50 protein-coding genes, 4 tRNA genes, 2 rRNA genes and 2 riboswitches (1 of these 58 running past the window's edge) are annotated in these 57671 nt (G+C 61.0%); of the genes, 30 read left to right on the forward strand and 26 right to left on the reverse strand.

Annotated features, from left to right (window positions below):
• Positions 1-77: 77 nt before the first annotated feature.
• From AADW22_RS02340 to AADW22_RS02350, 3 genes are all read left to right on the forward strand, one after another.
• Positions 78-2943: ribosomal RNA gene (locus tag AADW22_RS02340) — 23S ribosomal RNA — on the forward strand.
• A 183-nt stretch (positions 2944-3126) separates the two neighbouring features.
• Positions 3127-3241 (forward strand): 5S ribosomal RNA (gene rrf, locus AADW22_RS02345).
• Positions 3242-3310: 69 nt separating this feature from the next.
• Positions 3311-3387, forward strand: a tRNA-Met gene (locus AADW22_RS02350).
• Positions 3388-3613: 226 nt separating this feature from the next.
• Here AADW22_RS02350 and AADW22_RS02355 read toward each other — a convergent pair.
• Complete coding sequence (locus AADW22_RS02355; RefSeq protein ID WP_407474173.1) at positions 3614-4750, reverse strand: Hint domain-containing protein; 1137 nt, start codon at positions 4748-4750, stop codon at positions 3614-3616.
• Between the two features lie 296 nt (positions 4751-5046).
• Positions 5047-5132 (reverse strand) — tRNA-Leu (locus AADW22_RS02360).
• Between the two features lie 214 nt (positions 5133-5346).
• Between AADW22_RS02360 and AADW22_RS02365 the strand changes: the two genes are divergently transcribed.
• Positions 5347-6330: a complex I NDUFA9 subunit family protein gene (locus AADW22_RS02365; protein ID WP_306285356.1), complete on the forward strand. Its 984-nt coding sequence runs from the start codon at positions 5347-5349 to the stop codon at positions 6328-6330.
• A gap of 55 nt (positions 6331-6385) precedes the next feature.
• On the opposite strand, the gene AADW22_RS02370 is transcribed toward AADW22_RS02365, so the two are convergent.
• A complete protein-coding gene (locus tag AADW22_RS02370; protein WP_243251009.1) occupies positions 6386-7189 on the reverse strand; it encodes an undecaprenyl-diphosphate phosphatase in 804 nt (267 codons plus the stop codon).
• Positions 7190-7418: 229 nt separating this feature from the next.
• Here AADW22_RS02370 and AADW22_RS02375 point away from each other — a divergent pair, with 229 nt between their 5' ends.
• From AADW22_RS02375 to AADW22_RS02405, 7 genes are all read left to right on the forward strand, one after another.
• Positions 7419-8852, forward strand: coding sequence for an NAD(P)-dependent oxidoreductase (locus AADW22_RS02375; protein ID WP_037942908.1), 1434 nt, complete (start codon positions 7419-7421; stop codon positions 8850-8852).
• Positions 8853-8909: 57 nt separating this feature from the next.
• Positions 8910-13442, forward strand: a complete 4533-nt coding sequence (gene gltB, locus AADW22_RS02380) for a glutamate synthase large subunit (protein ID WP_132997426.1) — start codon at positions 8910-8912, stop codon at positions 13440-13442.
• Between the two features lie 99 nt (positions 13443-13541).
• Positions 13542-14255, forward strand: coding sequence for an SGNH/GDSL hydrolase family protein (locus tag AADW22_RS02385; protein WP_039911725.1), 714 nt, complete (start codon positions 13542-13544; stop codon positions 14253-14255).
• A 27-nt stretch (positions 14256-14282) separates the two neighbouring features.
• Positions 14283-15029 (forward strand): monofunctional biosynthetic peptidoglycan transglycosylase, encoded by a 747-nt coding sequence (gene mtgA, locus AADW22_RS02390; RefSeq protein ID WP_005850932.1) that lies wholly within the window; start codon positions 14283-14285, stop codon positions 15027-15029.
• Between the two features lie 60 nt (positions 15030-15089).
• Positions 15090-15755, forward strand: coding sequence for a glutathione S-transferase family protein (locus AADW22_RS02395; RefSeq protein WP_005850934.1), 666 nt, complete (start codon positions 15090-15092; stop codon positions 15753-15755).
• Between the two features lie 15 nt (positions 15756-15770).
• Complete coding sequence (gene queG / locus AADW22_RS02400; protein WP_407474174.1) at positions 15771-16829, forward strand: tRNA epoxyqueuosine(34) reductase QueG; 1059 nt, start codon at positions 15771-15773, stop codon at positions 16827-16829.
• A 61-nt stretch (positions 16830-16890) separates the two neighbouring features.
• Complete coding sequence (locus AADW22_RS02405; RefSeq protein ID WP_407474175.1) at positions 16891-18897, forward strand: hydantoinase/oxoprolinase N-terminal domain-containing protein; 2007 nt, start codon at positions 16891-16893, stop codon at positions 18895-18897.
• 51 nt (positions 18898-18948) lie between these two features.
• On the opposite strand, the gene msrA is transcribed toward AADW22_RS02405, so the two are convergent.
• From msrA to ade, 6 genes are all read right to left on the reverse strand, one after another.
• A complete protein-coding gene (msrA, locus tag AADW22_RS02410; RefSeq protein WP_037942922.1) occupies positions 18949-19458 on the reverse strand; it encodes a peptide-methionine (S)-S-oxide reductase MsrA in 510 nt (169 codons plus the stop codon).
• Entirely contained in the window at positions 19455-19904 is a 450-nt protein-coding gene (gene msrB, locus AADW22_RS02415; RefSeq protein WP_005850940.1) for a peptide-methionine (R)-S-oxide reductase MsrB, read from the reverse strand. The genes msrA and msrB overlap by 4 nt, the downstream gene beginning before the upstream one ends.
• A 120-nt stretch (positions 19905-20024) precedes the next feature.
• Positions 20025-20894 carry a DMT family transporter gene (locus tag AADW22_RS02420; RefSeq protein WP_037942925.1) on the reverse strand — a complete coding sequence of 290 codons (870 nt, stop codon included), beginning with the start codon at positions 20892-20894 and terminating at the stop codon, positions 20025-20027.
• Positions 20895-21038: 144 nt separating this feature from the next.
• Positions 21039-21329, reverse strand: coding sequence for an HU family DNA-binding protein (locus AADW22_RS02425; protein WP_235183739.1), 291 nt, complete (start codon positions 21327-21329; stop codon positions 21039-21041).
• 129 nt (positions 21330-21458) lie between these two features.
• Positions 21459-22922, reverse strand: coding sequence for an AMP nucleosidase (locus tag AADW22_RS02430; RefSeq protein ID WP_005850943.1), 1464 nt, complete (start codon positions 22920-22922; stop codon positions 21459-21461).
• Positions 22919-24721: an adenine deaminase gene (ade, locus tag AADW22_RS02435; protein WP_407474176.1), complete on the reverse strand. Its 1803-nt coding sequence runs from the start codon at positions 24719-24721 to the stop codon at positions 22919-22921. The genes AADW22_RS02430 and ade overlap by 4 nt, the downstream gene beginning before the upstream one ends.
• 121 nt (positions 24722-24842) lie before the next feature.
• On the opposite strand from ade, the gene AADW22_RS02440 reads away from it, so the two are divergent.
• The 3 genes from AADW22_RS02440 to AADW22_RS02450 are packed head-to-tail and all read left to right on the forward strand — an operon-like array spanning position 24843 to position 27574.
• Entirely contained in the window at positions 24843-26108 is a 1266-nt protein-coding gene (locus AADW22_RS02440; RefSeq protein WP_407474177.1) for a glycosyltransferase family 4 protein, read from the forward strand.
• Between the two features lie 12 nt (positions 26109-26120).
• Positions 26121-26975 carry an SDR family oxidoreductase gene (locus AADW22_RS02445; RefSeq protein ID WP_407474178.1) on the forward strand — a complete coding sequence of 285 codons (855 nt, stop codon included), beginning with the start codon at positions 26121-26123 and terminating at the stop codon, positions 26973-26975.
• 14 nt (positions 26976-26989) lie between these two features.
• On the forward strand, positions 26990-27574 hold the full coding sequence (locus AADW22_RS02450; protein WP_278375051.1) for an exopolysaccharide biosynthesis protein: 585 nt from the start codon (positions 26990-26992) through the stop codon (positions 27572-27574).
• Here AADW22_RS02450 and AADW22_RS02455 read toward each other — a convergent pair whose 3' ends face one another.
• From AADW22_RS02455 to thiB, 3 genes are read right to left on the reverse strand one after another with little or no spacing between them, the layout of a single operon-like run.
• Complete coding sequence (locus AADW22_RS02455; protein ID WP_064216267.1) at positions 27575-28267, reverse strand: ATP-binding cassette domain-containing protein; 693 nt, start codon at positions 28265-28267, stop codon at positions 27575-27577.
• Positions 28254-29810: a thiamine/thiamine pyrophosphate ABC transporter permease ThiP gene (locus AADW22_RS02460; protein ID WP_407474179.1), complete on the reverse strand. Its 1557-nt coding sequence runs from the start codon at positions 29808-29810 to the stop codon at positions 28254-28256. Before AADW22_RS02460 ends, AADW22_RS02455 begins: the two co-directional genes overlap by 14 nt.
• Entirely contained in the window at positions 29786-30763 is a 978-nt protein-coding gene (gene thiB / locus AADW22_RS02465) for a thiamine ABC transporter substrate binding subunit (RefSeq protein WP_407474180.1), read from the reverse strand. Before thiB ends, AADW22_RS02460 begins: the two co-directional genes overlap by 25 nt.
• Before the next feature lie 34 nt (positions 30764-30797).
• Positions 30798-30897, reverse strand: a riboswitch (TPP riboswitch).
• Positions 30898-30989: 92 nt separating this feature from the next.
• Here thiB and aroC point away from each other — a divergent pair.
• The 3 genes from aroC (at position 30990) to AADW22_RS02480 (ending at position 34228) form a co-directional block, all read left to right on the forward strand.
• Positions 30990-32090, forward strand: a complete 1101-nt coding sequence (gene aroC, locus AADW22_RS02470) for a chorismate synthase (RefSeq protein ID WP_278425338.1) — start codon at positions 30990-30992, stop codon at positions 32088-32090.
• A 101-nt stretch (positions 32091-32191) separates the two neighbouring features.
• Complete coding sequence (locus AADW22_RS02475; protein ID WP_037942940.1) at positions 32192-33169, forward strand: DMT family transporter; 978 nt, start codon at positions 32192-32194, stop codon at positions 33167-33169.
• Positions 33170-33280: 111 nt separating this feature from the next.
• Positions 33281-34228 carry a cyclase family protein gene (locus AADW22_RS02480; protein ID WP_132997438.1) on the forward strand — a complete coding sequence of 316 codons (948 nt, stop codon included), beginning with the start codon at positions 33281-33283 and terminating at the stop codon, positions 34226-34228.
• 82 nt (positions 34229-34310) lie between these two features.
• On the opposite strand, the gene AADW22_RS02485 is transcribed toward AADW22_RS02480, so the two are convergent.
• Complete coding sequence (locus tag AADW22_RS02485; protein WP_005850954.1) at positions 34311-35180, reverse strand: branched-chain amino acid aminotransferase; 870 nt, start codon at positions 35178-35180, stop codon at positions 34311-34313.
• Positions 35181-35340: 160 nt separating this feature from the next.
• Here AADW22_RS02485 and AADW22_RS02490 point away from each other — a divergent pair, with 160 nt between their 5' ends.
• The 5 genes from AADW22_RS02490 to dxs all read left to right on the forward strand — a co-directional run bounded on the left by AADW22_RS02490 (position 35341) and on the right by dxs (position 39766).
• Positions 35341-35853, forward strand: coding sequence for a MarR family winged helix-turn-helix transcriptional regulator (locus AADW22_RS02490; RefSeq protein WP_005850955.1), 513 nt, complete (start codon positions 35341-35343; stop codon positions 35851-35853).
• Positions 35850-36551, forward strand: a complete 702-nt coding sequence (locus tag AADW22_RS02495) for a response regulator (RefSeq protein ID WP_005850956.1) — start codon at positions 35850-35852, stop codon at positions 36549-36551. The genes AADW22_RS02490 and AADW22_RS02495 overlap by 4 nt, the downstream gene beginning before the upstream one ends.
• Positions 36552-36686: 135 nt before the next feature.
• A complete protein-coding gene (locus tag AADW22_RS02500) occupies positions 36687-36929 on the forward strand; it encodes an exodeoxyribonuclease VII small subunit (RefSeq protein ID WP_005850957.1) in 243 nt (80 codons plus the stop codon).
• Positions 36883-37821 carry a farnesyl diphosphate synthase gene (locus AADW22_RS02505; protein WP_340244420.1) on the forward strand — a complete coding sequence of 313 codons (939 nt, stop codon included), beginning with the start codon at positions 36883-36885 and terminating at the stop codon, positions 37819-37821. The genes AADW22_RS02500 and AADW22_RS02505 overlap by 47 nt, the downstream gene beginning before the upstream one ends.
• A 16-nt stretch (positions 37822-37837) precedes the next feature.
• Entirely contained in the window at positions 37838-39766 is a 1929-nt protein-coding gene (dxs, locus tag AADW22_RS02510) for a 1-deoxy-D-xylulose-5-phosphate synthase (protein WP_009825808.1), read from the forward strand.
• 27 nt (positions 39767-39793) lie between these two features.
• Here dxs and AADW22_RS02515 read toward each other — a convergent pair whose 3' ends face one another.
• Positions 39794-40228: a 6,7-dimethyl-8-ribityllumazine synthase gene (locus tag AADW22_RS02515; RefSeq protein ID WP_005850960.1), complete on the reverse strand. Its 435-nt coding sequence runs from the start codon at positions 40226-40228 to the stop codon at positions 39794-39796.
• Between the two features lie 80 nt (positions 40229-40308).
• A riboswitch (FMN riboswitch) is annotated at positions 40309-40467 on the reverse strand.
• A 66-nt stretch (positions 40468-40533) separates the two neighbouring features.
• Between AADW22_RS02515 and AADW22_RS02520 the strand changes: the two genes are divergently transcribed.
• The 5 genes from AADW22_RS02520 to AADW22_RS02540 all read left to right on the forward strand — a co-directional run bounded on the left by AADW22_RS02520 (position 40534) and on the right by AADW22_RS02540 (position 44784).
• Positions 40534-41157, forward strand: a complete 624-nt coding sequence (locus AADW22_RS02520) for an FMN-binding negative transcriptional regulator (RefSeq protein ID WP_407474181.1) — start codon at positions 40534-40536, stop codon at positions 41155-41157.
• A 68-nt stretch (positions 41158-41225) separates the two neighbouring features.
• Entirely contained in the window at positions 41226-41837 is a 612-nt protein-coding gene (locus tag AADW22_RS02525) for a glutathione S-transferase (RefSeq protein ID WP_037944875.1), read from the forward strand.
• A 176-nt stretch (positions 41838-42013) separates the two neighbouring features.
• Entirely contained in the window at positions 42014-42574 is a 561-nt protein-coding gene (petA, locus tag AADW22_RS02530; protein ID WP_037942947.1) for a ubiquinol-cytochrome c reductase iron-sulfur subunit, read from the forward strand.
• 12 nt (positions 42575-42586) lie between these two features.
• Positions 42587-43930, forward strand: coding sequence for a cytochrome b (gene petB / locus AADW22_RS02535; RefSeq protein ID WP_005850964.1), 1344 nt, complete (start codon positions 42587-42589; stop codon positions 43928-43930).
• A 5-nt stretch (positions 43931-43935) separates the two neighbouring features.
• Positions 43936-44784 (forward strand): cytochrome c1, encoded by an 849-nt coding sequence (locus AADW22_RS02540; RefSeq protein WP_037942948.1) that lies wholly within the window; start codon positions 43936-43938, stop codon positions 44782-44784.
• A gap of 132 nt (positions 44785-44916) precedes the next feature.
• Here AADW22_RS02540 and AADW22_RS02545 read toward each other — a convergent pair whose 3' ends face one another.
• The 3 genes from AADW22_RS02545 to dapF are packed head-to-tail and all read right to left on the reverse strand — an operon-like array spanning position 44917 to position 47498.
• On the reverse strand, positions 44917-45276 hold the full coding sequence (locus AADW22_RS02545; RefSeq protein ID WP_009825814.1) for a putative quinol monooxygenase: 360 nt from the start codon (positions 45274-45276) through the stop codon (positions 44917-44919).
• Between the two features lie 60 nt (positions 45277-45336).
• Positions 45337-46593, reverse strand: coding sequence for a tRNA (N(6)-L-threonylcarbamoyladenosine(37)-C(2))-methylthiotransferase MtaB (gene mtaB / locus AADW22_RS02550; RefSeq protein WP_074636232.1), 1257 nt, complete (start codon positions 46591-46593; stop codon positions 45337-45339).
• On the reverse strand, positions 46590-47498 hold the full coding sequence (dapF, locus tag AADW22_RS02555; protein WP_407474571.1) for a diaminopimelate epimerase: 909 nt from the start codon (positions 47496-47498) through the stop codon (positions 46590-46592). The genes mtaB and dapF overlap by 4 nt, the downstream gene beginning before the upstream one ends.
• A 104-nt stretch (positions 47499-47602) precedes the next feature.
• On the opposite strand from dapF, the gene AADW22_RS02560 reads away from it, so the two are divergent.
• Positions 47603-47678 (forward strand) — tRNA-Lys (locus tag AADW22_RS02560).
• 81 nt (positions 47679-47759) lie between these two features.
• Here the strand turns inward: AADW22_RS02560 and AADW22_RS02565 are convergent.
• From AADW22_RS02565 to AADW22_RS02605, 9 genes are all read right to left on the reverse strand, one after another.
• The gene (locus AADW22_RS02565) at positions 47760-48530 is read right to left on the reverse strand and encodes a LamB/YcsF family protein (RefSeq protein ID WP_037964670.1); all 771 of its coding nucleotides are present in this window, start codon (positions 48528-48530) and stop codon (positions 47760-47762) included.
• Positions 48531-49559, reverse strand: coding sequence for a biotin-dependent carboxyltransferase family protein (locus AADW22_RS02570; protein WP_407474182.1), 1029 nt, complete (start codon positions 49557-49559; stop codon positions 48531-48533).
• A complete protein-coding gene (locus AADW22_RS02575; RefSeq protein ID WP_407474183.1) occupies positions 49556-50293 on the reverse strand; it encodes a 5-oxoprolinase subunit B family protein in 738 nt (245 codons plus the stop codon). The genes AADW22_RS02570 and AADW22_RS02575 overlap by 4 nt, the downstream gene beginning before the upstream one ends.
• Complete coding sequence (locus AADW22_RS02580) at positions 50290-51600, reverse strand: TRAP transporter large permease (protein WP_009825820.1); 1311 nt, start codon at positions 51598-51600, stop codon at positions 50290-50292. The genes AADW22_RS02575 and AADW22_RS02580 overlap by 4 nt, the downstream gene beginning before the upstream one ends.
• A gap of 4 nt (positions 51601-51604) precedes the next feature.
• Positions 51605-52129 carry a TRAP transporter small permease gene (locus AADW22_RS02585; RefSeq protein ID WP_005850973.1) on the reverse strand — a complete coding sequence of 175 codons (525 nt, stop codon included), beginning with the start codon at positions 52127-52129 and terminating at the stop codon, positions 51605-51607.
• A 71-nt stretch (positions 52130-52200) separates the two neighbouring features.
• Positions 52201-53190 carry a TRAP transporter substrate-binding protein gene (locus AADW22_RS02590; RefSeq protein WP_037942954.1) on the reverse strand — a complete coding sequence of 330 codons (990 nt, stop codon included), beginning with the start codon at positions 53188-53190 and terminating at the stop codon, positions 52201-52203.
• A gap of 39 nt (positions 53191-53229) precedes the next feature.
• On the reverse strand, positions 53230-54474 hold the full coding sequence (locus AADW22_RS02595; RefSeq protein ID WP_407474184.1) for an NAD(P)/FAD-dependent oxidoreductase: 1245 nt from the start codon (positions 54472-54474) through the stop codon (positions 53230-53232).
• Between the two features lie 164 nt (positions 54475-54638).
• Positions 54639-55844 carry a winged helix-turn-helix domain-containing protein gene (locus AADW22_RS02600; protein ID WP_407474185.1) on the reverse strand — a complete coding sequence of 402 codons (1206 nt, stop codon included), beginning with the start codon at positions 55842-55844 and terminating at the stop codon, positions 54639-54641.
• Positions 55841-56878: a LacI family DNA-binding transcriptional regulator gene (locus AADW22_RS02605; protein ID WP_037942958.1), complete on the reverse strand. Its 1038-nt coding sequence runs from the start codon at positions 56876-56878 to the stop codon at positions 55841-55843. Before AADW22_RS02605 ends, AADW22_RS02600 begins: the two co-directional genes overlap by 4 nt.
• Before the next feature lie 156 nt (positions 56879-57034).
• On the opposite strand from AADW22_RS02605, the gene AADW22_RS02610 reads away from it, so the two are divergent.
• Positions 57035-57111: transfer RNA gene (locus tag AADW22_RS02610), tRNA-Arg, on the forward strand.
• 155 nt (positions 57112-57266) lie between these two features.
• Positions 57267-57671 carry the 5' end (the start) of a hypothetical protein gene (locus AADW22_RS02615; protein ID WP_407474186.1) on the forward strand. Its footprint extends 453 nt past the window's final position, so only the first 405 of its 858 coding nucleotides appear in the window; its start codon is at positions 57267-57269; its stop codon lies off the right edge, out of view.

Raw genomic sequence — 57671 nt, forward strand, 5'->3', positions numbered from 1 at the left:
CGTTTGAGGGTCTAAATTGTCCTCAAGTAGCCGAATAGGCGGTAGGACATTAAATCAGTCTTTCTTTTTCTGGATCAAATCAAGCGCGAAAAGGGCGTTTGGTGAATGCCTTGGCAGTAAGAGGCGATGAAAGACGTGATACTCTGCGATAAGCCATGGGGAGCTGAGAATAAGCTTTGATCCATGGATTTCTGAATGGGGCAACCCACCTGATTGTTTATTGTTGTCCTACCGCTTTGCTACTTGAGGACGTAAGTTCGCAAGGTGCAGACGGTGGGTTCATCAGTAAGCAGAACCAGGTATTTATAGACTGAATACATAGGTTTATAAAAGCAAACCCGGGGAACTGAAACATCTAAGTACCCGGAGGAAAGGAAATCAATTGATACTCCCCTAGTAGCGGCGAGCGAACGGGGACCAGCCGAGCCATGAGTGTGGTTAGAATGCGTTGGAATGCGCAACCAAAGTGGGTGATAGTCCCGTATAAGAAGCATGATTGGACGTATTAAGTAGGGCGGAACACGTGAAATTCTGTCTGAAGATCGGAGGACCACCTTCGAAGGCTAAGTACTCCTTACTGACCGATAGTGAACCAGTACCGTGAGGGAAAGGTGAAAAGCACCCCGACGAGGGGAGTGAAACAGTACCTGAAACCGAACGCCTACAATCAGTTGGAGGGTCTTTACGGCCTGACAGCGTACCTTTTGTATAATGGGTCATCGACTTGGTCTCACAAGCAAGCTTAAGCCGTTAGGTGTAGGCGTAGCGAAAGCGAGTCTTAATAGGGCGTTGAGTTTGTGGGATCAGACCCGAAACCGAGTGATCTAGGCATGGCCAGGTTGAAGATAAGGTAACACTTATTGGAGGACCGAACCCACATCCGTTGAAAAGGATCGGGATGAGCTGTGCCTAGGGGTGAAAGGCCAATCAAACTCGGAGATAGCTGGTTCTCTGCGAAATCTATTTAGGTAGAGCGTCATCCGAATACCCTCGGGGGTAGAGCACTGGATGGGTAATGGGGCCCCACAGGCTTACTGATCCTAACCAAACTCCGAATACCGAGGAGTACTAGATGGCAGACACACAGCGGATGCTAACGTCCGTTGTGAAGAGGGAAACAACCCTGACCTACAGCTAAGGCCCCTAATTCATGGCTAAGTGGGAAAGCAGGTGAGACGACCAAAACAACCAGGAGGTTGGCTTAGAAGCAGCCATCCTTTAAAGATAGCGTAACAGCTCACTGGTCTAAATAAGTTGTCTTGCGGCGAAGATGTAACGGGGCTCAAGCCATGAGCCGAAGCTTAGGATGCATTAATTGCATGGTAGCAGAGCGTAGTGTGACATAGTTCCATGTCTCCTTAGCCCTTCGGGGTATTGGAGACGCGGAGCTTTCTGTGAAGCCGGCGCGTGAGCGATCCGGTGGAGAGATCACTAGTGAGAATGATGACATGAGTAGCGACAAAGAGTGTGAGAGACACTCTCGCCGAAAATCCAAGGGTTCCTGCTTAAAGCTAATCTGAGCAGGGTAAGCCGACCCCTAAGGCGAGGCCGAAAGGCGTAGTCGATGGGAACCAGGTTAATATTCCTGGGCCAGATGGAAGTGACGGATCTCGAGGGTAGTTCATCCTTATCGGATTGAATGGGCTGCTTAGAGGTCCCTGGAAATAGCTCCATCGCTAGATCGTACCCTAAACCGACACAGGTGGATAGGTAGAGAATACCAAGGCGCTTGAGAGAACTATGTTGAAGGAACTCGGCAAAATACCTCCGTAAGTTCGCGAGAAGGAGGCCCGGTTCCTAGGCAACTAGGGGCTGGGGGCACAAACCAGGGGGTGGCGACTGTTTATTAAAAACACAGGGCTCTGCGAAGTCGTAAGACGACGTATAGGGTCTGACGCCTGCCCGGTGCCTGAAGGTTAAAAGGAGGAGTGAGAGCTCTGAATTGAAGCCCAGGTAAACGGCGGCCGTAACTATAACGGTCCTAAGGTAGCGAAATTCCTTGTCGGGTAAGTTCCGACCTGCACGAATGGCGTAACGACTTCCCCGCTGTCTCCAACATAGACTCAGCGAAATTGAATTACCGGTCAAGATGCCGGTTACCCGCGGTTAGACGGAAAGACCCCGTGCACCTTTACTACAACTTCACACTGGCATTAGGCCGAACATGTGCAGGATAGGTGGTGGGCTTTGAAGCGTGGACGCCAGTCTGCGTGGAGCCTCCCTTGAGATACCACCCTTGTTCTGCTTGATGTCTAACCGCGGTCCGTTATCCGGATCCGGGACCCTGTGTGGTGGGTAGTTTGACTGGGGCGGTCGCCTCCTAAATCGTAACGGAGGCGCGCGAAGGTTGGCTCAGAGCGGTCGGAAATCGCTCGTTGAGTGCAATGGCAGAAGCCAGCCTGACTGCGAGACTGACAAGTCGAGCAGAGTCGAAAGACGGCCATAGTGATCCGGTGGTCCCAAGTGGGAGGGCCATCGCTCAACGGATAAAAGGTACGCCGGGGATAACAGGCTGATACTGCCCAAGAGTCCATATCGACGGCAGTGTTTGGCACCTCGATGTCGGCTCATCTCATCCTGGGGCTGGAGCAGGTCCCAAGGGTACGGCTGTTCGCCGTTTAAAGAGGTACGTGAGCTGGGTTTAGAACGTCGTGAGACAGTTCGGTCCCTATCTTCCGTGGGTGTAGGATACTTGAGAGGAGTTGCCCCTAGTACGAGAGGACCGGGGTGAACGATCCACTGGTGGACCAGTTGTTATGCCAATAGCAGTGCTGGGTAGCTATGATCGGACAGGATAACCGCTGAAGGCATCTAAGCGGGAAGCCCCCCTCAAAACAAGGTATCCCTGAGAGCCGAGATAGACCATCTCGTCGATAGGCCAGAGATGTAAGCGTAGTAATACGTTCAGTTGACTGGTACTAATTGCTCGATAGGCTTGATTTGATCCAGTAGAAGAAAGACTTCTTACTAGGACAAAAGCATACACATACAATCAGTCGTACTGACTTGGACAAATCCTTACCCAGAATGGTGAGGGGGCGGGAACGCGCATCCTTCGGATACGCTCTCTCCCGCTTGTTGCTCTTTTGCCAATGGCAAAAGCAGCAACATAGAGGTTTTACTCGGTTTGGTGGTCATAGCGTAAGCAAAACACCCGATCCCATCCCGAACTCGGCAGTTAAGTGCTACTGCGCCAATGGTACTGCGTCTTAAGACGTGGGAGAGTAGGTCACCGCCAAACCTAGCAAAACCTCTACGTATCTCTCAACGATGACAATTAATAAGCCAATACAATAACATTGGCCACAGCCGCGGGATGGAGCAGCCCGGTAGCTCGTCAGGCTCATAACCTGAAGGTCGTAGGTTCAAATCCTACTCCCGCAACCAGATTTAGCGAACTTTAACTAGCACCAAACGCCCGCATCGCCTGCGGGCGTTGTGCCGATTTGAGCCAACGTGATGGTGCGACGGGTGACCTGATAGGAACGCAGGCCCCACGACCTGTACCTGAATTTGCGGAAGTGGGATGCTTCGGAAACACGAAGATTCGCACAGAGACACCTCAGCGAGAGCGCAAACTGAAACCGCTCCGCTCCATAAACCTGAACGCGCCCTAGAGCCGCAGCAGGCGTGCCTCATGGCGTTTCAGCGTGTTACGCGCGGCGTTGTATTGCTTTATCCCGATCTGCCCTGAAAGCGCGGGGAACAGGGCCAGGATCTCGTCGCGTTGCGCTTGGCCGATGCTTTGAAGTGTCTCTACTCCCGGCTGAAAGCTTTCTGTCCATGCCCCGTCCGACAGCACAAGCTGATGGCTTTCGAACATCAGGTGCACGTATTGTACAGAAGATGGCGTGAACGTCCGGATCGTGTCACAATTCACCAAGTGCTTCGCGGCGACGAGGACTTCATCCTGACCAAAATGTAGCATCGATCGCGCATCGGAAAGCAATATTCGGTGGTTGGGTGAAACGATAAGGTCGCGTTCCGGCGTTCCAGCGCCGAGAGCACCCGCCGTGATTAAAACGGGGCGCAGGTGTGGATAGACGACAAGCTCCGCCGCTGTCAGCTGACGTGCACCGACCCAAGAGACCATCTGCATTCCGTGGTCGCGTGTGATGACAGCGTCACCGGCTTTCAAGTGCTCTACAGGGGTGTCGCCTTTTGCAGTAGCGATCAGGCTGCCCGCGGTGAAACATGGCACGGTGTTCCCGACATAGAACTTGCCGTTGCCATCCTCCAACGTACCGGATGCGATGGAGCCGTCGCCGTCAAAATCCTGATCCGTATTGCGGTCAATCTTGAGTGTGCCGATATTGTCGCCCGCATTGGTACCTGGTGCCACCAGTAGATTCCCAAATGTCGGTGCGCTTGGGTCGTTGGCACCGCTTTCAGTGCGGGGCACCAGAACGTTGGCGTTGAACCGTACGTAGGTGTCGCCAAGTCCGCTGACATCGCTTTGGATATTCGCCGATTGGCCGGGGTTCATCGGAACGTAATTATATTGGACGATGCCGGCGTTATAGTCGGCAGCACTGGCATAGACCTTGATCCCGATGAAGGACGAGCCCCCGTCAAGTTCACCGTCTGCCGTTTCATTCTGTGTGATGAATTCGATGATGGCATCGTCAGCGAAGGGCTGGCTGCCACCGGAAAGTGTCACCTGACCAGCGCCGTCTTGGCCTGCGCTGGGGTTTGTGGACACAGCGGGATTGTTGATAACATCAATACCAAACGCAAAAACGCTCGCCATGTCTTTACCCTCTGGTGGCCTGTGGGTCGGTCAAATGATCCGGACCGGCCTAGTTTATAGTAATTTCTGCAATTTCATTAGCGATAAGTGGCGACAAATCGACTTAACTTTTGACATATCACATGGATGTGAAGCGGGCCTGACGCCAGTGGGGCGTCTTTGATGGCGCTGTCGATGGTGGCTGGTATGCCGCAGATGCGATGCTAATTTGAAAGGGCAGTTCGATGGGCAGGGACAACGATCGCTAAGGAGCACTAAGTAACAGTGAAACAAAACAGCGACTTATCGGGGATAAGTGGTGCCCAGGAGAGGACTCGAACCTCCACACCGTTGCCAGTACTAGCACCTGAAGCTAGCGCGTCTACCATTCCGCCACCTGGGCACAGGGGGGTTGTGAGGGAGCGTTTATTGTTGTGGGGCGGGGGTGTCAATTGGATTCTCGCAACAAAATGAAACGGCGTGAAAATAAATCCGAAAAACTGAGAATTGGTGCGGTGGGTCGGGCTTTCGAGGCGATCTCTGCCGGAATTGCTGCTTGTTCCCGAGGGGGGCTGGATGTATCTGTAACGCTAGATTTTCTGGTCAGGGGTATCATCATGGCAAAGCTGGTCACGGTTTACGGCGGCTCCGGGTTTGTGGGGCGGTATATCGTTCGTCGCATGGCGTTGGCGGGATGGCGTGTGCGCGTCGCGGTGCGTCGCCCGAACGAGGCGCTGTTTGTGCGCACCTACGGCACTGTCGGCCAGGTCGAACCGGTCTTTTGCAACATCCGTGATGACGCGTCGGTACGCGATGCGTTGCAGGGCGCTGATGCGGTGGTGAACTGCGTCGGTATTCTGGCCGAGGCGGGGAAGAACACCTTTGACGCCATTCAGGCCGACGGCGCAGAACGCATTGCGCGCTTGGCCGCCGCCGAAGGGATCACGCGTTTGGTGCAAATCTCTGCCATCGGGGCGGATGCCGAGGCGGATAGCGAATATGCCCAGACCAAGGCGATGGGGGAGGCCGGTGTGCTCAAGCATATGCCGCAGGCTGTTATCCTGCGCCCCTCGATCGTGTTCGGCCCCGAGGATGACTTCTTTAACCGTTTCGCTGGTATGACGCGGATCAGCCCCGCGATCCCTGCTGTAGGGGCGGATACGCTGTTCCAGCCCGTCTATGTAGATGATGTGGCCCACGCGGCGGAACTTGCGGTGACAGGCAAGGCCGCTGCCGGAATTTACGAACTGGGTGGCCCCGAGGTCGAAAGCTTTCGCGGCCTGATGCAGCGTATGCTTGATGTGGTGAACCGGCGCCGCATGGTTGTCGCCTTGCCGACTTTCGTGGCGCGGGTGATCGCCTTTGGTCTTGATGTGTTGCAATCGGTGACGCTCGGCCTGGTCAAGAACAACACGCTGACCCGTGATCAGGTCAAGAACCTGGCGCATGATAATGTTGTGGGCGAGGGGGCGCAGGGCTTTGATGCTTTGGGGATCAGCCCCGTGTCCATGGGCTCCGTCCTGCCCGAGTACCTGTGGCGGTTCCGCCCCTCGGGCCAGTATGACGAGATCAAGCAATCCGCGAAGAACCTGCGGACCTAACGATTTCGATGTCGAATTTGGAAAGGCCCTGCCGGCGACGGCGGGGCCTTTTGCGTTAGCTGTAGGCGTATACCAAAAGCGCTGCCCCCAGCAGGATGCGGTAGATCACATAAGGGGTGAAATTCACGCTGCGCAGCAGGCGCATCATCAGGACCAGTGCCGCCAGTGCGGCAACAAAGGCGAAGCCCGCAGCGATCGACGCGTCGCGCGCGAGCTGCGCGTCGGCTTGCCCGATCACATCCAGTGACAAAAGCGCGCCAGAGGCGAGGATCGTGGGAATCGACATCAACATGGACAGTGTGGCAGCGCTGGCGCGGTCGTAGCCCAGTTTGCGGGCGGCGGTGATGGTGATGCCCGACCGCGACGTGCCGGGGATCAGCGCCATCGCCTGCGCCAGTCCCATCCAGACGGCACCTTTGACATCCCAGTCGCCAGTATCCCGATCGCTGCGCCCCGTGTGATCCGCCCAATAGAGCACAATACCGAAAAGCAGCATGGTCCAGCCGATCACCGCGACAGAGCGGAGCATTTCGTCAATCCCCAGCAATTTGATCACCAGCCCGGCGACCAGCACCGGTAGTGTTGCGAGGATCAGCAGGGCGGCCAGCCTAGCGCCGGGGGTGTCCATCTTGCCGCGCAGCAGGCGACCAAGCCCGATGGTGGCTTCTGCGACCTCGGACCGGAAATAGAGCACGACCGCGAGAAGCGTGCCCACATGCACCGCGACATCAATCGCAAGCCCCTGATCCGGCCCGCCGGTCAGCGTGGGCAGCAGGATCAAATGACCCGAGGAAGAGACGGGCAGAAACTCTGTCAGACCCTGAATGATTGCGACAAGCAGCAGTTGGAACAGGGTCATAAGGGGGCCGGCCTTTGGGTCATTGGCGATGCCATAGGCGTATAACTTTGGGGGGCTGGAAGGAAAGCCTGTAATTGGGTCCGTAACGGACATAAATATGTGATAAATTTGCGGGAGTTTTGGGGTCGATATAAAATAAACCGCATATAGGTCAGCAATGCTGCCTTTATAATCGTTTGGCCCCTGTGTATGAGGGGGCAGCAACGTGTTTCAGGCGGAGAGATCCAAGATGGCAAAGCAGCCAATGCTCAAGTTTACAACGGTTTCCCGGGATATGCCCGAAAAGCGGATGCCGAATCTGCGTCGTGAAGACTTTAAAGAGATTTATGCGGAATACGCGGATGAGAAAGCGCAGGAGCAGTCCAGCCGCTGTAGCCAATGTGGCGTTCCCTATTGCCAGACCCATTGCCCGCTGCACAATAACATCCCCGACTGGCTGCGCCTGACCGCCGAAGGGCGTCTGCAAGAGGCCTATGAGGTCAGCCAGGCGACAAACACCTTCCCCGAAATCTGCGGCCGCATCTGCCCGCAGGACCGTCTGTGCGAAGGCAACTGTGTGATCGAACAATCGGGCCACGGCACTGTGACCATCGGCTCGGTCGAGAAATACATCACCGATACCGCGTGGGAAAATGGCTGGGTGCAGCCGATCAAGCCCAAGACCGAACGCGCCGAATCCGTTGGTATCATCGGCGCGGGCCCCGGTGGTCTGGCCGCAGCCGACGTGCTGCGCCGCGCGGGTGTGCAGGTCACCATCTATGACCGCTATGACCGCGCGGGTGGTTTGCTGACCTACGGCATCCCCGGTTTCAAGCTGGAAAAAGATGTCGTCATGCGCCGCAACGACCAGCTGGCCGAAGGTGGCGTTAACTTTGAATTGAACTGCGATGTGGGCGTCGACATCAGCTTTGCCGATATCCGCGCCAAGCATGACGCCGTGATCATCGCGACGGGCGTCTATAAAACACGCGACATCCAAGCCCCCGGCGTCGGCGGCGTTGGCCTTGAGCGCGCGATTGATTTCCTGACCGTGAGCAACCGCAAAAGCTTTGGCGACAAGGTAGAGGAATTCGATTCCGGCCGTTTCAATGCTCAAGGGAAGCGCGTCGTCGTGATCGGCGGCGGTGATACCGCGATGGACTGTGTACGGACCTCGATCCGTCAGGGGGCGACCTCGGTCAAATGTCTGTACCGCCGTGACCGCGCCAACATGCCCGGCTCGCAACGCGAAGTGCAAAACGCCGAGGAAGAAGGCGTGGTCTTCGAATGGTTGTCCGCGCCCAAAGGGTTCGTCGGTGATCCGGTGACCGGCGTCGTCGTGCAAAAGATGCGCCTTGGCGCGCCGGATGTCTCGGGCCGTCAGGCCCCCGAGGTGATCGAGGGTGCCGATTATGTCGAAGAGGCGGATCTTGTGATCATGGCGCTTGGCTTTGAACCCGAAGACCTGCCCACGCTGTGGAACACGCCCGAGCTGCCGGTCAACCGTTGGGGCACGGTCAAGGCCGACTATATCACCGGCGCGACCGAACTGGATGGCGTCTATGCTGTGGGCGATATCGTGCGCGGTGCGTCGCTTGTGGTCTGGGCCATCAAGGACGGGCGCGACTGTGCGCAGGCGATCCTTGAAAAGATGGGGGCCAGCGTGGCCATCGCGGCCGAATAAGCGCCCCTTTCAACTGATATTTCGCGCCTCGGGCGCGCCCGATTTAGGAGATTCCAAATGACCAAATATGATGACGCCTGGGTAGCACGCGAAGAAGCAAAACGCGCCTTCATGGCAGAAAACGGTCTGTATTCCGAAGAAGAAGAGCATTCATCCTGCGGGGTGGGTCTTGTTGTGAACATCGACGGCTCCAGCAGCCGCGCGGTTGTCGAAAACGGGATCAAGGCGCTCAAGGCGATCTGGCACCGTGGTGCGGTGGATGCCGATGGCAAGACCGGCGACGGTGCCGGCATCCACGTGCAGATCCCCGTCAATTTTTTCTACGATCAGGTGCGTCGCACCGGTCACAGCCCGCGCGAAGGCGAATTGATCGCCATCGGTCAGGTCTTTCTGCCGCGCACCAACTTTGCCGCGCAGGAAACCTGCCGGACCATCGTTGAAACCGAAGTGCTGCGGATGGGCTACTATATCTACGGCTGGCGCCACGTGCCCGTCGATACGTCGGTTCTGGGGGAAAAGGCCAACGCGACCCGTCCCGAGATCGAACAGATCCTGATTTCCAACGCCAAGGGCGTGGACGAGGAAACATTCGAGCGCGAGCTTTACGTCATCCGTCGCCGCATCGAGAAAGCCGCGCTGGCCGCTCAGGTGCCAACGCTGTACATCGCGTCGATGTCCTGCCGGTCGATCATCTACAAGGGCATGATGCTGGCGCAGGATGTTGCCAACTTCTACCCCGACCTGATGGACGAACGCTTTGAATCCGCGTTTGCGATCTATCACCAGCGTTATTCCACCAACACCTTCCCGCAGTGGTGGCTGGCGCAGCCCTTCCGCATGCTGGCCCATAACGGCGAGATCAACACGCTCAAGGGTAACGTCAACTGGATGAAAAGCCACGAGATCCGCATGGCGTCGGGCACCTTTGGCGACATGGCCGAAGATATCAAACCGATCGTCGCCGCGGGGTCGTCCGACTCTGCCGCGCTGGATTCGGTGTTCGAAGTCCTGGTGCGCGCGGGTCGTTCGGCCCCGATGGCGAAGACCATGCTGGTGCCTGAAAGCTGGTCAAAGCAGGCGGTCGAGCTGCCTCAGGCATGGCGCGACATGTATTCTTATTGCAACTCGGTGATGGAGCCTTGGGATGGTCCCGCAGCGCTGGCCATGACCGATGGCCGCTGGGTCTGCGCCGGTCTTGACCGGAACGGCCTGCGCCCCATGCGCTTTGTCGTCACCGGTGACGGCATGCTGATCGCGGGTTCCGAGGCGGGGATGGTCCCGCAGGACGAGGCGAATGTCGTGCGCAAAGGCGCGCTTGGCCCCGGTCAGCTGCTGGCGGTCGACATCGAAGAAGGCAAGATGTTCGGCGACACCGAGATCAAGGACAAGCTTGCCGCGTCGCGTCCCTTTGGTGAATGGGTCGGAAAGATCAACGAGCTGGACAAAGCGCTTGGCGATGTCGAGGAAAAGGCGTTGTTCTCGGGCGATGAGCTGCGCCGCCGTCAGGTGGCAGCGGGCTATACCATCGAAGACCTCGAGCAGATCCTCGCACCGATGGCCGAAGATGCGAAAGAGCCCTTGGCATCCATGGGCGATGACACCCCGTCGGCGGTTCTGTCGAACCAGTACCGCCCGCTCAGCCACTTCTTCCGCCAGAACTTCAGCCAGGTCACCAACCCGCCCATCGATAGCCTGCGCGAATTCCGCGTCATGAGCCTGAAAACGCGGTTCGGGAACCTCAAGAACGTGCTGGATGAATCCAGCGCCCAGACCGAGATCCTCGTGCTCGACAGCCCGTTCCTCGCGAACGCGCAGTTCGATCAGCTGATGACCGAATTCAACGCGAACTCCGTCACCATCGACTGTACGTTCGAGCCGGGCGGCAACAACCTGAGCGAAAACCTGCGCCGCATCCGGGACGAGGCAGAAGACGCCGTGCGCTCCGGTGCTGGTCACATCGTGCTGACCGACCAGTTCAGCGATGCGACCCGTGTGGCGATGCCGATGATCCTTGCGACCTCTGCCGTGCACAGCCAGCTGACCCGCAAGGGCCTGCGGACCTTTACCTCGCTCAATGTGCGCTCGGCCGAATGTGTGGACCCGCATTATTTTGCCGTGCTGATCGGCTGTGGTGCCACCGTGGTGAACGCCTACCTTGCCGAAGATTCGCTGGCGGATCGTATCGGGCGTGGTCTGCTGGACATGACCCTGACCACCGCAATGGCCCGCTACCGCGAGGCGATTGATCAGGGCCTGTTGAAAATCATGGCGAAGATGGGCATCAGCGTCATGTCCTCCTACCGTGGCGGCCTGAACTTCGAAGCCGTAGGGCTGAGCCGTGCGATGTGCGCGGAATACTTCCCCGGCATGACCAGCCGTATCAGCGGGATCGGTGTGACCGGTATCCAACGCAAGGCCGAAGCGGTCCACGACCGTGGTTGGCAGGGCGATGGCGTCGTCATGCCCATCGGCGGCTTCTACAAGGCGCGCAAATCCGGCGAAACCCACGCATGGGAAGCATCGTCGATGCACATGCTGCAAATGGCCTGCAACAAAGCGTCCTACCAGATGTGGAAGCAATATAGCGCCAAGATGCAAAGCAACCCGCCGATCCATCTGCGCGACCTGCTAGATATCAAGCCGCTGGGGGCCCCAGTGCCCATCGAAGAGGTCGAATCCATCACCTCTATCCGCAAGCGTTTCGTGACGCCGGGCATGTCCCTTGGCGCGCTGTCGCCCGAGGCACATAAGACCCTGAATGTCGCGATGAACCGCATCGGGGCCAAGTCCGACTCTGGCGAGGGTGGCGAAGATCCGGCGCACTTCGTGCCCGAGGCCAACGGTGATAACCCGTCGGCCAAGATCAAGCAGGTGGCGTCGGGCCGTTTCGGTGTGACTGCCGAATACCTGAACCAGTGTGAAGAGCTTGAAATCAAGGTCGCCCAAGGGGCCAAGCCCGGCGAGGGTGGTCAGCTTCCGGGCATGAAGGTCACCGACCTGATCGCCCGTCTGCGCCATTCGACCAAGGGCGTGACCCTGATCTCGCCCCCGCCGCACCACGATATCTATTCCATCGAAGACCTTGCGCAGCTGATCTATGACCTCAAGCAGATCAACCCGCGCTGTAAGGTGACCGTGAAGCTGGTGGCGTCCTCGGGCGTTGGCACGATTGCGGCCGGTGTGGCAAAGGCCAAGGCGGATATCATTCTGATCTCGGGCCATAATGGCGGCACGGGCGCCTCGCCTGCGACCTCGATCAAATATGCGGGTCTGCCGTGGGAGATGGGCCTGACCGAGGCGCATCAGGTTCTGGCGATGAACAACCTGCGTGACCGCGTGACCCTGCGGACCGATGGTGGTTTACGCACAGGGCGTGACATCGTGATGGCCGCGATGATGGGAGCCGAGGAATACGGCATCGGCACTGCCGCGCTGATCGCGATGGGCTGTATCATGGTGCGTCAGTGCCAGTCGAACACCTGCCCCGTCGGCGTCTGCACCCAAGACGAAGCGCTGCGTGGCAAGTTCACGGGCAACGCCGATAAGGTCGTGAACCTGATCACCTTCTACGCCACCGAAGTGCGCGAATTGCTCGCCTCTATCGGGGCGCGTAGCCTGGATGACGTGATTGGCCGTGCCGATCTGCTGGCACAGGTCAGCCGTGGCTCTGCGCATCTTGACGATCTGGATCTCAACCCGCTGCTGATCACCGTCGATGGCGCGGCAGAGATCGTGTATGACCGCAACAAGCCACGCAACGCTGTGCTGGACACGCTGGACTCTGAAATCGTGCGCGACGCCGCGCGCTTCCTTGAAGATGGCGAGAAGATGCAGCTGAGCTATGCGGTGCAGAACACGCACCGTACCGTGGGCACCCGCGTCTCAAGCCACATCATCCGCAACTTCGGCATGAACAACCAGCTGCAGCCCGATCACCTGACGGTCAAGCTGACCGGTTCGGCAGGGCAGTCGCTGGGGGCCTTCGCGGCACCGGGGCTCAAGCTTGAAGTGTCCGGCGATGCGAATGACTATGTCGGCAAGGGTCTGTCGGGCGGCACCATCGTCGTGCGCCCGTCTATGGCCAGCACCATCGTCGCCTCTGACAACACCATCATCGGTAACACGGTGCTTTATGGTGCGACCAAGGGCTTTTTGTTCGCAGCAGGCCGTGCCGGTGAACGTTTCGGCGTTCGGAACTCGGGCGCGCATGTGGTGATCGAAGGCTGCGGCAGCAACGGGTGTGAATACATGACCGGCGGTGTGGCCGTGATCCTGGGCGAGATCGGTGCGAACTTTGGCGCGGGTATGACGGGCGGTATGGCCTATCTCTACAACCCCGATGGCAAGGCCGACAAAATGCTGAACCGCGAAACGCTGGTGACCTGCCCTGTCACGGTCGAGCATTGGGAAAATCAGCTGAAGGGCCTGATTGAACGGCACCTGCAGGAAACCAACAGCCGCAAGGCCGAAGACATCCTGCAGCACTGGGACATTGAAAAGGATAACTTCCTGCAGATCTGCCCCAAAGAGATGCTGGTCCATCTGCCCGCCCCGCTGAGCGTCGAAGAACACGCGATCCCGGCGGAGTAAGCAAAACGGATAGATCGGGCGCGGGGGAAACCTCGCGCCCGATTTCTTTTGTGCGTCGCCCACGCTTTACCGGGGCCGCAACCGGCCTATAGTTACGGGATGATCAAAACACTTACCTCTCGCGTCCGGCTGATGGCGCTTTTGCTGGTGGGGCTCGCGCTTGCGGCCTGTACCGATGCTGCGCCCAAGGGCGGCGGCGATATTCTGGTAATTGGCGATTCCGTCATGGCGTGGAACGGATCAAGCGATCAGGCGATCCCCGATGCGATGGCAGCCAGCCTTGGCCGCAATGTGGTCAGCAAGGCCGTCCCCGGTGCGCAGTTCAGCAATGACAGCACGCTCTTGTCCGCTGTCGGTTTCGACATTCAGGATCAGTACCCCGGCGGGCGGTGGAACTGGATCGTGGTGAACGGCGGGGCCAATGATCTGGGGTTCAACGACTGCAAATGCGCGGCCTGCACGCCTGTGGTCGACACGCTAATCGCTGCGGATGCCGCTACTGGGGAAATCCCCGCCTTCCTGACGCGTTTGCGCAGCACGGGCGCGCAGGTGATGTGGATGGGGTATTACGCCGGCAATGGCAAAGGGTCATTCGAGGGCTGTCGCGATGATCTGGTGCTGCTGGAACGCCGCATCGCGCGGTTTGCGGCACAAACCCCGGGGGTGACATTCCTTGATTCAGAAACCGTCATCGACCGTCAGGATCCCAGCCTGTTTGCCAGCGATAACACCCACCCGTCGCCCAAGGCCTCTGCGCTGATCGGGGCTTATCTCGCAAAAGGGATTTCCGCCCGCAGTGCCCGTTCACAATAAGCCATTGCCACGATATAGCTGATGGCTATGGCAAAACGCGCATCCTCCAAATCCAAGGGCAAAGCCAAGTCCAAGACCCCGTCCCCTGCGGCGCAGCTGCGGTCGCTCAAGCGGCGTGTGGTTCGGGGCGCGTTCAAGCTGGTGCTCGCCGTGCTTGGCCTGTTGATCGCCCTGGTGTTGCTGTTCGCGGTGATCAACCCGCCGACGACCCCCTATATGTTCAGCGAAGGCCGTAGGCTGGGGGGCGTGGACCAGCAATGGGTCGCGCTGGAAGACGTGGCCCCTGTCATGGCGCGGTCTGTCGTGGCGGCGGAAGATGCGAATTTCTGCGAACACTGGGGCTTTGATCTGGCCGCGATCAAACGCGCCATCGCCGAAGGATCGAACCGCGGGGCATCCACCCTGTCGCAGCAGACGGTCAAGAACGTCTATCTCTGGCATGGCCGCACATGGTTGCGCAAAGCGCTTGAGGCCGGGATCACGCCGCTGGTTGAAACCGTCTGGACCAAGCGGCGCATCATCGAAGTCTATCTGAATGTGGCCGAGTTCGACGAGGGCATCTTTGGTGTCGACGCTGCGGCGCAACATTACTTTGGGGTGATTCCCGCCAAGCTGACCGCAACCCAAGCGGCGCGGCTGGCCGCGATCCTGCCGTCGCCGAAAACCCGTTCGGCCGCGCGCCCCTCTGCCGCGGTGCGCAAGCGCAGTGCCCAGATCCGCGATGGTGCGGCGACAATCAGCAAGGACGGACGGGCAGCCTGTTTCGAGAGTTGAAAAACCCAACCAAGACGGGCATGAGGATGAAACCCCTGTTTGTTAGTACCGGAACCCCTTATGGCTCGCCTGTTTCACGTCCCGCTTTCGCCGTTCTGCCGCAAAGTCCGGCTGAGCCTCGCTGAAAAGAAGATCGAGGTTGAACGCGTCGAAGAGCGGTATTGGGAGCAAGACCCAGATTTCATGCGCCGCAATCCGGCGGGCAAGGTGCCCGTATTGCAGCTTGATGGCATCATCATGTCCGAAAGTGCCGCGATCTGCGAATATATAGAAGAGACTCGCCCCGAACCGTCGCTGATGCCCTCTGATCCGGTCCAGCGGCTTGAAGTGCGTCGTCTGGTCAGCTGGTTCGATGACAAGTTCCACGACGAGGTCACCTCGAAGCTGCTCTACGAACGGGTCAATAAAAAGGTGATGAAGCAGGGGTTTCCCGACAGCCGCAATGTCAAGGACGGGGCCAAGGCGATCAAGTATCACATCGACTATATGGCATGGCTGCTGGACCACCGGCGCTGGCTGGCAGGCGACGTGATGACGCTGGCCGATTTCGCGGCGGCGGCGCATCTATCCTCGCTTGATTATATCTCGGATGTGGACTGGAACCGGTCCGACGTGGTCAAGGACTGGTACGCCAAGATCAAGTCCCGCCCCGCGTTCCGGTCGTTGCTGGCCGATCAGGTGCCGGGTTTCCCGCCGCCGAAGCATTATAATGACCTTGATTTCTGATCCACGCCGCGCCCGATGTCTGTGACATCGGCTGCCGATACGGACGCCCTGCGGGGCCGGTTGGTGGCGCAGGCGCTGGACGAAGGCTTTGTCTCTTGCCGGATCTGCCGCCCCGACGCGGTGCCTGATGTGCCCGAACGGCTGCAGGCTTTCGTCGATGCAGGCTATCACGGGCAGATGGCGTGGATGGCCGACCGCATGGCGTGGCGCGGCAACCCTGCCGCCCTTTGGCCCGAGGCGCGGTCAGTGATCATGCTGGCCGAAAGCTATACCCCTGAATACGACCCGACCGAGGTGCTGAACCACCCTGACAAGGCGGGCGTATCTGTCTATGCGCAGGGGCGAGATTACCACGACATCGTCAAGAAACGGCTCAAGCGGGTGGCGCGATGGCTGGTGGCGCAGGAACCCTGCGAGGTGAAGGTCTTTGTCGACACGGCCCCCGTGCCGGAAAAGGCGCTTGGGCAGGCGGCGGGGCTGGGCTGGCAGGGCAAGCACACCAATCTGCTAAGCCGCGACTGGGGGAACTGGGCCTTTCTGGGCGCGATTTTCACCACATTGGATTTCACCCCCGACACGGCAGAGGTGGATCACTGCGGGTCGTGCCGGTCCTGCCTCACGGCGTGCCCGACCAATGCTTTCCCCGCGCCCTATCAGCTGGATGCGCGGCGCTGCATTTCCTATCTGACGATTGAACACAACGGGCCGGTCGACCTAGAGCTGCGCAGCAAGATGGGCAACCGCATCTACGGCTGTGATGATTGCCTTGCCGCCTGCCCGTGGAACAAATTCGCCGTCGCGGCGAGCGATTTGCGCTATCACGGCGGTGTCGGAGCCCCCGATCTGGCAGAGCTGGCTTCGCTGGATGATGCGGCCTTTCGACTGCGGTTCAGCGGCTCGCCGATCAAGCGGATCGGGCGCAACCGGTTCATTCGCAATGTGCTTTATGCCATTGGTAACTCCGGTCAGGCGCGTCTGACCCCCGTGGCACAGGGCCTGTTGGACGATCCGGACGCGACTGTCGCCGACGCGGCGCAATGGGCCGTGGCCCGTCTGCGTGGAAACCACGGCTGACAGGGCTGGACCGCTGCGCCGGAACAGGTAAACCCTAGGAAAACGGTGCAAGGATAGTTGAATGGCGCTTTTGCTTGGGGTCGATACGGGCGGCACTTATACGGATGCGGTGCTGATCCGCGATGAAACCACGGTGGTCGCATCGGCCAAGGCGCTGACCACCCGCGCCGATCTGGCCATTGGTGTGGGGCAGGCCGTGCGCCGCGTGCTGGCGGCGGCCGATGTTTCAGCGGGTCAGGTGGCGATGGCGTCGCTGTCGACCACGCTGGCAACCAATGCGCTGGTCGAAGGGCAGGGCGGGCGCGTCGCGTTGATCTATGTCGGCTTCAAGAAGCGGGATCTTGAGACGCACGGGCTGGCAGGGGCGCTGAACGGTGACCCCTATCTGATCCTTGGCGGTGGTCATGACCACGCAGGCGCAGAGCGTGCCCCGCTGGACGAAGCCGCGCTGATCTCCTTTTTGACCGAGCAGCGTGAACAGGTCAGCGGTTTTGCCGTCGCCAGCCAGTTCGCCACGCGCAACCCCGCGCATGAACAACGTGTCGCCGACTTGGTGACGCAGGTGACGGGGCGGCCCGTGTCGGCCTCGCATCAGCTGTCGGCCAAGCTCAACGGGCCGAAACGGGCGCTGACAGCGGTGCTGAACGCGCGGCTGATCGGGATGATCGACCGGTTGATCGGGCGGGCCGAGGATGTGTTGACCGACATTGGCGTCGCGGCCCCGTTGATGGTGGTGCGGGGGGACGGGGCGCTGATCTCTGCCGCGCAGGCACGGGAACGGCCGATTGAAACGATCCTCAGCGGGCCTGCGGCCTCTATCGTGGGGGCGCGGTGGATGACCGGTGCGACGCGTGCGTTGGTCAGCGATATTGGCGGCACCACCACCGATGTGGCCCTGTTGCGCGATGGCCGGCCCGCGATCGACCCCGCAGGGGCCCGCGTCGGCAGCTACCGCACGATGGTAGAGGCCGTTGCCATGCGCACCACTGGTCTGGGGGGCGACAGCGAGGTGCATTTCCTGACCGAAGGCTTGCAGGGCGGCGTGACGCTGGGGCCCAAGCGGGTCTTGCCCATTGCGCTCATCGCGACGGAGGCACCCGAGGTGGTCCATGCCGCGCTTGATGCGCAGCTGCGCAGCACCACCCCCGGCGAATATGACGGGCGCTTTGTGCGTGCCGTGGCAGGTCAACCGCGCGAGGGGATCTCGGCGCGTGAACAAATGCTGCTGGACCGTATTGGTGACGGGCTGCACCCGATGGCCGACATCCTGCGCGCCCGCATAGAGACAGGCGCGCTGAAACGTCTGGTAGAGCGTGGCTTGGTCCAGCTGGCCGGCGTTACGCCATCGGACGCAAGCCATGTGCTAGGACGGGTGGCGGCGTGGGACGCAGAGGCCGCAGGCAAGGCGCTGCGGTTGTTTGGACGGCGACGCACAGGCGCGGGGCAGATGCTGGCCCCTGACCCTGCCGCTATGGCGCAGATCATTGTGGATCAACTGACCGAACAGACCGCGCTGGCCATGCTGGAAGCGGCGCTGGCGGAAGAAGCGCCCGCCTTTGATACAGAACCCGAAACGCTGGCCCGCCACGAGCTGTTGCAGCGCGGGTTGCGCGGGCACGCGGGGCTTGTGCGGATCGAGGCGGCGTTGAACGTGCCGGTGATCGGGCTGGGGGCCTCTGCCGCGGCCTATTATCCGGCGGTGGGGGAACGGTTGGGCACGCAGATGATCCTGCCCGAACACGCCGCAGTGGCCAATGCCATTGGCGCTGTCGTCGGGCGGGTGACCATGCGGGAAAGCGGCACGGTGACCTCGCCTGCAGAGGGGCGGTTCAGGGTGTATCTGGCCGGCGGGCCGCAGGATTTCACGGATCAGACACAGGCGCTGAGCACGCTTGAGACAACCCTGCGCGACAAGGCAGAGGCGGCGGCGCGGGCGGCGGGGGTGGTCGATGTGCAGATCGATGTGCAACGCGACATCCGCCACGCAGAGGTCGAAAGCCGCAAGGTCTTTATCGAAGCGCTGCTGACGGTCGAGGCGACAGGCAGGCCAAGGGTCGCATCGGCCTGACGCTGCACAAAAGAAAACGGCGCAAACCCGAGGGGCTGCGCCGTTTTGCGTTTATTCTGCTGCCGCGCGTTTGGGCAGGACCCAATCGGGGCGCGGGAAATGGCAGGTATAGCCGTTTGGAATACGCTCCAGATAATCCTGATGCTCGGGCTCTGCTTCCCAGAAATCGCTGACGGGTTCTACCTCTGTCACGACTTTGCCCGGCCAGATGCCCGATGCCTCTACATCGGCAATCGTGTCCAGCGCGGTGGCTTTCTGGTCTTCGTCGACATAGTAGATCGCCGAACGATAGCTCAGCCCGCGGTCATTGCCCTGACGGTTCAGCGTTGTCGGGTCGTGGATCTGGAAAAACAGTTCCAGCAGATCACGATAGCTGATCACGTCGTCGTCAAACATCACCTCGATCGCCTCGGCATGGGTGCCGTGATCGCGGTAGGTGGCATTGGGCACATCGCCGCCCGAATAGCCCACGCGGGTCGATAGAACCCCCTCGCGTTTGCGGATCAGGTCCTGCATGCCCCAAAAGCATCCTCCGGCCAGTACTGCGCGTTGTTCGCTCATGCTACATCCTCCACTTGGTTGATATAATCGCCATAGCCTGCGTCTTGCATGTCGTCACGATGAATAAAGCGCAACGAGGCGGAATTGATGCAATAGCGCAGCCCGCCACGATCCGCGGGACCGTCGGGGAAGACGTGGCCCAGATGGCTGTCCCCATGGGCGCTGCGCACCTCGGTGCGGATCATCCCCAGCGACGCGTCACGCAGTTCGGCGACATGGGCCGGTTCGATGGGTTTGGTAAAGCTCGGCCAGCCGCAGCCGGATTCGTATTTGTCCGAGGACGCGAACAGCGGCTCGCCAGAGACGATGTCTACGTAGATGCCCGGCTCTTTGTTATCAAGCAGCTTGCCCGTGCCCGGCCGTTCGGTGCCGTTCTGCTGGGTGACACGGAATTCTTCGGGGGACAGAGCGTTAATGGCGGCGTCGGTCTTTTCATAGGTCGGCATGCGAGGCTCCTTTGCGGTTTGATACATTAAATGGGGCCTGCGCGGGTTTTTCAAAGGGGTAATGCACCGACGCACCGATCTGTGACCGCCCGCCTGTCGTCCAACCCCTTGGCTTGCAGGTCAGGCCCTGCGCTGCCGCGAGACCTGAACCGCGAGAATACCCAAGGCAATCACGGCGACGCCGATGATATCCTGAACCCCCAGCGGTTCGCCCAGCAACAGCCAGGCAATCGCCACCCCGAAAAACGGGTTGAGGAAATGGAAGGTCGCGGCGCGGGTGGCTCCGATACGGTTGACCAGCCAGAACCAGACCACCGTCGCCAGCAGCCCCGGCACCAGACAGGTATAAAGGAACGCCAGCGCCAGTGGCCAGCTTGGGCTGATGTGCGGCGTCTCGAACAGCAAGGTCGCAATCGATAGCGCGACGCAGCCGACAAGCATCTGCAAGCCCACCACCATCAGGAAGTTCCCGCCAGAGGTCGCACCGCGCACCAGCAGGGTCGCCGCTGATAGCGCGACCACACCGACGCCGCATAGCACCAACCCCGTCAGATCGACGCCTCCGTTGATCCGTGCCCCCATAATGATGGCCACGCCGATCACACCCGCGATCAGCCCTGCAATGCCCAACGGCTTGAGCTTTTCCCCCAGAAACAGCCATGTCGCCAGACCGACCAGCAACGGCATGGTCGAGGCGATGATCGCCGCCAGTGACGCCTGTACGGTCTGCATCGCGACAAAGTTCATCCCCAGATAGACCGCGTTTTGCAGCACGCCGAAAATGATCGTCGCCCGCCATTGCGCGCGCGTCAGCCGCCACGTCTGTCCAAGCGCCAGCGCGACCCCCACGCCGATCAGGCCAGAGATCAGATACCGCGCCGACAAAGCCATCAAGGGGGACGCATCCGCGACGATGATCCGCGCCGATGTAAAGGCAGAGGACCACATGACGGCGAAGGCCAGCCCCATGAGAATTGCACGTATATCCATGAGGGAGCCTTTCAGGTTTTCCAGTGGGCGGAGACTTCCGCAGTTGTCCGACAGGGGCAAGCGCATTCAGCGCAACGCAGACCTGCGCCAAACGCAAAGGGCCGCCCGTGGGCGACCCTTTGTCAGAACAGACTGTGATCAGTCTTATTCGTTAACGCTATCTTTCAGCGCTTTCGCGATGGTCATCTTAACAACCTTGTCCGCGTCTTTCTTGAACTGTTCGCCGGTGGCAGGGTTGCGCACCATACGCTCGGGGCGTTCGCGGCAGTAGATTTTGCCAATGCCGGGAAGTGTCACAGCGCCACCGCCGGAGACTTCTTTGGTGATCAACGCGCAAACCGCGTCCAGTGCCGCGCTTGCTGTTTTCTTGTCTTCGCCCATTTCCTCAGCCAAAGCCGCGACGAGCTGGGTTTTTGTCATTGGTTTAGTTGCCATCTTGTTTTTCTCCTTCGTCCGCCCGGATTAGGGCCTCACGCGCAGAATGTAACGGTATGTTGTGGCTGAACACAACGAATAGGTCGCAAGAAACCGCGAAAACATGCTATTTTCAGCCGATTTCGGCCTTTAGAGAAAGGCAGTTTCGTCAAACGAGCGCAATTTTCGGCTATGCAACCGCTCTAGCGGCATATCGCGCAGCTGTTCCATCGCGCGAATACCGATCATCAAGTGTCGTGCGACCTGCGTTTTGTAGAAATCGGACGCCATACCGGGCAGCTTCAACTCGCCATGCAGGGGTTTGTCCGAGACGCATAGAAGCGTGCCGTAAGGCACCCGGAACCGATAGCCGTTGGCCGCAATCGTGGCGCTTTCCATATCGAGCGCCACGGCGCGCGACTGGCTGAGCCGTTGCACCGGACCGGATTGATCGCGCAATTCCCAGTTGCGGTTGTCGATGGTGGCAACGGTGCCCGTGCGCATGATCCGCTTCAACTCGTAGCCTTCAAGCTGGGTGACCTGTTCAACGGCGTCCTCCAGCGCGATCTGGATCTCGGCCAGCGCGGGGATCGGAACCCAGACCGGCAGGTCGTCGTCCAGCACGTGATCCTCGCGCAGATAGCCATGCGCCAGCACGAAATCCCCAAGCGCCTGTGTGTTGCGCAAACCGGCACAGTGGCCGACCATCAGCCACGCATGGGGCCGCAGCACGGCGATGTGGTCGGTCGCGGTTTTCGCGTTGGATGGGCCGACGCCGATGTTGACCAGCGTGATCCCGGACCCGTTCGCGCGCTTGAGGTGGTAGGTCGGCATCTGCGGAGTCTTGACCGACGCAGGCAGCGGCGCGTCGCCGTCCGAAATCTCGACATTGCCGGTAGAGACGAAGGACGTGTAGCCGCTATCGGGGTCACGCAACATGGCGCGGGCGTATTCCTCGAACTCGGTGACGTAGAACTGGTAGTTGGTGAACAGCACGTGACTTTGGAAATGTTCGGGATCGGTCGCGGTGTAATGCGTCAGCCGTGCCAGCGAATAATCGACGCGCTGCGCGGTGAAGGGGGCCAGCGGGCGCACGTTGTCCAGCGGCAGATAGGTGCCGTTAACGATGTCGTCATTGGTTGTGCTCAGGTCCGGCACGTCAAACACATCGCGCAGGGTGAAATCCGCGGCACCTTCCTGCGGGATCGTCACGCTGTCGTCATTGCTGACCGCGAAATGCACGGGGATTGGCGTGTCGGATACCGCGATGGTCACGGGCTGGCCGTGGTTTTCGATCAGCAGACGGATTTGTTGTGTCAGGTAATGTTTGAACAATTCCGGCCGCGTGATCGTGGCCGAGAAGGTGCCGGGGGACGACACATGGCCGAACGACAGCCGTGAATCCACCTGCGCATAGCTGGAGGTGGTAAACCGGATCTCGGGATAGAAGGCCCTGATCCGCGTTTCCGGGGCGGCGCTGTCCATCGCCTTCTGGAAATGCGCGCTCAGGAAGCCTGTCGCTTGGCTGTATAGCTCGATCAGCCGTGCAACGGCGGCAGCAGCATCGGTGAACTGTTCGGCGGGACGGGCGTCTGGGGTCAGGATTCTGGTCATGAAACAGGCTCTAACAAAGGAATAAATTCAAAACTGCGCACATCGACCAAGCCGAGGTCAGAGATGCGCAATTCGGGAATGACAACAAGCGCCAAAAGCGAATGCTGCATATAGGCGTTGTTCAGCGTGCAGCCACAGTCGCGCATCGCCTGCATCATCGCCTCGGTCTTGGCGGCGACCTCGGAGGCGGGGTTGTCGGACATCAGGCCGGCGATCGGCAGTTCGACCATGGCCAGCTCTGCCCCGTCCTTGAAGATGGTGATCCCGCCGCCGACCTCGCGAAGACGGTTCGCGGCCATCGCCATATGCTTGGTATCGGTGCCCACCACGATCATGTGGTGACTGTCATGCGCCACGGTGGACGCCATCGCCATCGGCCCCTGATAGCCAAAGCCCGACACAAGTGCATTCACGACAGTGCCGGTGCCGCGGTGCCGTTCGACCAGCGCGATCTGGCACACTTCGCCCGTGGACTGCACGCGCCCTTCGGTCACCGGCAGCTCGAATTTCAGCGCGCGGGTGGGGGCCTGGTTCTCGACCACGCCGATCACATTGGCGGTGACGGCATTGGCCCCCGCAGGTGCGGTGATCTGGAAATCATCCGCGCCAAGGGCTTTGCCCATGTTGACGGTCTGCCGCGCATGGGGCGGCCAGTCGTAATGCGGGCAGTCTACCAGACACGCGCCATCCTCTGCCACGATCTGCCCCCTTGCGATCACCGTCTCGATGGGGAACGTTTCGAGGTCAGAGGTCAGGATCACATCGGCCCGCCGCCCGGGCGTCAGCGATCCGATCTCGCGTTCCAGCCCAAAGTGGGTCGCGGTGTTGATCGTCGCCATTTGCAGCGCGACCAAAGGATCGCAGCCGCAGTCGATGGCATGGCGCACCACGCGGTTCATATGACCGTCATTCACCAAGGTGCCGGAATGGCAGTCATCGGTGCACAGGATCATGTTGCGCGAATCCAGGCCTTTTTCGGTGATCGCGGTGATCTGTGTTTCAACGTCATACCACGCGGACCCCAGCCGGATCATCGACCGCATCCCCTGACGCATCCGCGCAATGGCATCCGCCTCGCAGGTGCCCTCGTGATCATCCGCAGGGCCGCCCGCGACATAAGCCGCAAAGGCGGGCCCCAGATCGGGGGAGGCATAGTGCCCGCCCACGGTCTTGCCCGCGCGTTGCGTTGCGGCAATCTCGGCCAGCATCTTGGGGTCGCCCGCGGTCACACCGGGGAAGTTCATCATCTCGCCCAGACCGATGATACCGGGCCAGTGCATGGCCTCGGTGACATCCTCTGCCGTGATTTCAAAGCCGGTGGTTTCCAGACCGGGGGCGGACGGCGCACAGGACGGCATCTGGGTGAAGATGTTCACCGGCTGCATCAGGGCTTCGTCATGCATCATGCGCACGCCTTCCAGCCCCAGCACATTGGCGATCTCATGCGGGTCGGTGAACATCGATGTGGTGCCATGGGGGATCACAGCGCGGGCGAATTCCGCCGGCGTCAGCATGCCGCTTTCGATGTGCATATGCCCGTCACACAGGCCGGGGATCATATAGCGGCCCTTGGCCTCGATCACCTTGGTCGTGTCGCCTTTGCAGTGGCTGGCGTCCGGCCCGACAAAGGCAATGCGCCCCGCCTTGATCGCGATATCATGGTCCGGCAGGGTTTCGCGTGTGTGGACGTTGACCCAGATACCGCCGGTGATAATCGTATCCGCAGCGCTGCGTCCTGCCGCAACAGCGACCAGTTGATCGGCCACATCGGGCCACGAGGGGAATGTGTGTTCTTTCATACCTGACGTTGACACGAAGATCGCCCGAGGTTCAAGCCAGAGCCGTCCAGCGCCGTGGCGTTTGCACTGTCCGTGCTGACTGGGCTAACTGTCTGCAACCGACAGGACATAAGGCGACCCCATGAAGATCATGTTTGTGCACCAGAATATGCCCGGCCAATACCGCGAGCTGGTGCAATGGCTGGCCGATCAACGCACACACCAGATCTATTTCCTGACCCAACGCAAAAATCCGCCCCGTTTTGATGGCGTCGAGACACGGGTCTACAAGGCGCATCACAGACCGGCAGAGACTGCCTATGGGCTGTCGAAGAACTGGGAGGAATCTACCGGCAACGGCTTGGGGGCCGCCCGCGCGGCCAAACAGATCGAGACCCGCGAAGGGTTCAAGCCCGATATCGTGGTGGGGCATGTGGGCTGGGGGGAGCTGACGTTTTTCAAGCAGATCTGGCCCGATGTCCCGATCATCGGCTTCTTCGAGTATTACTACAGCGATACCGGCGGCCCTGTGGGGTTCGATCCCGAAGACCCCGTGACCGAGAATACCCCCTTTCTGTTGCACGCGCGTAATGCCGTGCCGCTGGCCAATATCGAAACCGTCGATATCGGGCTCAGCCCGACCTACTGGCAGCGTGACCGTTTTCCGCAAAGCTTTCACCGCAAGCTCTATGTCTGCCACGACGGGATACGCACAGACCAGCTGCGCCCCGATCCGGCGGTGACGCTCAAGCTGGGGCGGATGGATCGCGCCCTGACCAAGGATGACGAGGTGCTGACCTTTGTGTCGCGCAACCTTGAACGCACGCGGGGCTTTCATGTGTTTATGCGCGCATTGCCACGCATTCTGAAACAACGCCCCGATGCGCGGGTGTTGGTGGTGGGGGGCAACGACACCTCTTATGGCGGCAAAAGCAAACACCCCGGGGGACTGCGTGCCGAGATGGAGGCAGAGGTGGGCAAGCACGTTGATTGGTCGCGGGTGCATTTTCTGGGCAAGCTGTCCTACGAGGATTACCAGAGGGTTATTCAGATCAGCCGCTGCCACCTTTATCTGACCATGCCATTTGTGCTGTCGTGGTCCCTGCTCGAGGCGATGGCGATGGGCGCGACGATCGTCGGCTCTGACGTGGCCCCCGTGCGCGAGGCGATTACCCACGGCGAAACCGGTCTGCTATGCGATTTCTTCGATCCCGATGCGCTGGGCGATCAGGTGGCGGAAGTGTTGGGCAATCCGGCGGCCTATGCGCATCTGGGGCCGGCGGCGCGGGCACATGTGGTCGAGACCTATGACTTCCTGAGCAAATGCCTGCCGGAACATATCGCGCAGATGAATGCATTGGTCCCCGAGGGGCAGCGGATCGCCTTGCCCCGGACCCCCACCACATAGAAAGGACGCCTCATGGAGAAAACGCTGCTGTCGATCGGGCATGGCTTTAGCGCGCGCGCCCTTGCCGCACGGCTGGTGCCGCAGGGCTGGCGCATCGTCGGCACCACGCGCAGTCCCGATAAGGCAGATGCCATTGCGGACACAGGCGTTGAACCCGTCGTCTGGCCGGGGGCCGATCTGGGGGCGTTGATCGCGCAGTTTCCCAATGTGCTCGTCTCGGCCGGACCGGACAGCGCAGGCGATCCGGTTTTGAATGCGGTCGAGGATGCAGTCACCCGCGCCGCGCCCGATCTGCGGTGGGTCGGCTACCTGTCGACAACAGGGGTTTACGGTGACCACGACGGCGATTGGGTGGACGAGGACACGCCGCTGACACCATCGACCAAGCGCGGGCGCGCCCGTGTCACGGCAGAGGCACGGTGGCAGGCGATCCCCGATCTGCCGCTGCATATCTTTCGCCTCGCAGGGATCTATGGCCCCGGACGCGGCCCCTTTGCCAAGGTGCGGGCCGGAACGGCGCGGCGGATCATCAAGCCGGGGCAGGTCTTCTCTCGTATCCATGTCGAGGATATTGCCCAAGCGCTTGAACTGTCCTTGCAGCGGCCCGACCCGGGCGCGGTCTATAATCTGTGCGACGATGACCCCGCGCCACCGCAAGACGTGATCGCCCACGCGGCAGCGCTGCTTGGCCTGCCCGTGCCCCCCGCGATCCCCTTTGATCAGGCCGATATGACCCCCATGGCCCGCAGCTTTTACGCGGAAAGCAAGAAGGTTCGGAACGACCGTATCAAGCAGGCGTTAGGCTGGGCACCGCAGTTCCCCACCTATCGGGCCGGGCTGGCGGCATTGCTTGCACAAGACAGCTGACCTTTGGGGGGTATATGCACAATATCGAGGAGCGTAGCCTCACCCATCTGCTGGACGGGATGGAGCAAGCGGCCAGCCGCGACACGGTCACGATCAACGATGTGCTGAACGAATTCGGAGAGCGGTCCCTGCTCCCGTTCATTCTGCTGGCCGCGCTGCTGTTGGTGTCGCCGCTGTCCGGTGTCTTTGGCGTGTCCAGTTTCATGGCGATGGTGATCATCGTGCTGTCGGCGCAGGCGGTCTATGGGCGCAAACGTCTGTGGTTGCCGCAGTTCCTGCTGCGCCGCGAGGTCAAGTCATCGCGGTTGCTGTTCTGCGTACGGTGGCTGCGCAAGCCCGCGGCGTTTTTTGATCGCCACTCGGGCAAAAGGCTCCAGTTTCTGACGACAGGCCCGATGCGTCTGCTGACGTTGGTGACCTGCGTGATCCTGCCTGTGGGTTGGCCCTTGCTTGAATTCGTGCCCTTCGCGTCGTCCTTCGGGGGCGGAACGGTGGCGCTGTTCGCCTTTGGTCTGTTCACCCGCGACGGGCTTTATGTGCTGCTGGGGTATCTGACGATCCTGCTGACATCGCTGACCTTCTACGCCGTCATTTTCTGATTACCCCAGATAGGCGCGCAGCGCGTCGGGCGGGTTGTCCATCAGCGCTGCGGCAGGCTGCGGCGGATGTGCGGTGCCACCTTCGACAAAGATCACCTGATCCGCGATACGGCGTACGTCCTCGGGGGCGTGGGTGACCATGATCAACGCGGCTTTGGTCTCTGCGGCGAGGGCGGCCACCAGATCCAGCATGTCGTTGCGCAGGGCGGGGCCAAGTGCGGCAAAGGGTTCGTCGAGCAGCACAAGCGGACGGGCTTGTACCAGCACCCGTGCGAGGGCCACACGGCTTTGCTGCCCGCCGGAAAGCTCGGCAGGCTTGCGGGCAGCCATCCCCTGCAGCCCGACGCGATCAAGCGCCTCGTGTACACGGGTTTGTTCCGCAGAGCCGAGCCGCAGGTCGGGGCGCAGCCCCAGCCCCACATTCTGCATCACGCTGAGATGGGGAAAGAGGTTGTTGTCCTGAAAAAGCATCGTCATCGGCCGCGCACCGGGGGCGGCTTGGGTGATGTCTTTGCCCTGCCACAGCAGCCTGCCGGACCTGAGCGGAATGAACCCGCAAAGCGCCCCCAGCAGGGTGGATTTTCCCGCACCCGAGGGGCCGATCACCGCATAGGTCTGCGCGGGCGCAAGGGTCAGGTCGGCGTGCAGGGTAAAGCTGCCCTGGGTGATCTGTGCGGTCTCAAGCGTCAGCATGCCAGCGCCCTCCCTTGTCGAATATCCAGAAAATCCCAAGTGACAGCGCCAGCAGGATCAGGGCCGCACCGGCCGCGGCCTCCATCCGGTAGGCCCCCATCAACCGGTACATTTGCAGCGGCAGGGTGGCACTGTCGGGGTCGGCGAACAAGGCGATGACCCCCAGATCTCCCATCGACAGGGCACCGGTCAGCCCCGCGGCAAAGCCGATCTGCGGGCGCAAGCGTGGCAGGATCAGCCAGCGCCAAAGCGGCCAGCCGGTCAGTCCCAGCATCTGCGCCTGCCGGCCATAGATCTGCACCGTGTCGCGCAGGCGGGGCACCAGAATACGCAGGGCAAAGGGCAGGGCCATCAGCGCATTGACCAGCGCCGTGACGGGCAGGGCCAGCGCAAAGGGGCTGGCGACAGGGTTGATCAGAATGAACCAGCCGGTGCCGATCATCAGCGGAGAGGCCGCAAGCCCCAAGAGGCCCACGGCCTCTACCCCGCCGCGGGCGCGGGTCGCGATCCATCCGGCAAGGGGCAGGGCCAAGGCCAGCAAGACCACCACGCTGATCAGCGCCACGGTGAGTGAGGTGCCCGCTGCCTGCCACACGCTGGCGGGCATTTGCGGCAGGCCGATCACCCCGCGCAGCACGACCGAGGTCAGGGGCAGCAGCAGAAACCCCGCCGCCAACGTGATGAACAGCGCGTCGAGCCACCGTTGCAGCCCACCACGTGCGTCCCAGCGGTGCAGGGGGCGGTCCTGCCCGCCGCCCAGACTGATCGCGGGGATGATCCACAGCGCCAGCGCGGCGGTGCTGCCCGCAAGGCCAAGCTGCACCAGCGACAGCAGGGCTGCACGGTTCAGGTCAAAGTCGAAACGGAACGCCTGATAGATCGCAAGCTCGATCGTCGTGGCGCGGGGGCCGCCGCCGAGGGTCAGCGCCACGGCAAAGCTGGTCAGGCAGATCACAAAGATCAACGCTGCGGTGCCGGGCAGGATTTGCCGCAGGAGGGGAAGCTCGATGCTGCAGAATACCGCGCGCGGGGTCAGGCCAAGCTGTGCGGCCAGCCGGAACCGTTCCGCGGGCACGGTCTGCCACGCCTGCAACAACAGCCGCGTGGCCAGCGGGAGATTAAAGAAGACATGCGCCAGCACCACGCCGTGCAGCCCGTAGATCGTGATGCCGGGCAATCCGACCGCCGCCAGCGCCGCATTGAGCCAGCCCGCGCGGCCAAAGACCGCAAGCACCCCCAGCACGGCGACAATCACCGGCAGGATGAACGGTGCCCCCAGCAGCGTGACCAGCAGCCCGCGCCCGACAAAGCGCCGTCGCGCCAAGGCGCGGGCGACAGGGATCGCCAGCGCGGTAGACAGTAGGGCGGAAAGCGCGGCCTGTAACACGGTAAACCGGATCGCGGACCAATCGGCCGGGCCAAGCCCGCTGCCGAACTCGGCCCGCCACAGCACCGCCCCCACCGCAGCAAGGATCAGCGCCGCCACCAGAACGGCGGCGCTGATACCGGTTTTCGTGCTTATTGCGACAGCGCGGAGAGCCATTCGGCCAATGCTTCCTCGCGCAGGGCGGGCACGTCATCGCTTGGGATCAGCAGCGCCTTGCCCGGTTCGATCAACTGTTCAAAGCCTTCGGGCAGCCCGCCTTGGGGCGTGACGGCAGGGTACATCCAGTTGGTCGTGGGCAGCACCGATTGCGCCGCGTCCGATACCATGAACTGCATGAACTGACCGGCCAGCTCGGGCTGGTCGCTGCCCGCCAGTTTGCCGACCACTTCGATCTGCATGTAGTGGCCTTCGTCAAAGGCCGCGGCGGCTTTGGTCGCGTCCTCTTCGGCGATCAGGTGGTAAGCGGGGGATGTGGTATAGCTCAGCACCATGTCGGCCTCGCCCTCAAGAAACAGGCCGTAGGCTTCGGACCAGCCCTTGGTCACGGTCACGACATTATCTGTCAGACCTTCCCAGATCGCAGGGGCCTCGTCACCATAAGCCTCCTTGACCCACATCAGCAGGCCCAGACCAGGGGTAGAGGACCGCGGGTCCTGGATCACGATCTTGAGGTCACTGTCGGCCAGAGCGCGGAAATTCGCGGGCGGGGTCAGATCAGCGTTATGGACAAAGGCGAAATAGCCCCAGTCATAGGGGGCAAAGCTGTCATCCTCCCATGTGACCGGCAGGTCATAATCCGCATCAACTGTGGCGGGCGCGAACAACCCTGTTTCCTTGGCCGCCGCGATCAGGCTGGTATCAAGCCCCAGCACCAGATCGGCGTCAGACCGCGCGCCTTCCAGCTTGAGCCGCGCCAACAGCGCCGCGCCATCGCCCATGCCGACGAATTTCAGATCGCAGGCACATTCGGCCTCGAAGGCCGCTTCGATCACAGGGCCGGGGCCCCATTCGGCGACAAAGCTGTCGTAGGTATAGACCACCAGTTCGGGCGTCTCGGCCCATGCTTGCGTGGCGAAAAGCGTGGTGGCAGCAAGTGTAAGATACTTCATGGCATCCTCCAAAATGCGGCGTCAGAAAGCGTTGGAGGTGTATCCAGACCTTCCCTCCGCCGGTGTTAACCGGTTCAGGTTCAACGGGTCCGTGCGCGCACATCTCAGCCTGTCAGGCCCCCCGAGGTGTCTTATCGGTAGAACGCCTGTCGCCCGCGCGCAAGGTGAAACCCCTTGAGGCATGGTGCAGCCCCCGTTAAGGATCACCGCCAAAGGAGCACCGCCCATGTCGATCAACAGCTTTGGCCATCTTTTCCGCGTGACCACCTGGGGCGAAAGCCACGGGCCTGCTTTGGGGGCCACGGTGGACGGCTGTCCCCCCGGTGTGACGATCACCGAAGAGATGATCCAGCACTGGATGGACAAGCGCAAACCCGGCCAGAACAAATATACCACGCAGCGCCGCGAGGCGGATGAGGTGCGGATCCTGTCGGGCGTGTTCGAAGGTGTCACCACCGGCACGCCGATCCAGCTGATGATCGAGAACACCGACCAGCGGTCGAAAGACTACGGTGACATCAAGGACAAGTTCCGCCCCGGTCACGCCGACATCACCTATTTCCAGAAATACGGCATCCGCGATTATCGCGGGGGCGGGCGGTCCTCGGCACGTGAAACCGCGTCGCGTGTGGCGGCGGGTGGCCTTGCGCGCGAAGCGATCAAGGCGATTGCGCCGAATGTGCAGATCACCGGCTACATGGTGCAGATGGGCCCGCACAAGATCGACCGCGATGCGTTCGATTGGGACCAGATCGAACAGAACCCGTTCTGGGTGCCCGACGCCAAAGCGGCCGATGACTGGGCGGCGTATCTGGACGGTCTGCGCAAATCCGGATCCTCCGTCGGTGCGATCATCGAGGTGACAGCGCGCGGCGTGCCCGCGGGCCTTGGCGCGCCGGTCTATGGCAAGCTCGACACCGATCTTGCCGCCGCGATGATGAGCATCAACGCCGTCAAAGGCGTGGAGATTGGCGAAGGCATGTCCGCCGCCATGCTGACCGGAGAGCTGAACGCGGACGAGATCAGCATGGGCCCCGACGGCCCTGTCTATTCGTCGAACCACGCGGGCGGTATTCTGGGCGGCATCAGCACCGGTCAGGACATCGTGCTACGTTTCGCGGTCAAGCCAACGTCAAGCATCCTGACCACGCGCAAGACAATCACCAAGACCGGCGAAGATACGCAGATCATCACCAAAGGCCGCCATGACCCCTGCGTCGGCATCCGCGCCGTGCCGGTGGGCGAAGCGATGATGGCCTGCGTCCTGCTTGACCATATGCTGTTGCACCGCGGTCAGGTCGGCGAAAACCGCGGCATCATCGGCTAAGTCGCGCGGAACGCTTGGATTTTTTGCATATTGGCGGGAATACGACGTGCAAGTTGACGCTGGGTCTTGCAACTTGAAACCTGCAGGCGCAAGCATGCGCCATGCAAAGCACCACGACAGAGCACCGCCCCGGCCGGGCCATCGCCCTTAAACTGGGGGCGGTCTTTCTGTTCTCGGTCATGGCGGCCCTTATCAAGATCGCGACGGCCACCGTGCCCGCCGCCCAAGCCGTGTTTTACCGTTCGTTCTTTGCCTTCCCGATGATCATCCTGTGGCTATGGCAAAGCGGCGACCTGCGCGACGGGCTGAAGCCCAGCAATCTGATGGGCCACGTCTGGCGCGGCGTTTTCGGGACCACGGCGATGGCGCTGACCTTTGCCGGGCTTAGCCTGCTGCCTCTGCCAGAGGTCACCGCGATCGGCTATGCCACGCCGCTTTTCACGGTAATCTTCGCCGCGATATTTCTGGGCGAACAGGTGCGTGTGTTCCGACTGTCTGCGGTGGCCGTGGGGTTGATCGGCGTGCTGATCGTTCTGTACCCCCGCTTTACCGTAGGCGGGGATAGCGTGTCGCAGCTTGCCATGCTGGGGGCGATGATGGTGGTTGCCGCGTCGATCATGCGCGCGCTTGTCCAGATCCACGTGCGCCGATTGGTGCAAACCGACAGCACGGCGGCCATCGTGTTCTATTTCTCGCTTACCGCGACCTGCCTGTCGTTCCTCACGCTGCCCGCAGGCATGGTGATCAACTGGGAGCCGCTTTGGTGGGTGAACCCCGGTTGGCAAGTCTCGGCGCTGTTGATCCTGTCGGGCATGATCGGCGGGGTGTCGCAGATCATGATCACGGCCTCTTACCGCTTTGGCCCGGTGTCGATGCTCGCCCCATTCGACTATGCCTCTATGCTGTTCGCGGTGTTGATCGGCTGGGTGCTTTTCAGCGAAATCCCGACGCCTGCTATCCTGATCGGTGCCGGTCTGGTCATCGCCGGCGGTGCCGCGATCATCTGGCGGGAACGGCAGTTGGGGCTTGATCGATCCAAATCCAAGGCCAGCAGCACACCACAGGGGACGCCCAGCTGATCGGTTGAAATTACGTGCCCTGATTGAATTTCATGTTAGCCTAACCCTCTGGGGTGTGGAGCAGCGGGTATCCTGTCGGTGCTGCACCCTGTTTTCTGGGAGGGAAGAGAGATGAAATTTACCAAGATTATCGCAACTGCCTTGTCCATCGGTGTCGGGGCATCTGCCGCATGGGCGCAAGACTGTGACCATTCGCATTGGGGCCCTGACGACCAGCTGGGATCGGCGAACCTGATCTCGACCGAGCGCACGTTGCAGGCCGCCAAGCTGATCAAGCAGGGCAAATCGATGCCGCTCGGGATCGTGATCGGGCCGGATACACCTGCCTTCCCGCCCCGTTCGCTCAGCCTTCAGGTGGTCCAGCCGAACCAGCACGGCGGCCAAAAGCTGTCGTCCTTTGGCTATGAGGGCAATTATAACGACGATCTGCTGCAAACCTGGATCGGTATCGGGTCGCAGTTGGACGGGCTTGGACATCTGGGCGAAGACGGGATGTATTATAACTGTTTGGACGAAAAGGAAATCTCGGCAATCAGCGGCCTGACCAAGTTGGGAACGCATGCCGTGCCGCCCTTGGTCGGGCGCGCCGTGATCATCGATATGGCCAAGCACATGGGCAAGGATGTATTGGCCGCCGGTGAGCATTTTGGCGAGGCAGAGATTACCGCCGCGATGGAGGCGCAGCAGATCACGGTAAACGAAGGTGATATCGTGCTGTTTCACACGGGCTGGACCGACGGCATGATGGAAAGCGACCCGACGGCCTGGGGGTCCACCGAACCGGGGCTGAACAACGAAGGGGCGGTGTTTATGGCGTCGATGAACCCGATGGCCGTGGGCGCGGACACATGGGGCCTAGAAGCCATTCCACCGAAGGAGGGGGACAAGGTGTTCTATGGCCATGTCACACTGCTCAAGGACAACGGCATCTATATTCTGGAGACGATGAACACAGGACCGCTGGTCGCGGAAGGCGTGCAAGAGTTCATGTTTGTGCTCGGGCAGCCGCTGATCAAAGGCACGGTACAGGCCATGATCAATCCGGTCGCGCTATACTAACACGACTTGCTGCACCGCAGGTGCGGATATGAAAACGGCGCGGGGGGAGATCCCCTCGCGCCGTTTGTTTTGATGGGGCAGTTCAGGACCGGACGAGCTTTTCGTAGTCTTCCGAAATCTCGCGGGTGAGCGCGCCAACCTCGAAGGTGTAGTCGCCGATCTGTCCGACGGGTGTGACCTCGGCCGCGGTGCCGGTCAGCCAGCATTGCTCGAAGCCTTCCAGCTCTTCCGGCATGATGTGGCGTTCGTGCACGGTCAGGCCCTTTTCCTTGAGCATCCCGATAACGGTCTGACGGGTCAGCCCGTTGAGGAAGCAATCGGCCAGTGGCGTGTGCACTTCGCCGTCCTTGACGAAAAAGATGTTCGCGCCGGTCGCTTCGGCCACATAGCCACGGTAGTCCATGAACAGCGCGTCGGAACAGCCCTTGGCCTCTGCCGCGTGTTTGGAGGTGGTGCAGATCATATACAGGCCCGCTGCTTTGGCGTGCACGGGGATCGTTTCGGGCGACGGGCGCTTCCACTTCGAGATGTCGAGCTTGGCGCCCTTCATCTTGGCGTCGCCGTAATAGTTGCCCCATTCCCAGCCCGCGATGGCCAGACGTACAGGGTTGCGCGCCGCCGAGACCCCCATGTCGGGGCCGGCACCACGCCACGCGACCGCGCGGACATAGGCATCGGTCCAGCCGTTCGCCTTGAGCATTTCGTATTTCGCGGCTTCGATCTCGTCCACGGAATAGGGGATTTCGAAATCGAGGTATTGCGCCGATTTGCGCAGCCGTTCCGAATGCTCGCGGCCTTTGAAAATCTTGCCATTGTAGCAGCGTTCGCCCTCGAACACCGATGACGCATAGTGCATGGCGTGGGTCAGGATGTGGACATTGGCGTCGCGCCAATCGACCATTTTACCGTCCAACCAGATTTTGCCGTCGCGATCGTCGTATGCGCCGTCCATGATGTATCCTTCCTCAAAGCACCTCGGGATTTATGAAAATTGCGTGAAACCCGCTGCGTGTAGACATATAATTACGCAAAACATGGGATTCGATAGCCTTTGACTCTTGGAAAGTCAATAACGCTGACGTAAGCTCTTGGCGCAGCAAGGGGAGAGTATAATGGCAGACGGACGCGGCCCATCATCACACACGGGCGAGAACCTGCTGTTCCTGACGGATGAACAGCTGCGGCAGGGGATCGAGGCGATGTTCTTTGCCTACCGCGGTTTTACAGCCGACCCTGACAAGATCCTTGTGGATATGGCCTATGGCCGTGCGCACCACCGTGCGATCCACTTTATCAACCGGGCACCGGGCACGACGGTAAACAACCTTCTGGGGATTTTGGGTGTTACAAAACAATCCCTTAATCGTGTATTGCGCACGCTGATCGCCGATGGTCTTGTCAAAAGCCAAGTGGGAAAAGCAGACAAGCGGGAGCGGCACTTGTATCTGACTGACGCCGGGCGCGCGCTCGAACAGACATTGTCTGATGCACAACGGATGCGGATGCGCAGTGCGTTCCGCGACGCGGGCCCCGAGGCGGTCGCCGGTTTTCGCACCGTGCTAGAGGCGATGATGGACCCCGAAATGCACCATTGTTACACCCGTCTGAAGGAAAACGGCGCGTGAACGAGGCCGACGCACACCTGCTGATCGTCGATGACGACGAACGTATTCGTACGCTGTTGCAGAAGTTCCTGATGCGGCACGGGTTCCTTGTGACCTCGGCCCGCGACGCGGCCCATGCGCGGCGTATTCTGGCGGGGCTGGATTTTGATCTGATCGTGCTGGATGTGATGATGCCGGGCGAGGATGGTCTCAGCCTGACCCGCAGCCTGCGCGAAGACATGCAAACGCCGATCCTGCTGCTGACCGCCAAGGGCGAGACGGGCAACCGGATCGAAGGGCTGGAAGCGGGGGCGGATGATTACCTTGCCAAACCGTTTGAACCCAAAGAGCTGCTGTTGCGGATCAACGCGATCCTGCGGCGTATGCCCGACACCCGCGTGGCTGATACCGCGCCCAAGGTGCTGTCGATGGGGCCGATCCGCTATGACATCGAACGCGGAGAGCTGTGGCAGGGCGACGATCTGGTGCGGCTCACCGCCACCGAAATCCAGCTCATGCGCATTTTCGCGGCCCAACCGGGTGCCGCGCTGAGCCGGTCAAAACTGGTGGAGGAACTGGGCCGTGACCGCGGGCAGGCGCAGGAACGTGCTGTCGATGTGCAGATCACCCGTTTGCGCCGCAAGATCGAAGACAATCCCAAACAGCCCCGCTATCTGCAAACCGTGCGCGGCGCGGGCTATATGCTGGCCCCCGACTGATCACCCGCTGCCTTGGCGGTAAATGTGGTGTCGTGGCGTAAGAGAATTTGCGCCCAAGAAATCGGCACGGTCACTGGAAGCCATGGCGCGGGCGGGCTATGGTCAGGCCAAGTTTGATTGATGGGATTCACGGCAATGACGGATACTCCGGTAGAAGAGATGAGCTTTGAGGCAGCGATGGCCGAACTGGAAAAGGTTCTGGGCCAGCTGGAACGGGGCGATGTGGCGCTGGATGAAAGCATTTCGCTTTACGAACGCGGGGCCAAGCTCAAGAAACGCTGCGAGACCAAGCTGAAGGAAGCCGAAGAGAAAGTCGCGCAGATCACGCTGGATGGCGACGGCAACCCTGTCGGAGTGGCTCCCGTTGGCGGGGTTTGACATCTCGCTTGAGACAGAGCTGACGCGCAAACCGTTTCATGCGGCCATGCCTCATGCTGCGGATCTGGCGATTGGCCAGATCCTGCACGGGCTTGGCGGGTTGGACGGCACCGTGGCCGAGGCGATGCGCTATGCCGTGACAGGCGGCAAGGGCCTGCGGGCTTTTCTAGTGATCGAAAGCGCGCGGTTGCACGGGGTGATGGACGCGCAGGCCGCCCCCGCCGCCGGCGCGATCGAGGCGCTGCACGCCTATTCGCTGGTGCATGATGACATGCCTTGCATGGATGATGACGCCCTGCGTCGGGGTCAACCCACGGTACATGTGAAGTGGGACGAGGCGACGGCGGTTCTGGCGGGCGATGCGCTGCAGACATTGGCGTTTGAACTGGTCGCGGCAACGGGCTGCGGCGACGCTGAACGGGTTGCGCTGGTCACGGGGCTGGCGCGGGCTGCCGGAGTGCGCGGCATGGTGGGCGGGCAGGCGATGGACATCGCCGCCGAAACCGCGCGCCAGCCGCTGACGCTGGACCAGATCACAACGCTTCAGGCCGGCAAGACCGGTGCGCTGATCGAATGGGCCGCGACGGCGGGGCCGGTGATGGCGGGCGATGATGCCGCCGCGCTGCGCAGCTATGCGCGCAACCTCGGGCTGGCGTTCCAGATCGCGGATGACATTCTTGACGTCGAAGGCGATGCCGCCACGGTGGGCAAGGCCGTGGGCAAGGATGCCGATGCGGGCAAGGCGACCTTTGTGTCGCTGCTGGGGCTGGACCCCGCCCGCGCCCGCGCCCGTGATCTTGTCGATGCTGCCTGCGAGGCCCTGTCCCCCTACGGCAGTGACGCCGAAACCTTGCGAGACGCGGCCCGCTTCGTTATTGCCCGCAAAAGCTGATCCGGTGGAGAGCCAGATGACCGATAGACCAGATACGCCCCTTTTGGACCGGGTGAACCGCCCTGCCGATCTGAAGAATTTCTCGGATGCAGAGCTGGTGAAACTGTCCCATGAACTGCGGGCAGAGACGATTTCTGCCGTATCAGAGACGGGCGGCCATCTGGGCGCGGGTCTGGGCGTGGTTGAACTGACGGTCGCGATCCATTCGGTGTTCGATACGCCGAAGGACAAACTGATCTGGGATGTGAGCCACCAGTGCTACCCGCATAAGATCCTGACCGAACGCCGCGACCGTATCCGCACCTTGCGTATGAAAGACGGGTTGAGCGGATTTACCAAACGCAGTGAATCCCCCTACGATCCCTTTGGTGCTGCGCATTCTTCGACCTCTATCAGCGCGGCTTTGGGCTTTTCGGTGGCGCGTGATCTGGGCGGCAATGTCCCCGAAGGTCTGGGCGATGCGATTGCGGTGATCGGCGATGGGTCGATGTCGGCGGGCATGGCCTATGAGGCGATGAACAACGCGGGCCATTTGAAAAAACGGATGTTCGTCATCCTGAACGACAACGAGATGTCGATCGCGCCGCCGGTGGGGGCGATGTCGACCTACCTCAGCCGTCTTTATGCCGAAGAGCCGTTTCAGGATTTCAAAGCCGCGGCCAAGGGCGCTGTCAGCATGTTGCCCGGCCCGTTCCGCGAAGGGGCCAAGCGCGCCAAGGATATGCTCAAGGGCATGGCCGTGGGCGGTACGTTGTTCGAACAGCTTGGGTTTTCCTATCTCGGGCCGATTGACGGGCATGATCTGAACCAGCTGCTGCCGGTGTTGCGCACGGTCAAGGCGCGGGCGACGGGGCCGGTGCTGATCCATGTGATCACCAAAAAGGGCAAGGGGTATGGCCCCGCCGAAGCCGCCCGTGACAAGGGCCACGCGACCGCCAAGTTCAATGTGCTGACGGGCGAGCAGAAGAAAGCGCCGTCAAACGCGCCCAGCTATACCCGCGTCTTTGCGGACAGCCTGATCGCCGAGGCCGCAAAAGACGACAAGATCTGCGCCGTGACAGCCGCGATGCCGGATGGGACAGGGCTGAACCTTTTCGCCGAACGCTACCCCAGCCGGTGCTTTGACGTGGGGATCGCGGAACAGCACGGTGTGACATTCTCTGCCGGATTGGCAGCGGGCGGGATGAAGCCGTTCTGCACGATGTATTCGACCTTCCTGCAGCGCGGTTATGATCAGGTGGTGCATGACGTGGCGATCCAGCGCTTGCCGGTGCGCTTCGCGATTGATCGCGCGGGGCTGGTCGGGGCGGATGGGGCCACTCATGCCGGCGCCTTTGACGTGGCGTTTTTGGCGAACCTGCCCGATTTCGTCGTGATGGCCGCCGCAGACGAGGCAGAGCTGGTGCATATGGTGGCCACGGCGGCGGCCTATGACGACGGGCCGATTGCCTTCCGCTTCCCGCGGGGCGAAGGCGCGGGCGTGACCATGCCCGAACGCGGCGAACCGCTGGAGATCGGCAAGGGGCGCATCATCGCCGAGGGCAAGCGTGTGGCGCTGCTGTCCTTTGGCACGCGCCTGTCAGAGGTGGAAAAAGCCGCCGAGGCGCTGCGGGCCAAGGGCATCACGCCGACCATTGCCGACGCCCGCTTTGCCAAGCCGCTTGACCGCGAGATGATCCTGTCGCTGGCCGCCGATCACGAGGCGCTGATCACCATCGAAGAGGGTGCAGTCGGCGGTTTTGGCAGCCATGTGGCACAGCTTCTGGCGGATGAGGGCGTGTTCGACGCAGGGCTGAAATACCGGTCTATGGTGCTGCCCGATATCTTTATCGATCAGGCGAGCCCCGCGGATATGTATGCGGTCGCGGGGATGAACGCCGAACATATCGAGGCCAAAGTGCTGGATGTGCTGGGCATCGCCAGCATCGGGGCGCAGCGGGCCTGACGCACAGGCCCGCGCGGTAAACCCGTCTTACGCGTCAAGCAGTTGACGCGCCGCGACGATGCCAAGCGCTGCCGAAGCGGCCTCGCGGCCCTTTTCGACGAAATGCGCGCGGTAGATCGCATTGTGGTGGTCGGTTTCCTGATAATGGTGCGGCGTTAGCGACACCGAGAGGACGGGCACGCCCGTATCAAGGCCTACGCGCATCAACCCGTCAACCACGGCTGTCGCCACGAAATCATGCCGATAGATGCCGCCATCGACCACGAAGGCCGCGCAGATCACCGCATCGTATTTGCCGGATTTGGCCAAGGTCTGCGCCATCAGCGGCATTTCGAACGCGCCGGGGACATCGACAACATCGATCTGGCTTGCGGGGATGGTTTCGGAAAACCCGTCATAGGCACGATCTACAATATCGGCGTGCCAGCGTGCTTTTACAAAGGCGTAGCGGGTGTGTGTCATAGTGATCTCCTTTTTTACGTCAGCGACACAAGTCACCCAAGGCGATCACGATTGCGGACGGCCCCAAGGGGCCGCAACAAACGCATTCTCTTTCATCCGGACTATGACCGTCGGCTCTGGCATCTCACCAGATCTGCTGACCCGGCGCATCCCGAAGGGATGTCGCCAGCGCTCGCGGGCTCGTGGCACTCGGGCCACATACCGCCGGTGGGGAATTGCGCCCCGCCCTGAGAATAGGGATACGTTGCCAAGGCAGGGGCGCGTCTGCAATACCAAAAGCGCGTTTGCAGTTTGGACCCTACGTTATGCACCCGAATCCCGTTTACCACGGCGCCGACACCGCCAAGAACATCGCCTTTGCCCGCGACCGCAGCTTTGGCGTGCTTGCAGCCAATGGCAGCGACGGCCCGTTGATCAGCCATGTCCCGTTTTTGCTGAACGAAGCAGGGGATCAGGCGGATCTGCATCTGGTCAGGTCAAACCCGATTGCGCGGGCGCTCAAGCCCGCGCTGCCGGTCAAACTCGCCATCAGCGGGGGCGATAGCTATGTCTCGCCCGACTGGTACGACATCGACGATCAGGTGCCGACGTGGAACTATGTGGCGGTGCATCTGACCGGCACGCTGGAACTGCGCCCGCAGGAAGAGCTGCTGGACCTGCTGGATCGCCAGTCTGCCTGGTTCGAGGACCGCCTGCTGCCCAAGCCGCCGTGGACTACCGCCAAGATGAACCCCCTGACCCTGCAGAAAATGATGCGCATGATCGTGCCCTGCCGGATGCGGATCACCGGCGTCGACGGGACGTGGAAGCTGAGCCAGAATAAACCCGATGCGGTGCGACTGGCCGCTGCCGACGGGGTAGAGGCGCACGGCTTTGGCGCGGGAACAGGCAGTTTGGCCGACCAGATGCGCGCGGCAAAAGGCACCTGATCAACAAGCGATTGCACCGCGCGCGGATGACGTTGATAGTTCGCCTGAACCCCGAGGAGGAGACACCCGTGAAACTATCCTATTCCCCGACATCACCCTATGTCCGCAAGGTCATGGTATTGCTGCACGAAACCGGCCAGATCGAAGATGTGACGCTTGAAAATATCTCGACGACGCCGCTGGCGCCTGATGCCGCGCTGCTGCCGAACAACCCGCTGGCCAAGGTCCCGGCACTGGTGCGCGACGAGGGGCCTGCACTGTATGATAGCCGTGTGATCTGCGCCTATCTGGATGATCGCGCGGGCGGCAAGCTTTATCCCACGGGCAGCCGCCGCTGGGACACGCTGACGCTTGAGGCAACGGCGGATGGTATGCTCGATGCGGCGCTATCGATGGTCTACGAGGGCCGGATGCGCCCCGAAGGCAAGCAGATGCCAGAATGGGTCGAGGGGCAGTGGTCCAAGATCGAACGGGCGTGCGCGGCGCTGAATACACGCTGGATCAGTCAGCTTTCCGGTCCTCTGGATATGGGGCAGATCGCCGTCGGCTGTGCTTTGGGATACCTTGATTTCCGGCATGACGCGCGCAATTGGCGCAAGGGAAACGACGCCTTGGCCGATTGGGCGCGCCGCTTTGATTCGCGTGCATCCATGCAGGCCACTGCCCCTCCGGCAGGATAAAAGCGCAAAAAATCCGGTCTGCACCCTTGAAGGAATGCAACACTGCGACGGTTTGCGCGACAAAGGTATCTGGACGTGCGCGACGCAGCCCGCTAGTAACCAAAAGAATTGTGGGAGGTGCGTCAGCGCCGCCCCTTGATTTAATGGCCGTCAGGCCCTCGATTTGGAGTTAACCCGTGTCCCAAGCAGAAGATCACGCAGGCACCCGGAGGGATTTCCTCTATTACGCCACAGCTGGTACAGGTGCGGTCGCCGTCGGCGCGGCAGTCTGGCCATTGGTCAATCAGTTGAACCCATCCGCAGATGTGAAGGCGCTGTCGTCCATCCGCGTCGATGTATCCGCTGTTGAGCCAGGTACACAGCTCACGGTCAAATGGTTGGGTAAGCCGGTGTTCATCCGCCGCCGTACCGAAGAAGAAATCGCCAAGGCACGTGACGTTGAAATGTCCGAGCTGCCCGATCCGGGCGCCGAGAACGCCAACATCGCAGCCGGTGCCCCCGCGACGGATGAAAACCGCGCCATGGCCGGTAAAGAAGACTGGCTGGTGATGATGGGCGTCTGTACCCACCTGGGCTGCGTGCCTTTGGGCGACGCAGGCGACTTTGGCGGCTGGTTCTGCCCCTGCCACGGGTCGCACTATGACACTGCGGGCCGTATCCGCAAAGGGCCAGCACCGCGCAACCTGCCGGTGCCAATCGCAGAATTCGTGGATGAAACCACGATCAAACTAGGTTAAGGGAGAACGGGAATGGCTGGAATTCCTCACGACCATTACGAGCCGAAATCTAACGGAGAGAAGTGGCTGCACACCCGTCTTCCCGTTGTCGGGCTGCTGTACGACACATTGATGATCCCGACACCGAAGAACCTGAACTGGATGTGGATCTGGGGCATTGTTCTGACGTTCTGTCTGGCACTGCAAATCGTGACCGGCATCGTGCTGGCGATGCACTACACACCCCATGTCGATGTCGCGTTCTCGAGCGTTGAACACATCATGCGGAACGTGAACGGCGGCTACATGCTGCGCTATCTGCACATGAATGGCGCGTCGCTGTTCTTTGTTGCGGTCTACGCGCACATCTTCCGCGGCCTGTACTACGGGTCGTATAAAGCGCCACGTGAAATCACGTGGATCGTCGGCATGCTGATCTATCTTCTGATGATGGCAACCGGCTTTATGGGCTATGTTCTGCCTTGGGGTCAGATGTCGTTCTGGGGCGCTACGGTTATCACCGGTCTGTTCGGTGCGATCCCGTTCATCGGGGAAAGCCTGCAAACGCTTCTGTTGGGCGGGCCTGCGGTCGATAACGCCACGCTGAACCGTTTCTTCAGCTTGCACTACCTGCTGCCCTTCGTGATTGCCGGTCTGGTGATCGTGCACATCTGGGCGTTCCACACCACCGGGAACAACAACCCCACAGGGGTCGAGGTCCGTCGCACAAGCAAGGAAGACGCAGAGAAAGACACGCTGCCCTTCTGGCCCTACTTCGTGATGAAAGACCTGTTCGCGCTGGCCGTGATCCTGGTTGTTTTCTTTGCGATCGTGGGTTTCATGCCGAACTATCTGGGCCACCCCGATAACTATATCGAGGCGAACCCGCTTTCGACGCCTGCACACATCGTGCCTGAATGGTACTTCCTGCCGTTCTACGCGATCCTGCGTGCATTTACTGCCGAAGTCTGGGTTGTTCAGATTGCGTCCTTCGTGACCGGTGGCATCATCGACGCCAAGTTCTTTGGTGTTCTGGCGATGTTCGGTGCGATCGCGGTGATGGCACTGGTGCCTTGGCTGGACACATCCTCGGTGCGTTCGGGTCGCTATCGTCCCATGTTCAAATGGTGGTTCGCGCTGCTGGTGATCGACTTCTTCGCGCTGATGTGGCTGGGTGCCATGCCTGCGGAAGAGCCCTATGCCAGCTTCTCGCTGATCGCGTCGGCCTATTGGTTCGCATACTTCCTGGTGATCCTGCCGCTTCTGGGTGTGATCGAGAAACCAGCGCCGCAGCCTGAAACCATCGAAGCCGACTTTGACGCGCATTACGCGCCAAAAACCGGCGGCACCAAGACGCTGGTCAAGCCAGCAGAGTAAGGACCATGACAATGATCAAGAAAACCTTCCTTTCGGCTGTTGTCGCCTTGGGCTTTGCAGGTTCCGCTGCTTTCGCCGCCGGTGGTGAAGCGCATGTCGAAGACTTTGACTTCTCTTTCGAAGGGCCTTTCGGGTCCTTCGATGCCAACCAGCTGCAACGCGGTCTGCAAATCTATACCGAGGTATGCTCTGCCTGCCACGGGATGAAGTTTGTGCCGATCCGTACACTTGCGGATGAAGGTGGCCCCCACCTTCCCGAAGATCAGGTGCGTGCCTATGCCGCGAACTTTGATATCTTCGACCCCGAGCTGGACGACACACGCCCCGGCACGCCGGTTGACCATTTCCCTGAGTCCGCGTTGGATACTGCGCCCGATCTCAGCTTGATGGCCAAGAAGCGCGCGGGTTTCCACGGGCCTTATGGTCTGGGGATCAACCAGTTCTTCAAAGGCATCGGCGGACCCGAATACATCGCGTCCCTGATGGTCGGCTACGAAGAAGCGCCTGCCTGTGCCCCCGAGGATTTCCCCGGTCACTACAACACGGCGTTCCCAAGCGGCGGTATCCCCGAGTCCTGTAAGGACGAGAATGGCCACGCCACAATCGAAGGCAGCTGGATCGCCATGGCACCCCCGCTGTACGGTGATGACGTGACCTATAACGACGGTCACGATTCTGACCTGCACCACGAAGCCGAAGACGTTGCGGCCTTCCTGATGTGGACAGCCGAGCCCAAGATGATGGCACGCAAGCAAGCCGGTTTTGCTGGCGTTCTGTTCCTGACGCTGTTGTCGGTACTGCTGTACCTGACCAACAAACGTCTGTGGGCTCCTGTGAAACACAAGGAAGACTGATCTTCCTTCACACGGCCAATGCCTGAATATAGCCCCCCGATCCATTGTGGTTCGGGGGGTTTTCTTTTTTTGCGGTAGTCGGCTGGTCGCCAAACGCGCGAGTCAAATACCGAGACAGACGGTGCCCGTGGCTTAGCGGTGGAAGCCTGCCACGCGGTCCAGCCGCACACCGCCATAACCCGCAAGCACGGACATCACCGCGGCGGTGGCAGGGCCGTAGACGGTTAAACGCACCGGCATAAACAGCTCTGTAAACCGGTCAGCAAAGCGGCCACCGAACTGCGCAAAATGCGCCATCACGGCTGCATTGTCCGCATAACGTTCCAGCACAGTGCAGGTGCGTCGGTCGTCGGACATGTAGAATTCGCAATGCAGTGTACGCGGTTCGTCTGCCTCTGCAGCCTGTACCATTTCATCAAGCAACGGTTGGACATTGTCGCCCTGACCATCCCGCACGTCCATCTCGAGGACCCATTCGATAATTTCGCTCATGTTAACCCTTTCTCGCTAGGGAATCACCCTAGAGGAGAAAGGTTTACAATCTGCAACGTCTCACACAGCCAGCAGATGCCCTGCGTTCTGGCCGGTGATCGTGGCCGAAATGATCGCGCCCTCGGTCTGGGGGGTGGCAAAATGGGTTTCGGTGAATTGTTCGGTCCGGCCCATGGTGGGGCTTTCCATCAACACCTGATGGGCGCGACCTTGTTGGGCCGCCAAATGGCGCGCGACCTGCGCGTCACCCGCAGCACGCAGCTGCGCCGCGCGTTCCTTGATGAGCGTGCCGTTCACCGCAGGCATCCGTGCCGCGGGCGTGCCTTCGCGCGCCGAATAGGGGAAGACATGCAGCCATGTCAGATCGCAGTCCGTCACCAGTTTGAGCGAGTTTTCGAACATCGCGTCGGTTTCGGTGGGGAAACCGGCGATGATATCGGCCCCAAAGGTCATGTCGGGACGCAGTTTGCGGGCCTCTTGGGCAAAACGGATCGCATCGTCGCGCAGGTGGCGGCGTTTCATCCGTTTCAGGATCATGTCGTCGCCGTGCTGCAAGGACAGATGCAGGTGCGGCATCAAGCGGGGCTCGGTGGCGATGGCCTGCATCAGGTTCTCGTCCACCTCGATCGAATCGATGGAGCTGATGCGCAAGCGGGGTAGGTCCGGCACCAGCCGCAGGATGCGCATCACCAGATCACCCAGCTTGGGCGTCGCGGGAAGGTCCGCACCCCAACTGGTTAGATCGACGCCGGTCAGAACGACTTCGTTAAAGCCCTTGTCGACCAGCCGCTTGATCTGATCCACCACAACCCCCGCAGGGACCGAGCGGGAATTGCCGCGGCCATAGGGGATGATGCAGAAGGTACAGCGATGATCGCAGCCGTTCTGGACCTGCACATAGGCCCGGCTGCGCGTGCCGAAACCGTCAATCAGATGCCCCGCCGTTTCGGTCACCGACATGATGTCATCGACCTGCAGCGCCTCTGTCTCGCCGATGAAATCAGCCGCCAATCCCTGCCACGTCGCGCCCACCATTTTTTCGGTGTTGCCGATGACGGCGTCGACCTCTGCCATCTTGGTGAAGGTCTCCGGTTCGGTCTGGGCGGCGCAGCCGGTGACGATCAAACGCGCGTCGGGGTTGGCCTTGCGCAGTTTGCGGATGTCCTGGCGGGCCTTACGCACGGCCTCGGCGGTGACGGCGCAGGTGTTGACGATTACCGCGTCTTTCAGGCCGGCCTGTTCGGCCAGTTCTTTCATCGCTTCGGTCTCATAGGCGTTCAGGCGGCAGCCGTGATTCGAGAAGATCGGGGCGCTCATGTCAGGCTTTCCAGAAACGAAGGGGTCAGCACGCCGCTGAAGACATGGGCCGAGGGGCCGGTCATCCAGACGCCATCCTCGCGCCAGTCGATGTGCAGCGTGCCACCGTCCAGATCAATACGCACGGCGCGGCCTGTCAGCCCTCTGCGGGCCGCTGCCACGGCCGTCGCACAGCTAGAGGAGCCGGAGGCCAGCGTGATGCCCACACCCCGTTCCCACACGCGCATACGGATGTGATCGGGGCCGATGATCTGGGCGATCTGCACATTGGTGCGTTCGGGGTAAAGCGCGTGATGCTCGATACCGGGGCCAAAACCGGCCAGATCAATCGCGTCGACATCATCAACAAAGAAGGTGCAATGGGGGTTGCCCATGCCGGTGGCTGTCGGCGCACCGTCGATTGGCAGCTCAAGCGTATCCATCTGGCGAGCAAGCGGAATTTCGTCCCAGTCAAGCTGTGGATGACCCATGTTGACCGATGTCAGCCCATTGCCTGCATCCCGCGCCGCCAGATCGCCGCGGTCGGTGGTCAGGTGCAGTTGGGTCTTGCCTGTTTCCTCCATCAGGAACCGCGCGATGCAGCGCGTGGCATTGCCACAAGCGGCAGAGGTGGAGCCGTCGGCGTTGAAGAACGTCAGATGCGCATCAGCGGCGCCATTGGTGATCACAGCCAGCTGGTCGAAGCCCACGCCGAACTGGCGATGTCCGATGGCCTGCGCAAGCGCAGGGGTCACCTTCGGGAGCGCCGGGGGCGCGTCGGCACGCACAGCACCGTCGCGCGCATCCAGCATTTCTTTTTGGCGCGCATCCAGCACGACCTTTTCGCGCGCGTCTAGCACGACAAAATCATTGCCCAGCCCATGCATCTTCATGAAGGGCAAACCGTTGGTCAGATCACTATACATTCGGCGCATATAACGCGGCATTTGAAACTAATCCAGCGAGAGTGAAATTTTTCGTAAGTTTCCGCTTGACCCCAAGGCCGCACCTTTCTAGATACCCGCCTAGTGGGCCGTTAGCTCAGTTGGTAGAGCAACTGACTTTTAATCAGTAGGTCGATGGTTCGAACCCATCACGGCTCACCACTACTTTCCAGTCTGACTGGAACGGATAAAAACAGCGCCCCTCGGGGCGCTGTTTTTCGTTTCAGGTCTTGGGTTTAGGGCTTAGCCCGTATGGCCTTCAAAACATTTCAGCGCGATCCCTGCTTCTTGCAGGGATGATTTGACAGCGCGGGCAATGTCGACGGCTTCGGGGGTGTCGCCGTGCAGGCAGATCGTATCGATCGCGGCAGGAATTGTTTGGCCGCCCTCGGTCAAAATCGCACCGGCTTTGACCATTTTGACCATCCGTTCGCCCGCCAGTGCCGCATCGTGAATCACCGCACCGGGTTTAGAGCGGTCGACCAGCGTCGCGTCGTCGTTATAAGCGCGGTCGGCAAAGATCTCTCCGGCCCACTTACAGCCAAGCGATTGCACCGCATCCTGCTGCGCCGTGGCGGCCAGCACCATGACGATCAGATCAGGCGCGACGCTGAGCGCGGCCTCATAAAGATCACGGGCCAGTATCTCGTCCTCTGACGCCATATTGGCGAGCGCGCCGTGCAGTTTCAGGTGGCGGACCGATGTGCCAAGGCTGCGCGCCATGCCGACACTGGCGGCGACCTGATAGCGGACCTGATTTTGCAGCGTGCCCCGTGGCACCGACATGCGGTTGCGGCCAAAACCGGCCAGATCCATGAAACCGGGGTGCGCACCAATGCCGACGCCATTGTCACGCGCCAGCGTCATTGTGGCAGACATCACATCAGCGTCACCCGCATGGCCACCACAGGCGATGTTGGCAGAGCTGATGATTTGCAACAAAGCGGCATCATCGCCCATTTTCCACGGGCCAAAGCTTTCGCCCATATCGGCATTCAGATCGACGGTCGGCATTTAATGCTCCTCTTCAAAGGGGTTGTCGGTGGCAGAGATCGCGCCCCCCACCAGCTGATAGGCCAGCAGGTTGCGGATTTTGGCAGGGTCGCGGACCAGCGCCGTGACCTGCCCGCCAAGCGCTTTGATGTCTTGGCGGTGCTGCGTCTCAAGCGTGATGGCCTGTTCCAGCGTGATGAATTCGAACCGGATCGCGGTGCCCGATGCGGCCTGCGCCACGCGGGACAGGTCGCGGGGAATCACGGTCCCGATGCGGGGATAGCCGCCGGTGGTCTGGCACTCGCCCATCAGCACGAAAGGTGCGCCGTCACCGGTAATCTGGATGTCGCCGGGCACGATGACCTCGGACAGGATGGACAGACCGCCCTCGGCGCTGAAACCGTCGCCGTCGTGGTCCATGCGCACGCCCATGCGGTTGGCACGCGGGTCGCGGGTAAAGGCGGTGGTCTCGAAGCGTTCGCGTTCATCAGCGGTAAAGTGGTCGGTCTGCATGCTGGCCACGACGCGCACGGTGCCGCCGTCAAAACGACTGTCGCGGGGCAGTTGCAGCCCCGTTTCGCGCGACTTGTCCGCCCCAAGGGGCAGCGCGTCGCCCGCAGCGAGCGGCTGGCCCAGACCTGCGCTTAGGTGGCTGGCCCGTGCCCCCAACAGTCTGTCAGAGGCGATGCCCCCGCCCACATGCAGATAGCCATAGGTGCCGCCCGTGGTGCCGCCAATGGTCAGCTTTGCCCCAGCGGGCAGCATGTGGCTGGCGTTCCAGACGATGGCATCCCCGTCGATGCTGGCGGCCATGGTGGCCCCTGTCAGGGCGATACGGATGTCGGCGTCGGCCGTGAAGGTCCCGCCGGTGCCTGTCATCTCTATCACCGCAAGCTCGGGCGATTGGCCCAGCAGGGCGGCCCCTTCGTAAAGCGCCACGGGATCGGCGGCACCGCCCTTTGTAAGCCCTTGGGCACGCCAACCGGGACGGCCCATATCCTGTATCGTCAGGGCGGGACCGGCTTGGGAAATGGTGAGGGTCGCGCTCATGCCAGCACCTCTGTCTCTGCGCCGCCCTGGCCGGTTTCATCTGTCGCGGCGATCTTGTCATATTCGGCGCGTGATATGGAGGGGAAGCACAGCTCGTCCCCCGGTGACAGGGCAAAGGGCGTGTCGCTGCGCGGGCGGAATGTCTTGAACGCGGTCTGCCCGATATGGCGCCAGCCGGTGGGGGAGGCATTGGTGAAGATAATCAGCTGCCGGATCGCCACGATCAACGCGCCGGCGGGGACGGATTTTGTCAGCCCTTGCTGGCGCGGAATATCCCAGTTCTGCGGCAGTTCGCCCATATAGGGCTGGCCGGGGGCAAAGCCGATGGTCAGCACCCGTACGCGCGCCTGCGACAGCTGTGCAATCGCCGCATCGGGGTCCAGCCCCGCAAGATCTGCCGCTTCTTCAAGCTGAGGCGCAAGGTCGGTGCCATAGACCGTCGGCACATGCCACAGCGTCCGCCCCGTCGGCAGGTCAGAGGTGTACCAGTCGCGCGTTGACAGCAGATCGTGCAGCCGGTCCAGCAGGCTGTCCACCGAAGCCGCCACCAGATCGATCTGCAGGAAGGTGGACACCAGGGAGGTGCTCGTCTCTGTCACCTCGGGCCAGTCGGCGGCATCCACGGCGGCGCGAAACGACAGGGCGGCGCGGTTCGCGGGCTCTGACATCGTGTCGGCAAAACGCACCAGCACGCCGGACAGGCCAACGGTCTGGATCAGGGGGAAGTCGGTCATTGGGGCACCTGCCTTAGATTTTCGGGCAGCCAGGTCGCGATGTCGGGGAAGAAGATCAGGACAAAGACCATCACCACCATGATCAGGAACATCGGCAAGGCGGCTTTGGTGATATATCCCATCTCGTGATCCGTCATGCCTTGCAGCACGAACAGATTGAACCCGATCGGCGGCGTGATCTGCGCCATCTCGACCACGACCACAACAAAGATTCCGAACCAGATCAAGTCGATCCCCGCACCGCGCACCATCGGTTCAACCACAGCCATCGTCAGCACGACCGACGAAATACCATCAAGGAACATGCCCAGCACGATATAGAACACCAGCAGCGCCATCAGCAGTTGAAAGCGCGTCAGTTCAAGCGCTGCGATCCCGTCCGCCAGCGCACGGGGCAGGCCGGTAAAGCCCATCGACAGTTTAAGAAAGGCAGCACCCGCAAGGATCAATGCGATCATGGCAGAGGTGCGCATTGCGCCCATCAGGCTTTCCTGAAAACTGGTCCAGTTCAGCGACCCCTGCATCAACGCCAGCGCCAGCGACCCTAGCACACCGATGGCAGCCGCCTCTGTCGCGGTGGCGTAGCCCAGATACATCGACCCGATCACCACCGTGATCAGCCCGAAGACCGGCAGCAGAAAGCGCGAGTTGCGCAGCTTGGCGGCAAAGCTCATCCCTGTCTCGACGCTGGGGTTCCAGTCCTTCGAGGTCAGCGCGATAAAGGCGACATAGGCCATGAACATCAGCGCCAGAATAAGCCCCGGCAGGACGCCGGCAAAGAACAGTTCGGTGATGCTTTCGTTCACGGTGACGCCGTAAACGATCAGCGCGAGCGAGGGCGGGATCATCAGCCCCAGCGTGGCGGCACCGGCCAGCGTGCCGATGATCATCTTTTCGGGATAGTTGCGCGCCCGCAGTTCGGGGATCGACATTTTACCCACGGTCGACAGCGTCGCGGCAGACGACCCTGACACGGCGGCAAAGACGGTGCAGCCGACGATATTGGTATGCACCAGCCCGCCGGGCAATTTCGCCAGCCACGGCGACAGCCCTTTGAACATATCCTCAGATAGCCGCGTCCTGAACAGGATCTCCCCCATCCAGATGAACAGCGGCAGCGCGGTCAGCGTCCACGAGCTGGACGAGGCCCAGATCGTCGTGACCATAGCATCGCCAACGGGGCGGGTGGTAAACAGTTCCATCCCGAACCAGGCGACGCCCATCAGCGCCAGACCAACCCAGACGCCGGTGCCCAGCAGGAACAGCAGCACAGTGATAAACAGAATGATCGCGTAAAGTTCCGTCACAGCGTCACTCCCCAAAACTTTGATCGACAAGATCGCGGGTGAGACGGTGTTCGCCTTTTACGATCAGATAGAGCAGGTTATCGGTCAGCGCGATGGCAAGGATGCCGCCGCCCACAACCATCACCGACTGCGGAATCCACAAGGATGTGGCGTCTTGCGACTGGCTGACTTCGTTGAATTTCCACGACCAGTAGACGAACCAATAGGCGTAGTAGGTGAAATACCACGCAATCGCCGCGGCAAGGCCGAAGCACCATATTTCAAGCAGCCGTTTCGGGCCTGCGGGCAGGGCGTTCAGCAGCACCGATACGCGGATATGCGCGCCACGGTTCAGCGCGTTGGCGAAAGCGAGGAAGCTGGCGGCGGCCATCGCATAGCCGGCATAGCTTGCCGCACCGGGGAAAACCTCGCCGGTCCAGCGGGCAACCATCTGCACCACGATCAGCAGCAGGATCGCGACAAGACTGACGGCAGCCAAGGCGCCAGATGCGAAATAGATGAAATCAAGCAGGCGTCGCAGGATGTTCATGGGAAAGGTCTCCGGATTGGCGGATCGAACGTCAAACGGCGGCACCTGTGGGGGTGCCGCCGTTCGTTGATTTACTGCATGGATTTGTAGCTATCGACGATCGCCTGACCGTCCTCGCCCGCATTCTCCAGCCATTCGGAGGTCATGGTGCCGCCAATGTCGCGCAGGCCGGACATCAGCTCTTCGCTCGCGGGTTCCACGGTCATGCCGCCTTCGCGCAGCCCGTCATAGGTGAACTGCGTATAGTCCTTGGAGGCTTGCAGCCCGCGCGTTTCCGCATCGCTGGCACAGGTAGTGATGATCGCCTTGTTCTCTTCCGAGACATCGTTCCATACGTCGTTGTTGATCATGATGTAGTTGCGCGGCAGCCAGGCGTCGACCTCGTAGAAATGGGTCAGGCTTTCCCAGACTTTCTGGTCATAGCCGGTCGCACCGGACGAGATCATCGATTCCGCAACGCCGGTGGCAAAAGCCTGGCTCAGCTCGGCGGCTTCGATGGTGACGGGCAGCATGCCTGTCAGCTCTGCCAGACGGCTGGTGGCGTTGTTGTAGGACCGGAACTTGACGCCCTTCATGTCCTCGATCGTGTTGACCTCTTTCTTGAAGTACAGACCCTGTGGCGGCCACGGCACGTTATAAAGCAGCGTCAGGTTCTGCTCTGCCAACAGCTCTTCGATCTTGGGTTTCGCGGCTTTCCACAGCTTGTCGGACGCCTCGAAGGACGGCGCGAGGAAGGGGATGGAATCAAAGCCGAAGATCGCGTTTTCATTCTGGTGCCCCGACAGGATGCGTTCGCCCAGCTGGACCTGACCGGTCTGGATCGCGCGTTTGATATCGGCACCCGCGATCAGCGACCCGCCGGGGTGCACGGTGATCTCGATCTCGCCCGCGGTGCCTTCGGTCACGCAGTTGGCAAATTCAACGCCGTTCTCGGAATGGAAGTTCGACGCCGAATAGGCCATCGGCATGTCCCATTTCTCAGCCGCGAAAGCGGGTAGGGCGGCGGTAACCGTCAGGGCGGCGGTTGCGACGCCTGTCATCAATGTGGTGGTCCGTTTCATGTGGTTCTCTCCTTGTTGGTATGTCTTTGGTTTGCGGGGTTAGCCCCTGCTAAACCGTTGTGGTGCATAGGGCTGCAGGTCGGTGTTGACGGGTTGCCCCATAACCAATCCTGCGACGAGGCGGCCTGTTTTGGGCCCGCCTGTCAACCCGATGTGGTGATGCCCGAAGGCGGTAAAGACCCGGCTTGTGCCAACCTGTCCGATCAGGGGCAGGCTGTCGCTGGGGGCAGGTCGGTGCCCCAGCCATTCGATTTCGTGCGTGGCTCTAAGCTGTGGAAAGGCCGCCTTGGCCTGTCGCCGCAGCAGCGCCAGCGGTGCCTTGGACGGGGCTGCGTCAAGCCCGCCGAATTCCAGAATACCCGCGCAGCGTAGGCCCTGCGCCATGGGGGTGGCAACGAATTTCCCGCTGGCGATCATCACGGGGCGCGCAGGCCCGCCCGTCGCCCCCTCGAATATCACATGATAGCCGCGTTCGCTTTCCAGCGGGACGTTCAGCCCCAGCTTGGCCATCAGCGGTTTCGACCAGACGCCGGTGGCCAGCACGATATCGTCACAGGCCACGCGGCCTTGGGTCGTCTCTACCCCGGAAATCGCGCCGCCGGACAGGTCGAAATCCTTGACCTCGGCCTGCAGGATCGTGCCGCCGCCCTGTTCGAACGCCCGCGCCAGGGCGCCGACATAGCCGCCGGGGTCGCGGATAAAGCCGTGGTCCCTCATGGTGGCAAGCAGGTGGATGTCCGGCCCGAGCGTCGGTTCATACTCGTGTATCTGCGGCCCCTCGATCAGCTCTGGCGCGAACCCCGCCTCCGCCCGCAGCGCCCAGGTGTAGGCTTCGGCGTCAAACGCGGCGCGGTTTCGATAAGCGAAAACATAATCGCTGTCCCTCACCCAGTCGGACAGGCCCAAATCAGCGGTCAGGCTTTTGTGTTGGTCCACACTGTCGCTGACAATAGGCGCGAGCCCCTGCGCAATCCGGCGGGTGTCGCGGTCGTTCGCGACCCGCAGATACTTTGCCAGCCAAGGCAGCAGACGCGGCAGATAGGGCAGGCGCAGGTAAAGCGGCACATCCGGGTTCAGCAGCATCGCGGGGGCTTTGGCGATCAGGCCGGGGGCGGTGACGGGTGCCACGGCGCAGGCCGCCAGCACGCCCGCGTTTCCATGCGACGTGCCTGTCCCCGGTGCCGCGCGGTCAATGATCGTGACCTGCGCGCCTGCGCGTTGCAGCCAGATTGCCGATGACACACCGACAATACCCGCCCCCACGACGACCACTTGGCGCGTCATGGGCGACCCTTGGGATGAAAACAAAGACGGTTCGACATGGTTCTTGATTCCTTTCCGCTCACTTTGGCAGGGAAAAGCAATACGTCAACAAAATGTTTACAAATTGTCATCGTTGTCGCTTGCGCAAGCATGTACCGCCAATTCGTTCATCGAAACGGAGTGGGTTAACGAAGCCAGCCGTCTTCGAAGGCGATCTGACTGACGCCTGCCAGACGGATGATGCGGGCCAGCTCTGCCTCGAAGGCGGCTTGTTTGCCTTTGCCCCACCGGCTGCCCGGCTCTGGCCAAAGGGCGCGTACCACCAGCGTATCGCGGTCACGGTGCGCTTTCATATCCACCCGCGCGATGATGCTGTCGCCCTGCAGGATCGGAAAAACATAATAGCCATAGACCCGTTTGGGCGCGGGCACGAACATCTCTATCCGGTAGCGGAAGCCGAACAGACGTTCGGCGCGTTTGCGATCGCGCAAGGCCGGGTCAAAGGGGCTAAGCACGCGCAGCCGTGCGGTCGGAGCCATGTCTATCGCGGGGTCGCTTGCCAGACCGGGACGGGCAAAGCTGCGATGGATTGTGCCGTCGGCGCCCGCGATCTGCACCTGCTCGACACGTCCAGCGGCCTGTTCACGCTGAACCCATGCCTTCGCCTCTGCCGGAGAGATATGCGCCCAGAATGCCGCCAGCTCCCCCGGTGTGGCAAAGCCCAGACGATCCAGCGCGCCGTTGCAGCACCAATCAATGGTCTGCGCCTCATCCGGTGCCTGCGACGGGTCGCATAGCGCCGCGTCAATCACCCGCTCTGTCAGGTCATAGCGTTTCTGGAAACCGTCCCGCCCCACGACGCAAAGCGCGCCGGCGCGCCACAGATATTCCAGCGCGGTTTTGGAGGGATGCCAATCCCACCACCCGCCATTCGAGCGCGGTTCATCCTGCCCCACATCAGACGACGACACCGGCCCCTGTGCGCGGATCTGGTCGAGCACGGTCTGGAACCGCCCCTCGAAATCATGTTGGTGCCAGTTCTTGTACCGCTGGCGCAGCATCTGCGCGTCCCGCTGGCGGCGCAATTCCCAATGGGGGTAGTATCCCATCGGGATCACCGCGGCGTCATGGGTCCAGTGCTCAAACAGCGCCCCATCGCGTTCATACAGGGTCTTCAATGCTTGCGGGCGATAGCGTTGGCGGCGCGAGAACAGGATCAGGTCATGCGCCCGCGCCACGGTATTGATGCTGTCCAACTGCACAAAGCCCAGGCCCTGGATCAGCTGCAACAGGTCGTTCCCGCTGGCGGGCCCCTGGGGCGCATCGCTTAGAAGATGGCGATGCAGAAAGATGCGACGGGCGTCGCGGTTGCCGATCAGCGGCAGCGTCATACCTTGCGGTTGCGGCGCAGTGTGTCCCCCAGCGACAGGGTCGGTGTCAGGGTAATCTGCGTTTGCAGGTCGGGGTCCGGTTCATCCAGTGTATCGTTCAGAATGATACGCGCCGCGGCCTGTCCGATCTCGAGCCGACAGGCGTCCATCGTGGCAAGCTGACGGGGCAAGCCCTGTAGCAGCTCGACGTTGTTGAAGCCGGCAAGGCCGATCTGGCCCGGAATATCGATGCCCTGATCGATCAGATATAGCAATCCGCCCGCGCCGATCATGTCGTTTGAATAATACAGGAAATCCAGCTCGGGCGACCGCTCAAGCATGTCTTGCGTCATCTCGCGCCCCTTGGCCAGCGCAGAGCCGCCAGAGTAGAACGCGCGGTCCTCGATCTCTATCCCGGCTTTAGCGAGCCCTTCGGTAAACCCTTCGAACCGTTTGCGGGCGCGGTGGTCAAGCGGCATCTTGGTGCCCATGAAACCAATGTGCTCATAGCCCTCCTTTAGGATCGCCTTGGCCATTTCCTGCCCCGCACGGCGGTGCGAGATGCCGACCATCGCATCAATCGGACGTCCGTCAACATCCATGATCTCGACCACGGGGATACCCGCGTTCTTGAGCATGGCACGTGTCGCATCGCTATGTTCCAGCCCCGCGATGATCACGCCCGAGGGCCGCCACGACAGCATTTCATAGAGAACTCGTTCTTCTTTTTCGGGCATATAGTCTGTGACGCCCACGACCGGCTGTAGCGGGGTGTCTTCAAGCACCTGATTGACGCCGTTCAGCACCTCGGGAAAGACCATGTTCGACAGCGACGGGATAATCACCGCGACAAGGTTCACCCGTTGGGACGCCAGCGATCCGGCAATCTGGTTGGGCACATACCCCAACTCTTTCGCCGCAGCCAGCACCCGCCGGCGCGTCGCTTCGGACACGTCGCCGCGTTTTCGCAGAACCCGGCTGACCGTCATCTCCGACACCCCGCAGGCATCGGATACATCACGAAGGGTCAACGGGCGTTTCGGAGGCTGTGTCAAAGGCGCTTGTCCTGCTTGAAAGTGGTATTCTATCAACAGCGTAGTGCGTCGGTCGGGCGCAGGCAATCACCATATCAAGCCCCCCACCACAGCGCTGCCATACCACCGTGCAGTGTGGCTGGATCACCACCCCGTTTTGCGCTAAGCCAATCCCGTGGCCCCGTGGCTCAACTGGATAGAGCAGCCCCCTCCTAAGGGGCAGGTTGCAGGTTCGAATCCTGCCGGGGTCGCCAAAACCACCTAGAAAATATGGCTTATTTACAGGGCGTTGTGCGGAAGCGTGCAAAAAGTCGCGTGCGCTTTCGCGGCGAAATCGGCTGAAACGGCCGATTTCTCGTACAAAACCTGTACAAAATTCGCACGTTTGTGCGCATTTTGGGGGCCAAACATGAGCCGCCATAGCTTTGATCCCGAAATCGCCGGACAGGTTGGCCTGAACGCGGCGGTGATTTTCCAGAACATCACCTTCTGGATCGAGAAGAACCAAGCCAATCGCCGCAACCTTCGAGACGGGCGGTATTGGACCTACAATTCTATCTCGGCCTTCGGTGAGCTGTTCCCTTATCTGAGCGAAAAGCAGATCCGAACAGCCCTCGAAAAGCTGGTTAGCGCAGAGCTGATCATCAAGGGTAATTTCAGCGATGATCGTTATGATCGGACCTGCTGGTATGCCCTGGGCAACTCCATTTGCCCAAATGGGCAAATCGATCCGACCGAAAGGGAAAATGATGCATTTGCCCCTGAGGGCAAGCCATCTGCCCCAGAGGGCAAATCCTATAAGAACAGATATAAA

The sequence above is a fragment of the Sulfitobacter sp. PM12 genome, assembly GCF_045586035.1.
In the GTDB taxonomy this organism is placed as follows: Bacteria; Pseudomonadota; Alphaproteobacteria; order Rhodobacterales; family Rhodobacteraceae; genus Sulfitobacter; species Sulfitobacter pontiacus.

Bases quoted from the DNA above. Each gene is read 5' to 3' on its own strand.
- AADW22_RS02355 (WP_407474173.1), bottom strand. From the start codon at position 4,750: ATGGCGAGCGTTTTTGCGTTTGGTATTGATGTTATCAACAATCCCGCT.
- AADW22_RS02365 (WP_306285356.1), top strand. From the start codon at position 5,347: ATGGCAAAGCTGGTCACGGTTTACGGCGGCTCCGGGTTTGTGGGGCGG.
- AADW22_RS02370 (WP_243251009.1), bottom strand. From the start codon at position 7,189: ATGACCCTGTTCCAACTGCTGCTTGTCGCAATCATTCAGGGTCTGACA.
- AADW22_RS02375 (WP_037942908.1), top strand. From the start codon at position 7,419: ATGGCAAAGCAGCCAATGCTCAAGTTTACAACGGTTTCCCGGGATATG.
- gltB (WP_132997426.1), top strand. From the start codon at position 8,910: ATGACCAAATATGATGACGCCTGGGTAGCACGCGAAGAAGCAAAACGC.
- AADW22_RS02385 (WP_039911725.1), top strand. From the start codon at position 13,542: ATGATCAAAACACTTACCTCTCGCGTCCGGCTGATGGCGCTTTTGCTG.
- mtgA (WP_005850932.1), top strand. From the start codon at position 14,283: ATGGCAAAACGCGCATCCTCCAAATCCAAGGGCAAAGCCAAGTCCAAG.
- AADW22_RS02395 (WP_005850934.1), top strand. From the start codon at position 15,090: ATGGCTCGCCTGTTTCACGTCCCGCTTTCGCCGTTCTGCCGCAAAGTC.
- queG (WP_407474174.1), top strand. From the start codon at position 15,771: ATGTCTGTGACATCGGCTGCCGATACGGACGCCCTGCGGGGCCGGTTG.
- AADW22_RS02405 (WP_407474175.1), top strand. From the start codon at position 16,891: ATGGCGCTTTTGCTTGGGGTCGATACGGGCGGCACTTATACGGATGCG.
- msrA (WP_037942922.1), bottom strand. From the start codon at position 19,458: ATGAGCGAACAACGCGCAGTACTGGCCGGAGGATGCTTTTGGGGCATG.
- msrB (WP_005850940.1), bottom strand. From the start codon at position 19,904: ATGCCGACCTATGAAAAGACCGACGCCGCCATTAACGCTCTGTCCCCC.
- AADW22_RS02420 (WP_037942925.1), bottom strand. From the start codon at position 20,894: ATGGATATACGTGCAATTCTCATGGGGCTGGCCTTCGCCGTCATGTGG.
- AADW22_RS02425 (WP_235183739.1), bottom strand. From the start codon at position 21,329: ATGGCAACTAAACCAATGACAAAAACCCAGCTCGTCGCGGCTTTGGCT.
- AADW22_RS02430 (WP_005850943.1), bottom strand. From the start codon at position 22,922: ATGACCAGAATCCTGACCCCAGACGCCCGTCCCGCCGAACAGTTCACC.
- ade (WP_407474176.1), bottom strand. From the start codon at position 24,721: ATGAAAGAACACACATTCCCCTCGTGGCCCGATGTGGCCGATCAACTG.
- AADW22_RS02440 (WP_407474177.1), top strand. From the start codon at position 24,843: ATGAAGATCATGTTTGTGCACCAGAATATGCCCGGCCAATACCGCGAG.
- AADW22_RS02445 (WP_407474178.1), top strand. From the start codon at position 26,121: ATGGAGAAAACGCTGCTGTCGATCGGGCATGGCTTTAGCGCGCGCGCC.
- AADW22_RS02450 (WP_278375051.1), top strand. From the start codon at position 26,990: ATGCACAATATCGAGGAGCGTAGCCTCACCCATCTGCTGGACGGGATG.
- AADW22_RS02455 (WP_064216267.1), bottom strand. From the start codon at position 28,267: ATGCTGACGCTTGAGACCGCACAGATCACCCAGGGCAGCTTTACCCTG.
- AADW22_RS02460 (WP_407474179.1), bottom strand. From the start codon at position 29,810: ATGGCTCTCCGCGCTGTCGCAATAAGCACGAAAACCGGTATCAGCGCC.
- thiB (WP_407474180.1), bottom strand. From the start codon at position 30,763: ATGAAGTATCTTACACTTGCTGCCACCACGCTTTTCGCCACGCAAGCA.
- aroC (WP_278425338.1), top strand. From the start codon at position 30,990: ATGTCGATCAACAGCTTTGGCCATCTTTTCCGCGTGACCACCTGGGGC.
- AADW22_RS02475 (WP_037942940.1), top strand. From the start codon at position 32,192: ATGCAAAGCACCACGACAGAGCACCGCCCCGGCCGGGCCATCGCCCTT.
- AADW22_RS02480 (WP_132997438.1), top strand. From the start codon at position 33,281: ATGAAATTTACCAAGATTATCGCAACTGCCTTGTCCATCGGTGTCGGG.
- AADW22_RS02485 (WP_005850954.1), bottom strand. From the start codon at position 35,180: ATGGACGGCGCATACGACGATCGCGACGGCAAAATCTGGTTGGACGGT.
- AADW22_RS02490 (WP_005850955.1), top strand. From the start codon at position 35,341: ATGGCAGACGGACGCGGCCCATCATCACACACGGGCGAGAACCTGCTG.
- AADW22_RS02500 (WP_005850957.1), top strand. From the start codon at position 36,687: ATGACGGATACTCCGGTAGAAGAGATGAGCTTTGAGGCAGCGATGGCC.
- AADW22_RS02505 (WP_340244420.1), top strand. From the start codon at position 36,883: ATGGCGACGGCAACCCTGTCGGAGTGGCTCCCGTTGGCGGGGTTTGAC.
- dxs (WP_009825808.1), top strand. From the start codon at position 37,838: ATGACCGATAGACCAGATACGCCCCTTTTGGACCGGGTGAACCGCCCT.
- AADW22_RS02515 (WP_005850960.1), bottom strand. From the start codon at position 40,228: ATGACACACACCCGCTACGCCTTTGTAAAAGCACGCTGGCACGCCGAT.
- AADW22_RS02520 (WP_407474181.1), top strand. From the start codon at position 40,534: ATGCACCCGAATCCCGTTTACCACGGCGCCGACACCGCCAAGAACATC.
- petB (WP_005850964.1), top strand. From the start codon at position 42,587: ATGGCTGGAATTCCTCACGACCATTACGAGCCGAAATCTAACGGAGAG.
- AADW22_RS02540 (WP_037942948.1), top strand. From the start codon at position 43,936: ATGACAATGATCAAGAAAACCTTCCTTTCGGCTGTTGTCGCCTTGGGC.
- AADW22_RS02545 (WP_009825814.1), bottom strand. From the start codon at position 45,276: ATGAGCGAAATTATCGAATGGGTCCTCGAGATGGACGTGCGGGATGGT.
- mtaB (WP_074636232.1), bottom strand. From the start codon at position 46,593: ATGAGCGCCCCGATCTTCTCGAATCACGGCTGCCGCCTGAACGCCTAT.
- dapF (WP_407474571.1), bottom strand. From the start codon at position 47,498: ATGTATAGTGATCTGACCAACGGTTTGCCCTTCATGAAGATGCATGGG.
- AADW22_RS02565 (WP_037964670.1), bottom strand. From the start codon at position 48,530: ATGCCGACCGTCGATCTGAATGCCGATATGGGCGAAAGCTTTGGCCCG.
- AADW22_RS02570 (WP_407474182.1), bottom strand. From the start codon at position 49,559: ATGAGCGCGACCCTCACCATTTCCCAAGCCGGTCCCGCCCTGACGATA.
- AADW22_RS02575 (WP_407474183.1), bottom strand. From the start codon at position 50,293: ATGACCGACTTCCCCCTGATCCAGACCGTTGGCCTGTCCGGCGTGCTG.
- AADW22_RS02585 (WP_005850973.1), bottom strand. From the start codon at position 52,129: ATGAACATCCTGCGACGCCTGCTTGATTTCATCTATTTCGCATCTGGC.
- AADW22_RS02590 (WP_037942954.1), bottom strand. From the start codon at position 53,190: ATGAAACGGACCACCACATTGATGACAGGCGTCGCAACCGCCGCCCTG.
- AADW22_RS02595 (WP_407474184.1), bottom strand. From the start codon at position 54,474: ATGACGCGCCAAGTGGTCGTCGTGGGGGCGGGTATTGTCGGTGTGTCA.
- AADW22_RS02600 (WP_407474185.1), bottom strand. From the start codon at position 55,844: ATGACGCTGCCGCTGATCGGCAACCGCGACGCCCGTCGCATCTTTCTG.